We start from the raw sequence: 41,075 nt of genomic DNA, 5'->3' as shown, positions 1-41,075 counted from the left end.
TAGATGAAGAGCCATGTATGTCCAGTACATTTCTGCGTAGGGATACAAAGCTCTTTCCTGTTGAAGTTTTTAAAGTCTCGTAGTGAGTTTTGTCGGATTGTTGTGACCTGTGTCTTCTGGTTCGTGATCTTCGTGTCATTCTCGCTTCTCTTTAACAGAGACCTCTGCAGTCAGCCTTCCTTTTTGCATGTCGAGTAGTGCCATCACCAGTCTCTCTGCTGAATAGAAGTCGTAGACTTTTGGTATGTCGATCTCCTGCCCAGTGCGCCAAGAAGATGTTGGAGAGAAGGTGAAGTAATGTTTGTTTATAATTCCTGCATCGCATTAACGCCCTGCAAACGTTAAATGTGTTCACATTCTATTTGTGAATATTATTTAACATTTTCTCAATCTATTGTTTTTGAAGTGAAATTCAGAGATCTTGAAGCTGCTTAAAAGTAAATCAAAGTGAATTCTGTTGAAGGTCTGTTGGGTGTCGATCATTCTCTAACCGCCTGAGTTATTGGTTTCTCAGGAAGGGAGTTGATTTGTTATATTTCATAATACTGGGGGATTGATATGGCATCGGGAGTCAAGTTAGAAATCGGAGAGAATCAGAACGTTACAATTGGAGAGGGAGATGATGCGGCAGGAAGTTCTTTCGAAGTTTCCTTTCTTGGCTCATCGCAGCTAACCGTTGATGGCGTCGATACGCGTGTCGATGGGATCGCGTCCGCTCAGGCTGGATCGAATGTCAGTTTCAATGCCATCAATGGCGGTAATCTGTTAATTGATCAAGGCATTGGACAGTTAGGTGCCCTCAATAGCTTGAAATTTGGCGTTGGGGATAACAGTAGCATTACGTTTGATGCAGGCGCTTTGAGCGCAGGAAACATGCTGAACTCGTATGAGGTCGAGTTCTCCGGCAACGGTACCGGCTCCTTCACCTTCGAAAAACCCACTGTCAGCCTGCTCGATAACTACACTTTCAACGTCAAGGGCATGCAGGAGGGCGATCAGCTCAAGCTCGGTGGCGGTGAGTGGGGGCTGGATGAAGGTTTCTTCGGTTGGCAGGATGCTTATCGCGATGGCCAGTTGAATCTGGTGCAGGGCAATGACGTGGTCGGTGGCAAGGTCGTGGCCAGGATCGAGATGACAGAGGAACAATATCAAAAGTTCCTGGAGAATCCCGACGCCTACCTTTCCGGAAGTACCTTTACCCAGCCTGTCTGCTTCGCGGCAGGCACGATGATTGCCACACCCGACGGCGAGACTGCCGTGGAGGCATTGTCCATCGGCGATCTGGTGATGACTGCCAGTGGCGAGCAGGTGCCGGTGAAATGGATCGGACGTCAGACCATCAGCCGACTGAGTGCGGCAGGCAACTACTCTCCCGTGCGGATCCGCGAAGGCGCCCTGGCCGCCGGTATCCCGAATCAGGATCTCGTGCTCACCGCCAGCCATGGTGTCATTCTCGATGACCTGGTGATCAACGCCGGTGCGTTGGTCAACCACGACACCATCGATTACGTGCCTGGTGCCGAACTGCCTGATTCGGTGACCTACTACCACATCGAGACGGATTCTCACGAGGTGATTCTCGCCAACGGCACCGAGGCCGAGACCTACATCGACTATGTCGATCGTCAGGCTTTCGACAACTATGCCGAGTATGTGGCGCTCTACGGCATCGAGACGCGCGTCGTCGAGATGCCCCGCCACCGCATCTCGTCGCGTCGTCTGCTGCCGCTGGCCCTGCGTGAGCGTCTGGGCATTCAGGACGTGATGCCGCTTTCCCGAACGGCCTGAGCCCTTTAGAAAGCAAGCCAGGTAGAAAGCCAGCAAGATAGATAGCAGGTACTTCATGACACCGGCTGGACACGCGCAGTGTGCCCGGCCGGTGTTTTTATTTGTCGGACGCGATCATGGGGAGGGCAGTATGATGCGTCACATATTGGAAGCGACCATTTTCATGGTCATATGATCTCTTGGCCAAGATGCTATCGTCTTTATCTCCCGCAGCAACTTGCGGATATTGAAGGCCGTCAGAGACGGGGCGTTGTAATATGCGCCTTCTTTCATGCCATCATCTGTTAAGTATTTTAAGTATTTTTAGATTTTTTAGTCACGCCTATCTTTGAGTGTAAGTTTCAAGCTTGTTTCATGAACAAGGTGAGGCTGAAACTACGTCGCTCCCTCGATATCGAAAAAGTTTCTCCAGTAAAGAGCGCCCATAAGTCTAGTGGAAGGGAAGGTCACCATGCTGCATGGTGCGCCATGGTGGTCCCGAATGGAATTGTTCTCATGTTTTGAATAATGATAAGAAGTCGCTTTCATTGAATGAGGTATGCTATATACCCCGCAATGCGAGGTTTGGTTGGCGCGAGCTGGGCTTCGCTTGTGATGCTTTTTCTATATCGATTTGTGTAACAGAGATGATGGGGACGTAAGCGTGGGAAAGTGAAGGTCCTTCCGTCAGCGTTCCTCTTTTTGGCATATCGGAAGCGGCATGTCGTAGTGTTCTCGCCATGCCGAGTTCTCTCTCCGTGCTGTAGCGAGGTAACATTTATTTATAATGATGTGCTCACGTTAACGATGTCCAAACGTTAAATGTGTTCATATTTGTTGTTTATACTTATTTAACATTATTGTAACTTATTGTTTTTAATGATAAATATTGATATTTTGGATTAACTAAATAGTAAATCAGTGTGAATTGAGTTGATAATTGTATTTTTCGAGTTAGTTTTAATGTCGCGCCTTTCCCGGTTGGGTTGAGGTCGGGATAGGGGTGATAGTGAGTACCAACTTGAGAGGGGTGAGACATGGATTTTAGTGTAGGTATGGGAGGTGATCAGAAGGTTACGATTAAAGAGGGCGACGTGCAGGATGGCAGTATCCTAAATATTACGGTCCTGGGAGATTTTGAGTTGACTGTCGATGGTGTTTCGACATCTATCGGCAATGTTAACGTTTTTCAGGCAGGCTCTTCTTCGGCATTCAACGCTATAAACGGTGGCAGGTTGACAGTCGATCAGGGGATTTTCAATATCAAGAGGGATAATGGTTTTACGTTCGGTGTTGGCGAGAATAGTGAAGTTGTATTGAATTTATTTGAGTTTAGAGCGTTCAGTGGGCCGAACAAGTTTTTTGTCAACTTCTCTAGCGAAGGAACGGGAGCCTTTACCTTCAATAGGGGAAAAGGAGCTCTTGCCGATGAGCCGACTTTCGAGGTTGCCGGAATGAAGCCTGGTGATACGCTCAACCTGGGAGGAGGGGAGTGGGCCCTAGATGAAGGCCTCCTTGACTGGGGAGAAGCCTATCACGATGGTTTCTTGCATCTGACTCAGGGAAGCGCCGTCGTCGGAAGCAAAGTAAATGCCAAAATCAAGATGACACGAGAAGAGTTCAATGAATTCATGAAGGATCCCAACGCTTATCTCGCCGGGGGAACCTATACGCAAGTCTGCTTTGCGGCGGGCACGATGATCGCCACACCCGATGGCGAAATCGCCGTCGAGACGCTGTCGATCGGCGATCTGGTAATGACGGCCAGTGGCGAGTCGGTGCCGGTGAAATGGCTTGGTCGCCAGACAATCGGCCGACTGACAGCATCCGGCAACAACGCGCCTGTGCGGGTTCGTGAAGATGCCTTGGCGCCGGGGCAGCCGAACCGGGATCTTGTTCTCACTGCCCACCATGGTCTCGTCATCGATGACCTGGTCATTGATGCTGGCGCGCTGGTCAACCACGATTCGATCGATTATGTACCGAACAGCGAGTTGCCCGACACGGTGACTTATTACCACATCGAAATGGAGAATCGTGAAGTGGTTATTGCCAACGGTACAGAAGTCGAGACCTACATCGATTACATCGATCGTCAGGCCTTCGACAATTATGATGAGTATGTCGCGCTCTACGGGACCGAGACACGCGTCATCGAGATGCCTCGCCACTGTATCTCGTCGCGTCGCCTAGTGCCCATGGCCCTGCGTGAGCGCCTGGGTATTCAGGACATGGTCCAGTTCTCCTGATAAGGCCTGAACCACCTTGAAGGCACCGGCTAGGGCTTGTCCCAGCCGGTGCTTTTGCTTGTTTGCTGCTGTTTCCTGAAACAGGCTGAGGTATGGCGCTCAACTCAATAGGCGAGGACGATGCCCATCAATAGCCCCCAGGCAAGCACGCCTGCTGCCATGATCGTGTAGGTGGCTGACATGGTGATCACATCATTGGTGCGCCGTTCGCAGAGTGCCTGCAGGCCGTGATAGATCAGACTGCAGGAAAGACCCAAGGCCACCAGTTCCGCCACGACATTGAGCAGCAGGCTGGGGATCAGCAGCAGTATCGAGGCGGACCACATCGGTAACGGCGCCAGGGCGGCCAGCAAGTAGGCGTTTTGGTAGTCGATCGATAGCTCACGCTCCGCATTGACCACGGCGTGGATCAGCCAGCCCATGACGAAGAAGGTCAGTAGTTCGGCCAGAAACAGGATGGTGGTGATGAAGCGCCACTGGCGATCGCCGAAGCCGGCCATGAAATCATCGCCATAATGGGTGCCGGCGTAATAGAGCAGTATCGGTGGCAGCAGTGACATGGGAAGTACCAGACACCAGGCCAGCATCGGAATGGATGGCCGGCGCTGTTGCAGCTCCTTCCAGCCAGCGGTACGCGTGATGGGCAAAAGGAGGATGGAGGAGATCTTCATGCGCGGGCTCCTGTTTAGTGGGTGGCCGGAGGCGTGGGAGTTTCTTCGCGTGTCAGGATGGGAACCCGGCGTTCGGTCCACCACATCCAGATGATGGAAACCAGGGTCACGCCGAAGCAGAGCATCCACACCGTGGTGGCGATGCCGGTGAGGTCGACCAAGATGCCGAACATGATCGGCAAGAGGAAACCGCCAAGCCCGCCGGCCAGTCCGACGATGCCCGAGACGAGGCCGAGATTTTCTTGGTACTCGTTGGACAAGTACTTGAAGACTGAAGCCTTGCCGATTCCCCAGGCAATGCCCACCACGAACAGTGCCACGGTGAACAGCCATGCCGGGATGGCGAATCCGAAGTCCACGGTTCCCTGACCGCCGGCGGCCTGCACGCTGTAGTGGGTGTTGGGATAGGACATGATGAAAAGGGCAATCATGCTGGCCCACATGCAGGTCCAGGTAACGTTATGGGCACCGAAGCGGTCGGAAAGCCAGCCGCCGAAGGCGCGAATCACACCGGAGGGCAACACGAAGACGGTGGCGATCAACGCTGCCAGTTGAATGCCCAAACCATACTCGCTCATGTAGTAGTGGGTCAGCCACAGCGAGACCCCCACGTACCCCCCGAATACCACGGAATAATACTGGCAGTACTTCCATACCTTGGGATCGTTGAGCACCTTCATTTGTTCACGTAGCGAGGTTCCTTGGGTGTGCCGGTGCGCGGGATCGGAATAGGTGAAGAACCAGAACAGCACGACAGTGATCAACAGAATCGCCGCATAGAGGTTGGGCACCGATTGCCAGCCCAGCAGAATGATCACCGTGGGGGCGATGTACTTGGTCACGGCGGCCCCGGCATTGCCGGCACCGAAGATGCCCATGGCCAGACCCTGTCGATCCTTCTCGAACCACTTGGCGGTATAGGTGATGCCTACCGAGAAGCTACCGCCGGCAAGGCCAATGCAGGCCCCCAGCACCAGCAACTGCCAGTACTGCGTGGCAAACTGGATCGCCCAGATGGCGGGGATCACGAATATCAGGATGGCAAGAAACACCGGGCGACCGCCGTAGTGGTCGGTCATGGCTCCCAGCGGCAGGCGGCTCAGCGCTCCGGTCAGGATGGGGACCGCGGTGAGGATGCCGAACTGAGTACTGTTGAGATCGAGCTGCTCGGCGATGGGGACGCCGATTTCGCCGAACATCGTCCACACCATGAAGCACATGGTGAAGGCAAACGTGTTGGCCACCAGAACCGAATGTTGCTTGAAGCGATGGGAGGCCATGTCCTTTCCCTCCTGCCGTGGATTGAGGCGGGGCAATCGGTGTGGTTGTCGTCATGACATCGATATCAGGGATTTTTCACGTAGGCGTTGCCGCGCAGGTAGAACCACCAGTTCACCACCAGACAGAGTGCATAGAAAACGGCGAAGCCGTACATGGCGAGCTCGGGTGTGCCGGCCTTGATCTGTCCGCCTATCACTTGTGGGGCGATGAAGGCCCCATAGGCGGCAATCGCCGAGCTCCACCCCAGCACGGGACCTTTCTGCTGGGTATCGAATATCACGCCGATACTTCGGAAGGTGGAACCGTTGCCGATGCCGCTGGCCGCGAACATCACGATGAACAGTGCCAAAAATATCCAGAAATACTGGTTCGGGTCGGTGGCGTTGTAGGCCAGCATCATCACGTAGCCGGTTGCGATGGAGGCCACCACCATGACGGCGGAGATGATCTGGGTGACGATGGAGCCGCCGACCTTGTCGGAAATCCAGCCGCCTACGGGGCGGATCAGGGCGCCCACGAAGGCGCCCATCCAGGACCAGGTCAGGGCGCTGGGCGCTTCCGGGTTGGGCACACGGGTCAGGCTGCCATCGGCGGCCACTTCCATCATGTTGCCGAAGATGACGTTGATGGAGAGGGGCAAGGCGGCGGAAAAGCCGATGAAAGATCCGAAGGTGAGGATATAGAGCACCGTCATCGACCAGGTGTGCTTGTTGGAGAAGATGGAGAACTGCTGCTGGATGGCCGGTTTGACATGGCCGGGCAGTGAGCGCAGCGCGGCGAGCGTCAGCAGGATGGTGATCGGCAAGGCAATCCACATGCTGAGCCAGCCGAGGGCCAGCACGCCCACGACCGAGGTAGCGATGCCCACGCCATAGAAGCCGAGTATCTTGCCGAAGGCCGATGCCGGAGTGCCTGGTTGCGGGGTGATGGTGCGCAGGTTGTTCATGCCGAACCAGCAGGCGAAGGCCAGGGGAAGCAGAAATACCACCCAGATCAGGCCCGCGTTCTGTATCCAGGTATCGGTGCCGGCTTCGATGCGTCCGATCAGTGTCCCGCTGGCGCTTTTCAGTGGCATGGGGGCGCCGGCGAGAGCGCCGAACAGGCCCGCGGTCATCACCAAGGGAATCAAGACCTGCATGGTGGTGACACCGAAGTTGCCCAGTCCAGCGTTCATGCCCAACGCATAGCCTTGCTGTGATTTCGGGAAGAAGGTCGAGATGTTGCTCATCGAGCAGGCGAAATTGCCGCCACCGATGCCCGAGAGCAGCGCCAGGGCTTGAAAGACCCAGAAGGGAGTATGCGGATTCATCAGGGCAAGGCCGGTCCCCAATGCAGGAACCATCAGCAGGGTGGTCGTCAGGAAAATCGTGTTGCGACCACCGGCGATGCGGATCATGAAGGAGGCGGGAATCCGCAGGGTGGCACCGGATAGCCCACCGATGGCGGTCAGGGTGAAGAGTTGATCGACCGTGAAGGGAAAGCCCAGATTCTGCATCTGAGTGGTGATCATTCCCCACATCATCCAGATGGCAAACCCCATCGCCAGACTGGGAATGGAAATCCACAGATTGCGATTGGCGACTCGGTTTCCGACGGTCTCCCAGAAGGTCGTATCCTCGACATCCCAGTGTTCGATGTCGGCGTTGATTTTCCCACCCTTGGATGGAAGGTCTTGCTCGCCTGACTTGCGGGTAGCATCGACGCTTTCTCGGCCCATGGTGCATCTTCCCCTTGGCATTTCACGATGGACCCCACGAGGGGCTTCGTTGGGAAAGATACGTCGGAGATGGGACCAGAGAAATGCGTTCCGAAAGGCGTTAAATCGGCTGGATACCTCCTTGTGGGTAGCGCGAGGGGGGATCGCTTTTTAGGGATATCAATGAGTTGGATGCCTCGCTTCGGTGTGGAGCGGGCCTGAGAGGGCGCGTTGGATCATCGGAGGTATTTCGCTCTATCTATCGAGTCCTTCCTGCACGGCCCATACCGCCGCTTCGACGCGCGAGCGTAGATTGAGCTTCTTGAGCAGATGCTTGACGTGTACCTTGACCGTGCCCTCCGTGATGTCGAGTCGACGGGCGATCAGCTTGTTGGACAGTCCTTCGGCCAGTTCTCGCAGAATCTCCTTCTCGCGCTGGGTCAGGCTGTGAATGTCGGGCGCGACGGGCTGGCTCTTCTGGTTGCGCAGTGCCTCAGCGAGCAGCGAGGCAAGGCTGTCGCTGATCACCATGCGACCCAGTGCGGCCTGGCGTAGCTGGTGCAGCATGTCGTCCGGGTCCATGTCCTTGAGCAGATAGCCATCGGCGCCAGCCTGAAGGGCAGCGACCACATCCTCCTCGTGGTCGGAGACGGTGAAGATCACGATGCGCCCGGCGAACTCGTTATGGCGTAGCTGCTTGAGGGTGGCGATGCCATCCATGTCGGGCATGTTGAGGTCGAGCAGGATCAGATCAGGGTCGCGCTCGTCGGCCAGGCGTAGCCCCTCTGCCGGCGTGCCCGCCTCGCCGACGAGCATCAGATCGTCCTCGAGCTCGAGCAGTTGGATCACACCGCGGCGCAGCAGCGGATGGTCGTCGATGATCAGGATACGGGCGGTGTCGGAGTGGGGCATCCTTGTGGGTCTCTTGCTGGTCAATGACGCCAGGTGGCTATTGCGCGATCAGCCGTGCCGTCTGTGGGGTGAAGACGAGAGTGACGAGGGTACCGCCGCCACCGCGCCGGCGCACCTGGAGCTTGCCTCCCAGGGTCTCGGCGCGATCGTGCATGATCACCAGGCCATGGTGCATGGGGGGCGAGGCCGCGCTCTCCAGGCCGATGCCATCGTCCGCGATGATGACACTCAGGCGAGACTGGGTGAAATGTACCGTGACGCTGGCCCAGCGGGCATGTGCGTGCTTGAGGATATTGGCCAGGGCCTCGCGCACGACCTGGAGTACATGGATCTCTTCGTTGGGATTGAGCAACTGTGGAGGCACGTCGAAATCGAGTTCCACGGCAAAGCCCAGACGATCGCTGAATTCCGCGACGGTCTGACTCAGGGTGCTCTGCAGGCTCGTGCCGTCGAGGCGCAGTCGGAAGGTCGTGAGCAGCTCGCGTAGCTGGCGGTAGGCGCTGTCCAGTCCGGTGCGTAGCTCGTCGAAGACGGGGGCCTGGTCCTGTGGGGACAGCCCCTTGCCCTGCATGCGTTCCAGGCGAGTGACTTGGATCTTGAGGTAGGACAGTGACTGAGCCAGGGAATCGTGCAATTCACGTGCGATGATCGTGCGCTCGTTCATCAACGTCACCTGTTGCTGCTGCTCGATGCGTCTCTGCAGATAGACCGCTGTGGCAAGCTGATCGGTCAGGGCATTGAGCAGGCGTCGAGTGCTGTCGGTAAGGCCGAGATCGGCGGCGTAGTGAACCTTCAGGGTACCGAGCAGGGTATCGCCGACGCTCACGGGTAGCGTCAGGCACTCGAGTCTTGCTTCTCCCTTCTCGGTGAATGCCTCGGGGCTGGGCTCGAGCAGGCAGGCCTGGCAGTTCTGGTCGCGACAGTAGGTGGGGCGGTGCGGTGAATGCGTGGTGAGGATGGGGACGTCACGCTGGTCGAAGGGGTCGTGCAGCGAGAATCCGATAGGGCCGATATCGAGCAGCTTCTCCAGGCGACGCAACATGGGGGCGGCGCTGGTGCAGAGATCATTGCCGCCACCGTAGAGGGCTCGGCTGCCGTCATGGAGAATCTGCATGGCCGCATTGCTGCGGGCCAGTTCTTGTTTCTTGCGCGATACACGATCCTGGAGTTTCGCATAACTGGTGCCAAGCTCCGCGGTCATGGTATCCATGGCGCGGCCGAGCAGGGCCAGTTCGTCGCCACCCTGCAATTGACTACGATGAGTGAAATTGTGCCGGCTGGTTTCCCGCGCCAGTACGACCAGCTGGCGCAGCGGGCGTACCAGGTTGTGGCGGATGTCGTAGAGGGCGATGACGACGACCATGACCGTCAGCGCCAGAAAGAAGATCTGCAGCAGCTCGAGGCGCTGGAACTTGATCTCGCTGTTGCGCTCGAGCAACGAAACCAGGTGATCGATGGCGCTCTTCTGGTCTTCCAGCTCATCGATGAGCCGGGCGACCTCAGCATCATCATTGAAGACAGAGGCGATCCGAGGGGCAAGCTGCTCCCGCCAGTGGTGCTCGAGCTGCTGGTGACGGGCCTGTATTCGAGGCTCATCGGTCGTCGGCAGGGAGCCCATCAATCGTGGATTGTCCAAGCGGTCGGTGAAGCGTTCTGCCAGCGCTATCACATGCTGGCGTTGTGCATCCTCAGGCTCATGCTGGTAACGCTGCAAGGCCGTGATCAACTGGTAGGTGTTAAGGCGCAATGAGCCGGCCCAGTTGATGGCGTCGGCATCCCCTCGGCTGCTCCCGGCCATCCACACGGTCATGGCGATGCTGATCAATGCCATGAGGCTGATTGTCAGCAACGAAGCCGTGATGCGGGCCGCCAGGGAGCGTTGCAGCAGTTTCATCGGGACTCCGAAAGGCAACGTTGAACAGGAACGCCACTATACCTTAGTGGGCTGTCGATGCCTCTCCAAGTCAGGTCTATCGGCTGTTCCTTTCTTCGGCATCCGTGCCCACGCATTATCGCTGCGCCCATCGAGGAGGTGCCTTCTATCTCCTTGGAGGTAGTCGCGGACGATATGGAGGTAATCGGGCAGTAATTGGTGGTGTGATCGCCCAGAATCCTACTAGCTAACGATGTCCACGCCGGCATGACCGTGACCACCTGGCGTGGCGGACATGCTGATTTCGCGGAGCCTGGAGAGCCACCATGAGCCATTTCATTGATCGGCTGAGCTTCTTTCGCAAGACCCGAGTTCCTTTCGCCAATGATCACGGAGAACTGCGCGAGGAAGCCCGGGACTGGGAGAACAGTTATCGACAGCGCTGGCAGCACGACAAGGTGGTGCGCTCCACGCATGGGGTGAACTGCACCGGCTCATGCAGTTGGAAGATCTACGTCAAGAATGGACTGGTCACCTGGGAGACTCAGCAGACCGACTATCCGCGTACCCGGCCCGACCTGCCCAATCATGAGCCCAGGGGGTGTCCGCGTGGGGCCAGCTATTCCTGGTACATCTACAGCGCCAACCGTTTGAAGTATCCATTGATCCGCAAGCCGTTGCTCAAGCTATGGCGGGAGGCGCTGGCCGAACATGGCGATGCGGTGGATGCCTGGGCGTCGATTGTCGAGGATCCGGCTCGCACCAGGCAGTACAAGCAGGCTCGGGGCATGGGCGGTTTCGTGCGCGCCGACTGGGACGAGGTCAATGGGTTGATCGGCGCCGCCAACGTCTACACGGCCAAGCAGTACGGGCCGGACCGGATCATCGGCTTCTCGCCGATTCCTGCCATGTCGATGGTCTCCTATGCGGCCGGCAGTCGCTATCTGTCACTGATCGGCGGCGTCTGCATGAGCTTCTACGACTGGTATTGCGACCTGCCGCCGGCCAGCCCGCAGACCTGGGGCGAGCAGACCGATGTGCCGGAATCCGCCGACTGGTACAACTCGGGTTACATCATCGCCTGGGGGTCCAATGTGCCCCAGACCCGCACCCCGGACGCTCACTTCTTCACCGAAGTCCGTTACAAGGGCACCAAGACCGTCTCGGTGACCCCGGACTACGCCGAGGTTTCCAAGCTTACCGATGAGTGGCTGTCCGCCAAGCAGGGGACCGATGCGGCACTGGCCATGGCCATGGGCCACGTGATTCTCAAGGAATTCCATCTCGACAATCCGAGCGCCTATTTCACCGACTATGTGCGTCGCTATACCGACATGGCCTGCCTGGTCGAGCTCGAAGAGCGCGAGGATGGCAGCTACATGCCCGGCAAGCAATTGCGCGCCGGTGACTTCGAGGACAACCTCGGGCAGGACAACAATCCCGAGTGGAAAGTCGTGGCCTGGGACGAGTTGAGCGACCGCCTCGTCGTGCCACGCGGGTCGATCGGTTTTCGCTGGGGAGAGGGTGGCGGAGAAGACGGCAAGTGGAATCTCGAGCCACGCGATGCCCAGGGCAATGACATCCGTCCCTTGTTGAGCCTAGCCAAGACCGGCGAGACGGTCGCGAGGGTCGCGTTTCCCTATTTCGGCGGCATTGCCCGTGAGCATTTCGACCATGTCCAGAGTTCCGGGCCGAGCAACGAGCTGTTGTTCCATTGCCTGCCGGCCAAGCGGTTGACGCTGGCCTCCGGCCGCGAAGTGCTGGCGGTCACGGTCTTCGACCTGATGTGCGCCAACTATGGGATCGACCGTGGGTTCGGCGAGCACGAGGGGGAGGATGATGGTGCGACCGCTTTCGATCAGGTCAAGCCTTATACCCCAGCCTGGCAGGAGAAGATCACCGGCGTCCCCGCCGAGCAGTGCCTGCGCATTGCCCGGGAGTTCGCCGATAATGCCGACAAGACCCGGGGTCGCTCCATGATCATCGTCGGTGCCGGGATGAACCACTGGTACCACATGGACATGAATTACCGTGGCCTGATCAACATGCTGATCATGTGCGGTTGTGTTGGCCAGAGCGGTGGTGGATGGGCCCATTACGTCGGCCAGGAAAAGCTGCGCCCGCAGACCGGCTGGCTGCCGCTGGCCTTCGGGCTGGATTGGCAGCGTCCGCCACGACAGATGAACTCCACCTCCTTCTTCTATAACCATTCCTCTCAGTGGCGTTACGAAAAGCTCGAGATCAAGGAGATCCTCTCACCGCTGGCCAATCCGGCCGACTACCGTGGCAGCCTGATCGACTTCAATGTGCGTGCCGAGCGCATGGGCTGGTTGCCTTCGGCGCCACAGCTTGCCACCAATCCGCTGTCGCTGGCCGGCAAGGCCGCCGAGGCGGGGCAGTCCTGCGCCGACTATGTCGTCGACCAACTCAAGGCCGGCACGTTGCGTTTTGCCGCCGAGGACCCGGACGATCCCCAGAACATTCCGCGCAACATGTTCATCTGGCGCTCCAACCTGCTGGGCAGTTCCGGCAAGGGGCATGAGTACATGCTCAAGTATCTGCTGGGCACCCGCCACGGCATCCAGGGCAAGGATCTGGGCGAGGGAGGTGGCCCCAAACCGGAGGAGGTCGTATGGCGCGACGAGGCAACGGAAGGCAAGCTCGACCTGCTGGTGACCCTGGATTTCCGGATGTCCACGACCTGCCTGTATTCGGACATCGTGCTGCCCACGGCCACCTGGTACGAGAAGGACGATCTCAATACCTCGGACATGCACCCCTTCATCCATCCGCTGACGGCGGCCACCGATCCGGCCTGGGAGTCGCGCAGCGACTGGGACATCTACAAGGGCATCGCCAAGGCGTTCTCCAAGGCCTGCGTGGGTCATCTGGGCCAGGAAACCGACCTGGTCACCTTGCCTCTGCAGCATGATTCTCCCGCCGAGCTGGCTCAGCCGGAGGTCAAGGACTGGAAGCGTGGTGAATGTGACCCGATACCCGGCCGGACCATGCCGTCACTGATCGAGGTCAAGCGTGACTATCCGGCCACCTATGAGCGCTTTACCTCCCTGGGACCATTGCTCGACAGCCTGGGAAATGGCGGCAAGGGAATCAACTGGCAGACCGAGCGGGAAGTCGAGCTGCTTGGCAAGCTCAATCGCGTGAAATCGGTAGGAGCGGCCAAGGGACGACCGCGCATCGAGTCGGCCATCGATGCCGCCGAGGTGATTCTGTCGCTGGCGCCGGAGACCAACGGCCAAGTGGCGGTAAGGGCCTGGGAGGCGCTCTCGAAGGTCACCGGTCGCGATCACAAGCATCTTGCCGAGCCCAAGGAAGAAGAGAAGATCCGTTTTCGCGATGTGGTCGCCCAGCCGCGCAAGATCATTTCCAGCCCGACCTGGTCCGGGCTGGAGGACGAACATGTCTCCTACAACGCTGGCTATACCAATGTCCACGAGCTGATTCCCTGGCGCACCGTCAGCGGTCGCCAGCAGTTCTATCAGGATCATGCCTGGATGCGTGCGTTCGGCGAGAGCCTGCTGGTCTATCGACCACCGATCGATACCAAGGCGATGGCCAGCGTGGCGGCGCCTAAGGGCAACGGCAACCCGGAAATCGCCCTGAACTGGATCACCCCGCACCAGAAGTGGGGGATCCATTCCACCTACAGCGACAACCTGCTGATGCAGACCCTGTCACGGGGTGGCCCCATCGTCTGGCTGTCCGAGGATGACGCCCGGTCGATCGGTGTCGAGGACAACGACTGGCTCGAGCTCTACAACGCCAACGGCGCCATTACGGCCCGGGCCGTGGTCAGCCAGCGGGTCAAGAACGGCATGGTGATGATGTACCACGCTCAGGAACGCATCCTGAATGTCCCGGGGTCGGAGGTGACCGGGACCCGAGGGGGGATCCACAACTCGGTCACGCGTGTCTGTCCCAAGCCGACCCACATGATCGGCGGCTATGCGCAGCTGTCCTATGGCTTCAACTACTACGGTACCGTCGGTTCCAACCGGGACGAGTTCGTCATCGTGCGCAAGATGAAACGCATCGATTGGCTGGACGGAGAGGGCAACGATGATCAGCAGGAGGCCGTAAAATGAAGATTCGTTCTCAGGTCGGCATGGTCCTGAATCTCGACAAGTGCATCGGCTGCCATACTTGCTCGGTGACCTGCAAGAACGTCTGGACCAGCCGCGAGGGGGTCGAGTATGCCTGGTTCAACAATGTCGAGACCAAGCCCGGTATCGGCTACCCCAAGGAGTGGGAGAACCAGGCGAAGTGGCGCGGCGGTTGGCTGCGTCGCACGGACGGCCATATCGAGCCGCACATCGGTGGCAAATGGCGGGTACTGGCGAACATCTTTGCCAATCCGGATCTGCCGGAAATCGACGACTACTACGAGCCGTTCACCTTCGACTACCAGCATCTGCATACCGCCGGACAGGGCGAGCATCAGCCCGTGGCTCGACCGCGTTCGCTGATTTCCGGCCAGCGCATGAATAAGATCGAATGGGGGCCCAACTGGGAAGAGATCCTTGGCACCGAGTTCGCCAAGCGGCGCCGCGATGCCAACTTCGATCAGGTGCAGGCCGATATCTACGGCCAGTTCGAAAACACCTTCATGATGTATCTGCCGCGGCTATGCGAGCACTGCCTGAACCCCACCTGCGTGGCGTCCTGTCCCAGCGGGGCGATTTACAAGCGCGAGGAGGACGGCATCGTGCTGATCGATCAGGACAAGTGCCGTGGCTGGCGGATGTGCATCTCGGGCTGTCCCTACAAGAAAATCTATTACAACTGGAAGAGTGGCAAGTCCGAGAAGTGCATCTTCTGCTACCCACGTATCGAGGCGGGGCAGCCGACCGTCTGTTCCGAGACGTGCGTGGGCCGTATCCGCTATCTGGGCGTGCTGCTCTATGATGCGGACCGTATCGAGGAAGTGGCGAGTACCCCGGACGAGCGGAATCTCTATCATCGTCAGCGCGACATCTTCCTCGATCCCCATGATCCTGAGGTGATCGCCCAGGCTCGCCAGGACGGTGTTGCCGACAACGTGATCAAGGCGGCCCAGGAAAGCCCAGTCTACAAGCTGGCCATGGAGTGGGGCCTGGCATTGCCGCTGCACCCCGAGTATCGCACCCTTCCGATGGTCTGGTACGTGCCGCCGCTGTCGCCGATCCAAGCCGCCGCCGAGGCGGGCAAGGTCGAGTTCGACGGCGTACTGCCGAAGATCGAGTCGCTGCGCATCCCGGTTAGATACCTGGCCAACCTGCTCACCGCCGGTGAGGAGGCCCCCGTGGTCCTGGCGTTGAAGCGACTGATGGCCATGCGTCTCTACATGCGAGGCAAGCATGTCGAAGGACAGTCGGATGTCACGGTGCTCGACGAGGTCGAGCTTGACGAGGCCCAGGTCGAGGAGATGTATCGCTACCTGGCCATTGCCGATTACGAGGACCGTTTCGTGATTCCCACCAGCCATCGGGAGCAGGCCATCGATGCCTTCCCCGAACGCGGTGGCTGTGGGTTCAGCTTTGGTGATGGCTGCCATGGTGGCGACAGTGGCGGAAGCCTGTTCGGTGGTCGCAAGCAGACCTCGACGCTGGTGCAGCCGGTGGACGTCTTCGATCCACGGGCCCAGCGTGAGGCTCGGCACGACGAAAAGGCCGAGGAGGCGCGCGATGACTGAGGCAGCGATGCAACATGATGAGTCGCCCGGTGGCATGTTGAGTCTGCGGGTGCTGTCTCGCTTGCTGGATTATCCCTCGGCAGCATTGCAGGCAGCCACCGACGAAATGATCGAGATCCTCGACGCCGAGCGACGCTGGTCGCCAACATTGCGCGCCGCCTTGACGGGGTGGTGCCAACGCTTGGCCGAGGACGACCTCATGGAGAGGCAAGCCGAGTACGTGGCGTTGTTCGACCGTGGGCGGGCCACTTCGCTGTTGCTCTTCGAGCATGTTCATGGTGAGTCCCGTGAGCGTGGTCAGGCCATGGTCGATCTGCTGGCCGAGTACCGTGCCGCGGGCTTCGAGATCGACGCTCGGGAGCTGCCCGATTACCTGCCGTTGTTCCTGGAATATCTCTCCACCCGCCCCGAGGCCGAGATCGCCCAATGGTTGGGAGAGATCCGTCACATCCTGGCTTGCCTGGGGGCTCGCCTGGAGGAGCGCGAGGCCGATCATGCCCTGGTGCCCTTGGCGCTGCTGGCGCTGATTGGCGCCGAGGCGGAGCTGGAAGCCCAGCGCGAGCCGGTGAAGGCTGAACCGCCGGACCATACGGCCGAGGCTCTGGATGCGGTCTGGGAAGAGGAGGCGGTGCGCTTCTCCGCCGCCTCCGATCAGGATTGTGCCCTGCAATCCGCCGAGGGACGACGCCTGGCCGAGCGCAAGGCGGCGACACAGAGTACGACGGTGCGGATCCTCGACCCCGACGCCGCACCGCATCAAGGAGGTCAGTCATGAGCCACTTCTTGCATACGCTCTTGTTCGGGATCTATCCCTATCTTGCCGGCACCATCTTTCTGATCGGCAGCCTGCTGCGCTTCGATCATGGCCAGTACACCTGGAAGGCGGGTTCCAGCCAGATGCTGTCATCGCGGCGCATGCGGCTGGCCAGCAATCTTTTCCATATCGGCATCCTCGTGATCTTCTTCGGCCACCTCGTGGGATTGCTGACGCCGCACTGGGTCTATGCGCCCTTCATGAGCGCCGGCACCAAGCAGGTGATCGCCATTCTGGTGGGCGGCATCGCGGGTATCATGTGTCTGGTCGGCGGGGCCATGCTGGCCTATCGACGCCTCACCAATGCCCGGGTCAAGGCGTCGTCCAGCTTCATGGATACGGTCATCATCCTGCTGCTGGTGATCCAGGTGACGCTTGGGCTCCTGACCATCATCCCGGCGCTGAACCACCTGGATGGCGGCGTGATGCTCGCGCTTGCTCATTGGGCTCAGGCCATCGTCTTCTTCCAGGGGGGCGCCGCCGATCACCTCATCGGGATCGGGCTCATCTACAAGCTGCATATCCTGGTAGGCCTGACCATCGTGCTGCTCTTTCCCTTCACCCGATTGGTGCATGTCTGGAGTGCGCCCCTGGGGTATCTGACCCGGCGTTACCAGATCGTTCGCCGTCGGGCCTGAAGTGGGCGCCGATTCCGGTGAGCTCAGGACACGCTTGGCAAGCGCAAGGACACTATCATGCAGAAGATCGATATTGAGATGGTCCCGGCAGACGTGACCCCGCCGCCCATTCAGGTCGGCGAGATCCGGATCGATCAGGCGATGATCGCCAGGGAGATGCAGTACCATCCGGCCGACAGCGCTGATGAGGCCCAGTTTCAGGCCGCTCGGGCCCTGGTGGTTCGCGAGCTGTTACGGCAACGGGCAGGGCAGCTAGGGTTGAGGGTGGATGATGAGAGTGCCGTCGAGGGCGCCATTGCCGAGTTGCTCGAGCGCGAACTCGAACTGCCCGAACCGACCGAGTCGGATTGCCGCCGTTTTCATGCGGCCCATCAGGCGCGCTTCAGTGAGCCGACGACCATGTGCGTCCGCCACATCCTGCTGGCGGCCGCCCCGGACGATGTGGCGGCACGCGATGCCGGTCATCGGCAGGGCGTATCGCTCATCGAGTTGTTGAGCGACGCGCCTTGGCGCTTCACCGAGCTGGCTCAGCGCCACTCAGCCTGTCCATCGCGGGACGAGGGGGGCGAGCTGGGTTGGCTGGTGCCGGGCCAGACCGTCGAGGAACTCGATCGTGCCCTTCAGCATTTGCCCGAAGGTCTGCACATGCAGCCTCTGGAGTCGCGCTATGGGTGGCATGTAGTCGTCATCGACGAGCGTCGGGAGGGGCGCCCCTTGCCCTTCGAAAGCGTTGCGGGAAGGGTCCGCCATACCTTGTGCGAGCAAGCTTCCCGCCGTGCGCTACGGCATTATCTGCTGGAGCTGGAAGCCAGATTTGGCGTCGAAGGCATCCGGCTGGATGAGGATGTCGATCAGGTGCTGATGCAGTGAGGGAGCCGATGGCTCATATCGCTATCGGCCAGCGGACCTCGGCGGCAGTCCGGTGGCGCCGGGGATGCGTGGTTTGCCGCTGGACGCAAGGGAGATGACGAACATGGCCAGGCACTCCATTCCTCCGGCTTCGACCGTCCCCGCCAGGGGCATGGCGTTCTGGCGACTGGCCTTTCGCCCCTTCTTTCTCCTGGGCGCCGTTTTCAGCCTGCTGGCGATGGCGATATGGGGGGCTTTCTGGCATGGCGGCGTCCTGCTCAGGCCGTATGGCGGCATGCTGTGGTGGCATCAGCACGAGATGCTGTTCGGTTTCGGCATGGCCATTGTGATCGGCTTTCTGCTTACGGCGGTGCAGACCTGGACCGGCCGGCGAGGTCTGAACGGGCTGCCGCTGGCGGGGCTGGTGGTATTGTGGCTTGCGGGGCGGGGCGTCATGGCCTTTCCGCCGGGGGGCCACGAACTCTTGCCGATGCTGGTCGACCTGGCATTGCTGCCGGTGGTGACCCTGGTGCTGGCTCAGGCGGTGATTGGGGCTCGGCAGTGGCGCAACCTGGTGTTCCTGCCGGTGCTTGGCGTGTTGTTCTTGGCCAATGCCTCAATGCACATGGGAATGCTGAAAGGCGATGCCATGATGGTCCGGTCCGGTGCACACCTGACGGTGTTGTTGATCGTGCTGTTGATGGTGGTGCTGGGCGGGCGGGTCATTCCTTTTTTCACCGCCCGGCGTCTGGGGCGCCCTCAGGTGGCAGGCCTGAAGTGGCTGGAATTTCTGGCGGTTGGCCTGGTGGTTGTCCTGGTGGGCATGCAAGTGGCGAGTTTCGGCGCCGCTCTGCCAGGTGCGGCATGGGCCAGTGCCTCGTTGTCAGCGGCAGGATTCAATGTGCTGCGCCTGGCTCGTTGGGGTGGGTGGCGCTGCCTGCATGAGCCCTTGTTGTGGGGGCTGCACCTCAGCTATCTCATGATGTGCGTGGGGCTGGCGATGTGGGGCATGGTGGCGTTGCAGCTGATCGGTCCATCGCTGGCGCTGCATGCCATCACGGTGGGTGGCATGGGGACCATGATGATGGCCATGATGGCCCGTGTCTCCCTGGGGCATACCGGGCGGCCGATCGAGACGCTGCCGGGCATCGGGATGGCGCTGGGGGCACTGGTGCTGGCGGCCGTGCTGCGTGCTCTGATACCGGCGCTGTGGCCACAGGCGGCGCACTGGACAATAAGCCTGAGTATCTTGTGCTGGTTGCTGGCGTTCGCGATGTTCGTGTGGCGCTATGCCGTGCCACTGATGCGACCGAGGGTCGATGGCAAGCCGGGATGACGGCGGACGTGCATCGGCGGCAGTCGGGGCGAGTGACGATGGGGAGGGACATGTCGCTCTATTGGCTGATCAAGCATCTGCACATGGCTATGGCTGGCCTGAGCTTGGTCTTGTTCGTGCTGAGGGCATGGTGGTCGGTGACGGCACCGCAGCGGTTGCAGAGACGTTGGGTGCGTGTATTGCCTCATCTGGTCGATACGGTCTTGCTGGCCTTCGGGGTATGGTTGATGCTGATGTTGCGTTTCTGGCCTCATCAGCATCCCTGGCTTGTCGCGAAACTCATCGCTCTGGTGATCTACATCGGGCTGGGAAGCGTCGCCATCAAGCGTGGCCGTACCCCGTTGCAGCGTGCGAGTGCCGCCTTGTTGGCCGTGCTGGTGTTTGTCTATATCGTGGGCACGGCCATCCGCCATCATCCGCTGTCCTGGCTGGGATAGGGGAAACGACGTGACATGCAGGGAGGAACACCATGTTTGAGCTGACGTTGCTTCTCGTCCTCCTGCCCCTGTACGTGGCGTGTCTGTCGCTGGCATGGAAGCTGTCGCATCATCAGCGTGTTTTCAAGACCCTGATCTTTGGTTCATTGATGTTCCTGGGACTGATCAGTTATCTCTTCCTGGCGTTAGGCATCTTGTTGCAAGTGGGGTTCTCTACCTCTGGATTGTGAGGTGGGAAAAGGTGGCGGTGGCACCATGCCGACTATCGGCCGTTCTCACCCTTGTCCCCGCGTAAAGATAATAAAAGTTACATGCCAATCTTTGTCGTGGCCGGCTCGATAATAAGTTGTGCGTCCTGAAACGCATGAAGGCAGGAATATCGAGCGGTGACTTTTGTTTCCAGTGTTTACAAATAAAAACTGTTCTTTTCGTTAATCATTAGATGTCTCCGTTGTTTCTGCTAGGTTTTTTGTGGGTCTTCGTTATCTCGAAGCTCATGATGCGAGAAAGCTCGATCTCTTTTCTTGAAGTTTGGCGAAAAGTCCGAATGCAGAGATGTCCGTGCTCACCGGGGCACTGATAAGCATCGGTGACTTTGAGACGAGCATCTGGCAAAGACGTATTTTCTTCATTTCAAGTCGATCGCCTATGTCGCATACAACGGTGTGACATGGGTATCTCGTTTTAGGGCAAAGAGGCATAACCACTGTCCATGAACAGTAAGGAATAAGCACGTGATGCGACATTGCGAAACCGTACTGCACCATTTCCTGACGCATGCCGAGCATTTCCCGCACCGGGAAGCGGTGATCGATTCTGACGCCAGCCTCACCTACGGCGACCTGGATCGCCGCAGTAGCGCCGTGGCGTCGTTCTTGCGTGAGCAGGGGGTAGGCAAGGGAGATCTTGTTCCCTTGCTGTGTGATCGCTCACACCGCTACGTGGTGGCCATCCTCGGCGTCATGAAAAGCGGGGCGGGCTACATACCGGTGGACATTCGCTATCCTGCTCTACGGCAACGACGGATCCTGACGCAAAGCGGCGCACCTTTCGCGCTGGCGGCCTGCAGTGTCCGTCCGGTTGATGCGCCTTTCCCGGTGCATGCTATCGACGACATGCCAGATAGCGATGGCGGGCCCCACAGCCTGCCTTCTTCCCAGGACCTGGCCTATGTGATCTTCACATCGGGTACCACTGGCAACCCCAAGGGGGTCATGGTGGAGCACCATGCCTTCGAGCGAGTGGTCGCGTGTCATAACGACAATCTGGGCGTGACCTCAGAAAGCCGTTCCACGCTGATGGCCGGTACCGGGTTCGATGTGGCGCAACTGGAAATCGCGTCGATGCTGATGGCCGGAGGCACACTGATCCTGCCAGACGAGGAAACACGCCTGGATCCCGATCGGTTGTTGGCGTTCTTCGCGGACCAGCGTCTCACACATGCCTTCGTGCCCACGGCACTGGTGCCGGCGGTCACTGCCTGCTCCCAGCCGCCGGAACTGACATTGACCCACCTGTTCACGGCTGGGGAAAAGCTGCTCCCGCCGCCTACCAGGCACTTGCCGTACCAATTGGTGGATTGCTATGGGCCGGCGGAGGCCACCATTTTCGCCACCTGTCATCGTGTGCCCGGTGCCGAGACGGATGATCGGCCCTCCATCGGCCATCCCATGGCCGGCAGCGATATCTACTTGCTCGATGAGAGCCTGGCGCCGGTGCCAGAGGGGGAGGCGGGAGAAATCTTCATCGGCGGTGACAATCTGGCTCGAGGATATCTCTACAACGAGCCGCTGACACGTGAGAAGTTCATCATTCATCCGCAGTGGCGACAGCGCCTGTACCGAACGGGCGACATGGCCCGTCGACTTTCGGATGGACGCCTCCAATTTATGGGGCGCCTGGACGACCAGGTGAAGATCCGTGGTAACCGGGTGGAACTGGCCGAAGTGGAAGAGGCGTTGCATGCACAGGCCGGGGTGAGCGAGGCGGTCGTTCTGGCCTCCGAGACGGAGGGCGGTGGCGAGCGGCAGCTGCTGGCCTTCATCGTGCCCGATGGACAACAGGCACCGCCGGAGGCTGAACTGCGCCGCGGAATGCTGGAAACCCTGCCGGACTACATGGCACCTTCAGCGATCCTGCCACTCGATGCATTGCCGCTCAATGCCAATGGCAAGACGGACAAGCAGGCGTTGCTGCAAAGATACCGACAGCTGACAGGCAAGACTGACAACGACGTTCAGGAGCACCCGCCGGAAGCGACATATGCCAGTCAGACGGAACGCGATATCGCCGATGCCTGGGCAAGAGTGCTCGAGCACTCCCGTTTTGGCCGCACCGACCGCTTCTTTGATGTCGGTGGTCATTCATTGCTGGCGGCTCGGCTGATGCAGGATGTGCGTGAACGGTTGTCCGTTCAGGTCTGGATCCGCGACCTTTTCGAACACGATACCGTCGCGTCGCTGGCACGACTGCTGGACGAGCGGCGGCGCAATGACCAACCAGGGCCCTCGCTGGACCGGGAGAGGATCCATCCCTTGCGCGAAGATGCCAGCCTACCCGACGATCTGGTGTTCTCGACGTGGCAGGCGCCGGATTCACTGGTGCGGCCTCGTCACATTCTGCTCACTGGTGTCACCGGCTTCGTCGGCGCCCATCTGCTGGCCGACCTGCTGGCCACCACCGAGGCGCGCGTGCACTGCCCGGTACGTGCCCGTTCGGGAGTGGATCCATGGCGACGCCTGGACGAAACTCTGACGCGCTACGGCATCACGCTTTCAAAAGCGGACCGCGAACGCGTCGAGATGTATCGGGCTGATCTGTCGGAACCTTGGCTCGGGTTGACGGAGATGCATTACGACGAGCTCGCCGAGGCAGTGGACGTGATTTACCATTCCGCCAGCGCGGTCAATTTCATCCAGCCCTATTCGTACATGAAGCGTGACAATGTCCAGGGGCTGCTGGAATTGCTGCGCTTTGCCGCTGCCAGGCGCACGAAGCCTCTGATGCTGCTCTCCACCATCTCCGTATATAGCTGGGGCCACCTGCACACTGGCAAGCGTGTGATGTACGAGGATGATGACATCGACCAGAATCTGGACGCGGTCATCACCGACATCGGCTACGTACGCAGCAAATGGGTCATGGAAAAGATGGCCGACCAGGCAGCCCAGCGTGGCTTGCCGCTGATGACCTTCCGACTGGGCTACGCCACCTATCACAGTACTCGAGGCGTATGTGCGGATTACCAGTGGTGGGGGCGTCTGGTTCAGACCTGCGTGGCGCATCGCAGTATTCCCGATCTGGATGCACTGCGAGAGGGGTTGACCAGCGTCGACTACATGACGGCGGCGATTGCTCATATATCGCGAAACCCGGAAGGGCTGGGTCGCAAGTTCAATCTGACTCATGAGGATGACAACAACCCGACGCTCAAGGAGTTCTTCGCTCGTCTGGAGGAACTCTTCGGCTATCGTTTCCAGGTGTTGCCCTATTCTCGGTGGAAGGCGCAGTGGGAACAGAACCCCAAAGCACCGCTTTATCCCTTGCTGAGCCTGTTCACTGACACCATGTACGATGATCGGTCCACGGTAGAGTTGTATCAGAACACCTATCGCTGGGATTGTCGCAACACCAAGCACTACCTCAGGGGGAGCGGTATCGAGGAACCGGTATTCGCCCGCGAGGAACTGGAGCGTTACCTGTCGTACCTGGGGGTGCCGATACCTCTGGCCACGGCCCCTGTCGACTAGCCGGGGTCTCATCTCCGGCCGGTTTTACGCTCACGAGGCCCGCTGGCGCGTTGCGCTAGGCGGGCCTTTTCAACAGGCAGAGCGACAGGCACAGGCCGAAGCCCGTCCACTGTCGGATGGGCAGTATGGTGCCTCGAGCAAAGGGAGCGACAGAGTGACGAAAGCGCAGACCTTCGGGCACGACTTCCAGGGCATCGAAGTCGCAAAACGCCTGGCTGAGAGGATACTGGGCCTTGTAGGCCGCTTCCTTCATCGAGAAGATCCGCAAGGCGGCCAGGCCGGGCGGACTGTCGAGACAAGCAAGTTCCGCTGGACTGGCAATGTCGGGGTGAAGCGTGTCTTCAAGGGGGACCAAGCTTTCGACATCGACGCCGATGGCTTGGACACGATGTGACAAGGCCCCCACCGCGATGCAGGCATCTGCAGTATGCGAGAGGCTGCCGACCATCCCTGCAGGCCAGATCGGGGAACGATCCTCGCCCATCGGAATCGCCGTGGGAGGAAAGCCGAGCTTGGCTTGCACGGCGTGTGCGGCAAAGCGGCCTGCTGCGAATTCCCTTTGTCGTTGCGCGCTGACGCCCACGATGGCGGCTTGCTCGACGGGGAAAAGAGGCGAGTGTACGGCTTGCGTATCACGCGAGGCATAGACCGTCTGTTCAGGCCAGTGGGCCAGGTTTTCTGCTATCAGACAGTCGAGTGACGCTGTGCTCATGTGCGTTGCATCGTTCTGGGGGACGGCTTGTCCAGGGTGGAGGCAGTCAGCTTCAGATGTCGATCTTGCCTGGTAAAGGTGACGTTGTGGAATGCCTTGCGGCCATTTGGCGAGATTTGCTGCCGCGCTGTGAGCAGGGTGCGTCGATGGTGGTTGGCGAGGCCAGAACCGTCTCCCCCGACCGTAAACCGAGGCTGCTCGCCAGGACGGGCCGGCCGGGACAGCAACACCCAATATCCACGAGCAGCGACGATACCGCGCACTCCCCGCCCTACCTTCGCCACCAGTCCGACAGATCGATCGGAGTAGCGCTGGCGGGCGGACCACGTGCATGGCAGCGGTAGGCAATGCGTGCACCGCGGCGAGATAGCGGCACGATTCAACCGCAGTGAGGCAACGACATGAACAACGATATGTTCACGTATATCGATCAGCGAGGCGCCACTCGTTTGGCCAATCTGTGTCACCTCCAGTCCGCTGAGGCGGGGTGGTGGAACGACCCCGAAACAGGCAAGCCGCTCGACCTCACCCCCGAGCGCTTCGCGCAGAAACTATGCCTGATCCACTCCGAGGTCAGTGAGGCCATGGAAGGTCACCGAAAGGGGATCATGGACGACCTGCCGCATCGGGAAATGACCGAGGTGGAGCTCGCCGATGCCGTGATCCGTATCTATGACCGGGCCGGACGCGCCGGTTACGACATCGTCGGCGCCATGCTGGAGAAGCTCGAGTACAACGCCCGGCGGGCCGACCACAAGCTGGAGAATCGTACCGCCGAGGGCGGGAAAAAGTGCTGACCACCGGCCCGCAGGGCCAAGGAGCGAGAGATGGGCTTACACTGCATTAATAGTGGACAGCTACTGTGGTATCGCTACAACCTCCTGGGAAAAGCTATCCGATAGGTTTGCAGATGAATATCGGAATGATTGCCTACATGCTTGGATGCGTTATTAACTTTTATTTATTGCTCGGCACAAGGCCTCATCCTAACAACAGCAATGAAATAGGCGCCGCGCTTCTTCTCTGTCTGATATGGCCAATCGTCATTCCGCCTCTCGGAGCAGCATGATTGGTAGAGAAAGCCATAGAGCGTTTTCGATAGGCAGCCAACTGCACAATTGCTCTGCAACATCAGCGGGCCGCCGCCAAGCGCAGAGCCCAGCGGCAGGTGAAGGGGATGAGGCAAAGCTAGACCAACAGATCATCGTCATAAGTGGTTAGCAGCGGTGATTCCCCGTCTTGGCGCCTCTGGTCCAGTCTTTCTCTTGCCTATATCTAGCTCCCTGACATCGAACATCCGTACCATGGAGCCTGACACCGTGTATTGGCCGCATTCTGGGCAGTCGAGATGAACCCCTTCCTTTTCGGGAGTCAGCTCTTTAGCGCTCGCTTTGCATATCAGGCAATTCAGACAATCCATACCACCCTCCGCATCTAAGCCGGCTGAGTCTATCAACCTAGAGCAGCCCATCTGTTCCGGCCACCACCCGGTGGCCTTTTTCATGCCAGGGAGAAAACCTCATGGAGCGAATTCTCGATCCGTGCTGCGGGCCTCGGTCTATGTGGTTCGACCGTGAGAACCCCAACGCCATTTTCGGCGACATCCGCAGTGAGGCAATCACGGTGACTGATCGCAGCCACGGGCGGCAGGACGGCAAGCGAATCCTGCGCATCGAGCCTGACGAGCTCATCGACTTTCGCGAACTGCCATATGCCGACGACACATTCCGCCTAGTTGCCTTCGATCCGCCCCATTTGGAGCGTGCCGGTCCCAAGAGCTGGATGGCTGCGCGCTACGGAAAGCTGAGCGATGACTGTCGAGAGACGACATTCGGCGCGGATTTTGCGAGTGTTTCCGCGTCCTGGAGCCAGAGGGCGTCTTCGTATTCAAGTGGAACGAAGCGCAGGTAAAGCTGTGCGAGGTTCTGTCGCTGACGGAGATCCAGCCGCTGTTCGGGCGGGTCTCAGGTCGCGGAGGGCTTACTCACTGGCTGGTCTTCATGAAGCCGTGAACGGAGAAGCGTCATGACCCACACCAAACCACAAGAGCGCCTGCTCCAGTCGATGCAGCGAGGCCAGAAAGCCCATTTCGTGATTGGGTGGAGGCTTCTGGATGGCACGCCGGTGCATGCGCGGACCATCCAGTCGCTTGCATCCCGGGGCGAGGTCGAGCCGGCGGGCACCGATCTGCTCGGTGATCGCGTGACCTGCTACACAACTACGCCGGGCCGCCCCCGCCCACTAAGGCGGCCAATGCATAGAGGCCGCATGACAACGCCTATCAACTGCCGGTGCTGCTGTTCCTAGAGACCTACTTACTGGGATGGTCGCGCCTGTACAGATCCCATTCTTCAATCTGAGTGCCGTCCGGCAGTGCGCACATCCCATATTGCCCATCGGCATTTTGCTTGATCTCCAACGTTCCCCCTTGCTCCTCACAGTAAACTGAAGCTGGGTTAGCCATGCCTGCTTTGGGCGCCTCTTCGTGAGACGCGCAGGCAGCCAATGCAAAGGGCAGGAATAGTGAGAAGTATCTCAGTCGCATTGGGAGTGCCTTTCGCTATGGATTCTCAGCAAGTAGGCCAAATTCACTTAGAAAATTCAAGTACCTTGGTACACACATGATAGACAGATCTGCTCCAAAATAGGCCGGCTACTCTGGAAGAGGAGGGCCATGGCACCGGCCAGAAGCCCTGACATTTTCTTAGCAGAGTGTCGCATGACCGCATCGTTCGAGGCGCTCCTTGTCCCGGTCCAGCCACGCGTCATCACCATATGACAATTGGAGCATGTGAACAGGAGAATATCTTGGCAATGTGTAGGAACAATCTGAAAAGTTGGCTCCGTTTAAACGGAAGAATTCACAACTATATAAGTAAGAGGTATAAGATAGATTCTTTTTCTGTCGCCCCCCATGCGGCTGTGGGCTTGCTTATTGAGCACATGCCACATCTCCAGCCTCTTTCACCAAAAGATGAAGATAACGAAAGGACTGTGAGACGTACTTGAGACCAAACCGACGTAATGCACGAATACCAGTACGAGATTAGGAATCACCCATGCCCTTCATCTATATCGCCATCGGAATAGTACTGACGCTGGGAGTAGAGGCGCTGCTGTTCTATATCGGTGCCCGGAAAATGAATTCGAGAGGTGAAGAAGAGTGATGGGCTCTCTTGTCCTTCTAGGTAGGCTTGACGCTTTCCTCCGCCGCAAAGATCACAAAGCCGTGTTTGGCTACGCCGCCTAGTGTTACTCTGGGTGCACAGGGTCACATGAGCCTTGCGATACAAATCAGGCGCCTATGACGACAATAGCAGGCAGGGCGCCGCCCGAGGATCAAAGAAGGAAGAGGCCACATGGGCTATGGGCCCCGAGATCATGCACTGACCGGAGAAGCGGCGATATGGCAGACCTAGACATTATGATGGCAGATGAGCCGTTGGAAAAGGCTAAGCATCTACAAGTGGGCGAAGAACAGTTTTTTGTACTTGACCGTCATGGCCGACACATCAACTGCCGAGTCAAGGAACGGCTCCCGAATGGAGAGTACACAGTAGAGCTCCTCAGTGAGAGTATCGAAGGCCGCGAGAAGAGCCTTGACTATATCGGGAAGGAACAAAACATCAGTTGGGAACAGATCAGGTTTTGACAAGTGCAATCCAGCCCATGATGTGATGATCAAATCACGACACAGCCCGCCTCAGCGCGGGCTTTTCTATGTCCGCCCACCGAGGCGGTTTTCTTGTTTCTGGAGGTAGGGGCTATGAGCAACCTACTAACCCCAATGCAGGTTTCCCAGCTTCTCAGCGTCAGCCGATCGAAAGCGTACGCGCTTAAAGATGTGATCGGATACGTGGAGGTCGGGGGAAACGTCCGGTTTGAGCAAGAGGCTGTGCAGGCATATATTGAGCGATGCAAGCGCAGCCCCATGGAAGGGGAGCAAACACCATGGGAATCACGGTCAGGCGCCGCGCCGCCCGTAACCGGTGGGTTGTCACCGAGACGAGTGAGCGTGGCCGACATCAACGAACGTTTAAGACAGCAGAAGAAGCGGAAGAATACGCCACGAAACGCCGCGCAGAACCGAACGAAGTGGCTTTCATGGGCGTGATGGGATGCACCCAGCGGCGTAGCTTCATGGAGGGACTGCTGCGCTGGGTCGATGAGTACGATACCGAGAGCCTAGCCGGTAGCATCCGGCAGGTGGCAGCCTGGTTCAACGACAACGCCGAAGGCGTGTTGCTGGGCCGCGAGACGGTGGATGCGGCACGCCGGATGCAGAAGACGTTGCGCAAGCAGGGGCTCGACCAGAGCACGATCAACAATCGCACCCAGGTGGTCAAGCGAGTGCTGTCGCTGGCCTACCGGGAGTGGGATTGGCTGGACCAGCCCCTGGACGCGAAACTGCGCAAGCCAACGCCCAAGAACGAGCGGCACATCTACCTGACACAGGGTGATGTCAGGCGACTGATCGAGGCTGTGCCGGATGAGATATGCCAGAGGAGCGCAGAGTGATCGCCCTGGCGGCGTTGACGGGGCTCAGGCGGGGAGAGCTACGGAGCCTTGATCCACCGAACGTGCAGGGTGGTCGCATCATCCTGCGACCAGGGCAGACCAAGAGCGGAAAAGCTCGGGTGGTGCCGCTACCGCCGGATGGCATGGCGTTGGTGGAGGACTTGCCGTTCAGCACGACAGGGCACCAGCTTCGCAAGGCGTTCGAGGCGGCGAGAAAAGGAATCAGACGTGAGGAGTTACGATTTCATGACCTGCGCCACACATATGCATCGCTACTGGCAGAAGCAGGGGAGACGCTGACGACAGTGCGAGACATGTTGGGCACAGCTCGCTGATTGTGACCAGCCGCTACGCGCACATGTTTGATTCGAGATTGGATGAGGTCGCGGATAAGTTGCCGCGCATATGCGACCAAAGAAATTAGTGCCGAGGGACTAGATCGCGTAAAGCATTTATCTAATTGGTGCCCGGAGTCGGACTCGAACCGACACGGTGTTGCCACCGAGGGATTTTAAGTCCCTTGCGTCTACCAATTTCGCCATCCGGGCGGGGTTCGAGCGGGCACTTGGAGAAGGGGAAATGGAGGCTGGAGTCGGAATCGAACCGGCGTACACGGAGTTGCAGTCCGCTGCATAACCACTCTGCCATCCAGCCTCACGGAGTCATGCCATTCTCGAGGAATGGAGCGGGAAACGAGATTCGAACTCGCGACCCTCGCCTTGGCAAGGCGATGCTCTACCACTGAGCTATTCCCGCTCGACTCGAGGACGTATTATACGGATAAGTTGGTGACTGTCAAACGCTTTTCCGCCGCGCCATCACATCGAGCGGCTCAGGTGCGGCCAGGCGGCGCGCAGGTACTGGATCATCGACCAGAGTGTCAGCAGTGCGGAGACATACAGCGTGACGACGCCGAGGATGGCGATGGGGGTTCCCGGCGCGAAAGCGAGCAATAGCAGCAGGGCGACCATCTGGAGGGTGGTCTTGAGCTTGCCGATCCAGGAGACCGCCACGGTGCCGCGCTTGCCCATTTCGGCCATCCACTCTCGCAGTGCCGAGATGACGATCTCGCGACCGATGATCACCAGGGCCGGCAGAGTCAGCCAAATGGCGTCATAGCGCTCGATCAGCAACGCCAGGGCCACTGCGACCATCAGTTTGTCGGCGACCGGATCGAGAAAGGCGCCGAAGGGAGTCGACTGGTCCCAGCGTCGTGCGAGAAAACCGTCTAGCCAATCCGTCACCGAGGCCAGGGCAAAGAGAGTGGCCGCCAGTGGCATGCTCCACGAGAAGGGGAGATAGAAGAATACCACCAGCAGCGGGATGAAGATGATTCTGGCCAACGTCAGGAGATTGGGTATGTTCATCGGAGCTGCGGTCCTTGCCTTGAAGGGGGATGCCGGAAAACGCACCTATTCTATCCGGCTTGTCGGCTCTCATCCATGCAAGGCGCGATGAATCGACTCGGCAAGCGTCGCGCTGATGCCGGGGACGCGTGCGAGCTCCTCGCGGCTGGCCTGCTTGACACCCTGCAATCCACCGAAGAAGCGCAGCAGCTCGCGTCGTCGACGCGGGCCGACCCCGGGAATGTCCTGAAGTGTCGAGGTGCGTCGTGCCTTGTCGCGCCGGGTGCGGTGGCCGGTGATGGCAAAGCGGTGCGACTCATCGCGGATATGCTGCAACAGATGCAAGGCGGGCGATGAGGTATCGAGGTCCAGGGTGCGATCCGGCGTCTCGATGAACAAAGTCTCGAGTCCTGCCTTGCGGGTCGTGCCCTTGGCCACACCGATGAGCCTGATGCTTTCGATGCCGAGTTCGGCGAACACCTCTCGGGCCATGTTGAGTTGGCCCTTGCCGCCATCCACGATCAACAGGTCGGGCGCTTCGCCCTCGCCATCCTTGAGGCGCTTGAAACGGCGTGTCAGCGCCTGGCGCATAGCGGCGTAGTCGTCGCCGGCTTCGACGCCCTTGATGTTGAAGCGCCGGTAGTCGGACTTGCGAGGGCCATTGGCATCGAAGACCACGCAGGAGGCCACCGTGGCCTCGCCGTGACTGTGACTGATGTCGAAGCACTCGAGGCGAGCCGGTACCTGGTCGAGGGCCAGGGCGTCGCGCAGGGAAGCGAAGCGATGAGCCAACTGGGACTGGCTGGCCAACTGGCTGGACAGCTGTTGCTCGGCGTTGGTGCGCGCGAGCTCCTGCCACTGGGCGCGGTGCCCGCGCACCCGTGACGTAAGGCGCACTCGCTTGCCGGCACGGGCTTCCAGTGCCCGGGCGATCAGGTCGGTATCGGACAGCGCATGGCTGGTGATGACTTCGCCGGGAATCTCGCGCGCCTGGCCGAGATAGTACTGGCTGATGAAGTCGCCAAGCAGGGTGTCGGGTGCCAGGTCGAGGCCATTGCCGGGTGTATGATGGCGCGCTCCCAGCAGCCGTCCGGCACGTACCGAGAGCACCGAGATGCACAGGGCGCCGGGGCGACTGGCCAGGGCAAAGATATCGGCATCGCCGTTGCCGGTGTCGACGAACTGACGCTGTTGAAGCTGGCGCAGTTGCTGGATCTGGTCTCTCAAGCGCGCGGCTTCCTCGAAGTCGAGCGCCAGGCTGGCGGCTTCCATGTCCCGGGTCAGTTCCTCAGTGACAGCCTCGCTCTTGCCTTCCAGGCATTGCACGGCATGTTCCAGGTCTCGACGGTAATCCGCTTCGTCGATGTAGCCCACGCAAGGCGCGCTGCAACGACCGATTTGATACTGCAGGCATGGTCGGCTGCGATGAGCGAACACGCTATCTTCGCAATTGCGGATGCGAAAGATCTTCTGCATCAGCGAGAGGCTTTCGCGCACCGCACCGCTGCTGGGATAGGGACCGAGGTAGCGACCGTCGCCATGCCGGGTGCGGGCTCGCTTGTATTCCAGCGCCGGATACGGGTGGTGATCGGTCACGAAGACGAAAGGGTAGGACTTGTCGTCGCGTAGCAGGATGTTATAGGGCGGACGCTGCTCCTTGATCAGGGTCTGCTCGAGCAGCAGGGCCTCGGTCTCGCTGTTGGTGACGGTGACCTGGATGTCGGCGATGCGCGAGACCAGCGCCTGGGTCTTGGTGTTAAGCGCGCCACGGAAATAGCTGGCAAGGCGTGCCTTGAGGCGTCGGGCCTTGCCGACGTAGAGGGTATCGCCGTGCTCGTCGAGCATGCGATAGACCCCGGGGGACTCGGTGACGGTGTCGAGGAACTGGCGTGAATCGAAACTCATCGAGATGCCGATAGCGGATGAAACGGAACTCATCCTATCAGACTCGCCATCCGCCCGGTCATTCCGCTTCGCTGAAACCGTCCACCAATCCGTGACGCAGTCCCAGGTGAGTCAGTTCCACATCGGAGTGCACGTCGAGCTTCTCGAAGATCCGGTAGCGGTAGGTGTTGACGGTCTTGGGGCTCAGGAACATGCGATCGGCGATGTCGGCCACCTTCTGGCAGTTGACGATCATCATCGCGACCTGGAGCTCGCGCTGGGAAAGCTGATCGAAGGGGTTGTCAGTGGAATCGATGCGAAACAGGACCAGGCGCTGGGCAATGTCGGGGCTGATATAGCGCTTGCCGGCAAAGACGCTGTGGATTGCCTGAACCATCTCGTCATGCTGCGACCCCTTGCTGATGAAACCGTGGGCGCCGGCCTCGAGCAGCCGCTGGGCGAAGGCCTCCTCAATGAAGGCGGTCAGTACCAGGACTCTGACATCGCTGGTTAGTCGAGTGATCTTGCGGGTGGCCTCCAGACCGCCTATGCCAGGCATGCGGATATCCATCAGGATGATGTCCGGCTTGAGCTGACGGGCCTGGCTGATGGCCTGCTCGCCATCGGCTGCCTCACCGATCACGCTGATGTCCGGCTCGTCATTCAGCAGATGGGCGATGCTGGTCCTCACCAGGTGGTGGTCATCGGCGACGAGTACCCTGATCAAGAAGGAACTCCTACTACGAAGTGGACGGGATACGGGGCAGGGGCCGCACCGACGCGTGGTGCGGCCCCGGCTGAAAGGCCACCGTTGAATCACGTATACCTTGACATAACATGCAGTTAAGGGGAATTGGCGATGGTTCTCCGTTAACGTTTCTTATCATTCCCGTGATCGGTTGCCTGTCTTTTTTCGTTCCCGGGGTTGACGAGGCGCGCTGCGATGAATAATATACGCCTCGTTCTCGCGACGGCGAGCACATGTGGGGCCTTAGCTCAGCTGGGAGAGCGCAACACTGGCAGTGTTGAGGTCAGCGGTTCGATCCCGCTAGGCTCCACCAAAGAGTTTTGGTGAATCAGCCGCCTGATGCAATGCATCAGGCGGCTTTTTCGTGGGCGATCGATGAATGCCAGCGGGCCTCGGGATTCAGGCCGCTGCCCTCGGCACTATCCTATGCCGATCTTATCGAGCGAGGGCCTGTGGCTAGCGAAGGCGCGTTCATGCATCGTGCCTGCCTGCTGGCATCACCGGTCCCTCCGCCTGGACTGTCGGCGGTGTTCAATCGTTGGGGGGAATGGCCTGCCCGCCTAGCGTCCCTTCTCCGGGCTCGATGCCCAATGCCGAGGCCGTACCGGCGAGAACCGCCTGGGCGGCGCGGAAGGCGTCGGCGGGGCGCCGTGCACGAATGCTTTCCATGACCTGGCGATGTCGTTCGAGACTGGCTTCCGGGTCGGTGGCGCTGATGTTCGACATCTCGATCAACAGATGGATCGAGGGGCGCAGGATATGCGATAGCTGGGCCCAGACGATGTTGTGCGTCGCCTTGAAGATGGCCACGTGGAAGGCAACGTCATGCTCGCTGTGCAGGCGACGCTGCTCGGTGCAGGTGGCGTTGTGCAGGTGTTGCCCCATGCCCTCGAAAGCCTCCTCGATGGCGACGAGATCCCGGGCGGTGGCCCGGCGAGCTGCTGTCATGGCCACATAGGGTTCGACGTCGAGGCGAAAGGCGAGGATCTCTCTTTGGATCCTGGGGTTGGGCGCGGCATAGCGCGTCATCCAGTCGGTGACCTGGGCATCGAGGATGTTCCATGCCTCGTAGTCACGAACCTTCGAGCCATGGCCCGAGATGCGCTCGATGATGCCGACATCGACCAGCATTCGCAGGTCGCTGCGTACTGCCGAACGATTGAGGCCGAATTGCTGGGCCAGGTCGACTTCCTTGGGAACGAAATCGCCGGGGCGGTAGCGTCCGGCAAAGATGGCTTCGGCGAGATGCTCGGCAATGGAAGGACGTGAACGCGAAGGGCGGGAGGTTGCTGGCACTGACGGGCTCCGCAGAAATGGCGATGATCCTAGCTTATGGTCAACATGACCGCAATCCGGGCGGATGGCAGCCGCCCGGCCTCATGCCTCAAGATTGGGGGTCATGGCGCGGCACGGAGAGCCGCGCGTGCCCGAGCAGGCGCGGTTCTATCCGAGGCGTCATGCTCGCCGAGCCGCCCGACGTTGCTGGTCGGCCAGCCAGCGGCGGATGCCGTAGGTCCAGGGCGGCAAGCGGTCGCTTCGCTCCACGCGATTGACCAGGGCGCCAAGGCGGGGCGTCGCGATGGTTACGGTGTCTCCCGTGTGATGCGTGAACCCCTGGCCTGGGCCGTCCCGGTCCTGGATCGGCGAGAACATGGTGCCGAGGAACAGCATGAAGCCGTCCGGGTACTGGTGATGAGGGCCGACAGTCTGGCGGACCAGCTCCTCGGGTGAGCGACTGATCTCGCGCATGTCGCTCGAGTCCTCGAGTCGGAAACCGTCGTCTTCACCGTCGATACGCAGGTCGACCATGGCGGTACGCACATCGTCCATGGTGAAGTGTTCGTCGAACAGGCGAATGAAGGGGCCGATGGCGCAGGATGCATTGTTGTCCTTGGCCTTGCCCAGCAGCAGTGCGCTGCGTCCCTCGATATCACGCAGATTGACGTCATTGCCGAGGGTGGCGCCAACCGGCTTGCCTGTCGCATTCACGGCCAGCACGACCTCGGGTTCGGGGTTGTTCCAGCGGGAAGCCGGGTGCAGGCCGACCCAGGCACCGAACCCTACCGAGGAGAGAGGCTGCGCCTTGGTGAATACCTCGGCGTCCGCCCCGATGCCGACCTCCATGTACTGGGACCAGGCGCCGCGGGCCTTGAGCTCGTCGCGCAGGGCCATGGCGTCATCGGACCCCGGCGTGATCTTCGATAAGTCGCCACCGATCAGCCGCTGTAGCTCGTCGCGCAGCTCGGTAGCCCGTTTCGGGTCGCCCCCGGCCTGTTCCTCGATGACGCGCTCGAGCAGGCTGACGGCGAAGGTGACGCCGCAGGCCTTGATGGCCTGAATGTCGCAAGGTGCCAGCAGGTGGGGAGCGACCTGGGGCGAGTGCGTGGAATTGTCGAGCAGGGTCGCGACATCGCACAGCACGGGACCCGTGGCGGAGGCCACGATCTGTGGCGCATCGTCACGGTCGAGCAGGTCGGCCATGACCCCGATCGTGTCGGAGATGTCGATGACCTGACCGTCGCGCACGACCACCAGCGCGGGGCCTTCCGGCGCATCGCACCAGACCCGGCCGACCAGCAGGGCCCGGTGGTGATCTTCGGGGAGTCGATTGTCGTGGGGCATGGGAGCTTTGTCCTTTTCGTGAACGGCGCGAAACGCGCCGGCGACGCCGAGGCCTCGCCGACACGTTCACCGCACCGAAGTCTTGCCGTGTAGTCAGGCTTCTCGCTGACCGTCGATCAGCCGGCTGACGCCGTCAGGATTGCCGTCACGCAGGGTTTCGGGCAACAGCGCCTGGGGCAGGTTCTGATAGCACACCGGACGCAGGAAGCGATGGATCGCCGCGCTGCCCACTGAGGTGGTGCGCGAGTCGGTCGTGGCCGGATAAGGGCCGCCGTGCACCATGGCATGACAGACCTCGACGCCGGTGGGCCAGCCGTTGACCATCACGCGGCCGGCGCGACGCTCCAGCGTCGGCAGCAGTTCGCGGGCAAAGGCGAGGTCGGCGTCGTCCATCTGCAGGGTGGCAGTCAGCTGGCCCTCGAGGTGTTCGGCGACCCGCTTGACCTCATCCTGGTCGGAACAGGTCACGACCAGGGAGGTGGCACCGAAGATTTCCTGTTGCAGGGCCTCGTCGGCGAGAAAGTCGTCGGCCTTGGCCACGAACAAGCCTGTCCGGCACTGGTTGGGAGCCTCGCTGCCTTGACCGCGCGCCACTTCGCGCGCCTTGTCGCTGGACGCCAGACTCGCCACGCCGCGCTCATAGGCCTCCTGAATGCCCGGTGTCAGCATGGTCTGGGTGCCGCTGGCCTCGACGGCCTCGGCGGCGGTGGCCAGGAAGCGATCGAGCGCTTCGCCTTGGATGCCGATCACCAGCCCCGGGTTGGTGCAGAACTGGCCGGCGCCCATGTTGAGCGAGCCGACGAAGCCTTCGGCCAGTTCCTGGCCCCGGGCCTGGAGAGCCTCGGGCAGCAGGAAGACCGGGTTGATGCTGCTCATCTCGGCATAGACCGGGATCGGCTCCGGGCGGTTCTGCGCCAGGCGCGCCAGGGCGGTACCGCCGCCACGAGAGCCGGTGAAGCCGACGGCCTTGATGTTCGGATCCGTCACCAGGGCCTGGCCGATCTCGTTGCCGGCACCCTGCAGCAGGGAGAAGACGCCTTCAGGGAGCTGGCATTCGGCCACCGCCGACTGGATGGCGCGCCCCACCAGTTCCGAGGTGCCGGGGTGGGCGGGATGCCCTTTGACCACGACGGGGCAACCGGCGGCCAGGGCCGAGGCGGTATCGCCGCCGGCGACCGAGAAAGCCAGCGGGAAGTTGCTGGCACCGAACACCGCCACCGGTCCCAGGGCCACGTGACGCTGACGCAGGTCAACCCGCGGCATGGGCTGGCGCTCGGGCAGTGCCGGGTCGATGCGCACGTCGAGCCATTCGCCGGCACGCACCACCTTGGCGAACAGACGAAGCTGGCCGCAGGTACGGCCCCGTTCTCCCTCGAGGCGTGCGCGCGGCAGGCCGGATTCGGCCATGGCGCGTTCGATCAGCGCATCGCCGATGCCTTCGATCTTGTCGGCGATCATCTCGAGAAAGCGGGCGCGTGCCTCGAGTCCCGTTTCGCGGTAGCGGTCGAAAGCCGCCCAGGCGAGTTCAGTGGCACGAGAAACTTCCGCCTGGCCACCGGTGTGAAAGGCGGGCTGGAGCGTCTCACCGGTGGACGGGTCGATGGCATGGAAGGCCTCGCCCGAGGCCAGAACGGTTTCACGTCCGATGAGTTGCGTGCCTTCTAGTGTCATGGTCACTCCTTTCTTGGGTAGAGATTGGGAACGGCACCGGTCTGTGGCGTTTCTAGAGCGGCGAGACCGTCGCGCCGTCGTCAGCCGTCTCCCGGGTCAATGGATTGCGCAGAGGGCGCCCGAATGCCGGGATCTCGATCTCGAAACGGTCGCCCTCGCGTGGCTGGATACCGTCGGCGAAGCTGAGGGTCGCCGTTCCGAAGAAGTGCACATGCACGTCGCCGGGACGACGAAAGCCCGGATACTTGAAGTGGTGATGCTCCAGGTTGGCGAGGCTGTGGGCCATGTTGTCCTCGCCGGTCAGGAAGGGCTTCTGCCACAGGGTCTCGCCATCGCGGGTGATGCGACTGACGCCCTCGAGATGGCCGGGCAGCGTGCCGATGAACAGTTCCGGTCCGAAACTGCAGGCGCGCAGCTTGGAGTGGGCCAGCCACAGGTAATTGAAACGCTCGGTGACATGGTCGGAAAATTCGTTGCCCACGGCGAAGCCGAGCCGCCGGGGGCGGCCTTGGTCGTCGATGAGGTACAGGCCGGCCAGTTCCGGCTCCTCGCCGCCGTCCTGGGCGAAGGCCGGCGAGGGCAGGGGCGCTTCGGGCGCTACCACGCAGTCGCCGTCGCCCTTGTAGAACCATTCGGGTTGGGCGCCCACTTCGCCGGTGGCGGGTTTGCCGTTTTCCACGCCGAGCTTGAACATGCGCATGGAGTCGGTCAGGTCCTCCTCGTCGGCCTGGGCCTTGGCATGCATCGCCGAGCGCGTATCGGCACTGCCCAGATGGGTCAGTCCGGTACCGGTGACCAGGCAATGCGCCGGGTCCGGATGCGTGAGCGGCGGCATCAGGCGGCCTGCCTCGATGAGTTCGGCATAGTCCAGGCGGGTATCGGTCAATCGTGCCTCGACGACGTCGACGAATGACCGGCCCGATGCCATGGCATCGCAGGCGAGATGATAGGTATCGGCGTCGGCGAGCCGTACCGTCGTTTCGTCCTCCACCAGAGCGGCGTGCAGACGGTCTTCGTGCAGGCATTGGATCAGGCGCATGGGGTCGTCCTCCTCGGCGTGTCGCCGCTGCTGCATGCGGGACAGGATGGCATGTTCAATAAATAAATCCAAATGTTGTACATAGTCATGACGTTGCCTTCTCGTCGTCGTTCGGCGAGACGTCATCCAGCGATGGCCGGCCGAAGCGAGGGAAGCCATCCGGGTCCCAGGCAATGGGCTTGACGTAGGTATGGCGATTGGGATCCCAGAGGGGATCGCCGACGATCTCGGTGTAGGTTCGGGCGTGATACACGAGCACGTCGGTAGTGCCATCCTCGGCCACGGTGAAGCTGTTGTGGCCGGGGCCGAATACCGAGCGCTGCGGGTCGCTCGTGAACACGGGCGTATCCGACTTCGTCCAGCTGGCGGGATTCAGCAGGTCGGCCGTCTGGTCGGCCCACAGCAATCCCATGCAGTAGTTCTCGTCGGTGGCGCTGGCCGAGTAGGTGAGCAGAACGCGGCCGTGGCGAATCAGCACGGCCGGGCCTTCGTTGACCATGAAACCACGCGTTTCCCAATCGAATTCGGGAATGGAAAGCCGCACTGGCGGAGTGTCGAGGGTCTCCGGCGTGGCCATCCGGGCAATGTAGAGGTTGGTGTTGCCCGGGATGCTGGCTTCCTTCTGCGCCCAGACATAGTAGAGTTCGCCGTCATGCTGGAAAGCGGTGCCATCGAGACAGAAGCTGTCGATACCAGTATCGATCTGCCGAGGATGACTCCACTCGCCCAGCATGGGATCGCGGGCGCTGGTGGCGATGCAGTACATGCGGTGCTGGAAGAGACCGTCCCGAATCTCGCGGCTGGGAGCGGCGGCGAAATAGACGATCCAGCGACCCTGATGGTAGTGAAGTTCCGGGGCCCAGATCAGTTCGCTCAACGGGCCGTGGTCTTCCTTTTCCCAGATGGTGACCGGCTCGGCCTCGGCGAGGCCGGCGATGGTGGTGGCGTGACGCAGCTCCAGCCGGTCGTAGGCAGGTACCGAGGCGATGAAGTAGTAGCCGTTATCGTGACGGTGGATGAAAGGGTCCGCCCGTTGTTCGATCAGGGGGGCAAGTGGCTTGTCCATTCCGTTCTCCTGTTGACCTGCTGGCGTCATGATGTCCGGGTATCAATGGCCGATGGGGGCGTGTCACCTAACTCACCGTCTCGCATGGCGTCGTAGTAGCGGTTGGTGATGCGATACTTGAACATGAGACTGCCCATCAGGGTGTGGAATATCCCGGGAATGACCGAGAGCATCAATGCGATGCCGGTCAAGGTGAAGGTACTCTGCTCGACGTTGGCTTCGTAGTTGAAGTAGGTCAGCAGATGACCGACGAGGAAGCCTGCCGCGCCCATGCCAGCCTTCTGGCAGAAGGAAATGCCGCCGAAGGCAAGTCCCGAGACGCGTTTTCCGGTCTTGGCCTCGCCATAGTCGACGGATTCGGCGATCGCCGACCAGAAAACGGGCGCATGCAAGTCGACGATGAAGGAGATCAGGAAGTACAGCACGAAGGCGAGCGTGATATCTCCCGGACCGACGGCGACGAACATCAGCACGCTCAAGGCGCCGACCGCCAGCTGACTCCAGCGGAACAGCTGGATCTTGCAATAGCGCTTGGTCAGCCACGTCGAGGCGACCATGGCGAGAATCGCCGCGCTGACGCCTGTGGTGAGAAAGGCCGATAGCAGGGTGGCATCGGCCCCCAGGTAATACTTGGCATAGTAGGCAGCCACCGAGCTGCGCATGACATAGCCCAGGGTGCCGGTGAAGCAGACGGCGCAGAGCACCAGCCATTGATCGTTCTTCTTCAGGATGCTCAGCTGGGAACGGAGTGGCTTGTCCTCGATGGTGTGCTGCACTCGCTCGGTGGTCGTGGCGTAGCAGAACAAAAAGAGTAGGGTGGCCAGCCCGCCCATCAGCCCCATGGCGAACTGATAGCCGAACTGAAGACTCTCGCTGCCCACGTATTCGGCCAGCTTGGGCACGATGATGGTCACGAGAAAGGCCGCAATCTTGGCGAAGAAGAGCCGATAGCCGTTGGCGGAGAGCCGATCCTGGGGATCGGGCGTCAGCACACCGATCAACGAGATGTAGGGAATCGTCACGGCCGTGAACATCAGGGTGACGAACAGGTAGGTGGAATAGGCCCATACCAGTTTGGCGTTATAGCTCCAGTCCGGCGTGGTGAACAGCAGCAACACGGAAATGCCGAAGGGCACCGAAAAGATCAGGAAATAGGGGCGGTATCGTCCGCGCCGGCTGTTGAACTTGTCGGTGACGATGCCCATCAGGGGATCGGTAATGGCATCCACGAGGCGAGCCACGAGAAAGAGAATTCCCATGTGGCTTGGCTTCAAGCCGAAGACATCCGTGTAGAAGAATGAAATGATCAGAAACATCGAGGAAATCACGATGTTGATCGCCATGTCCCCGCTGCCGAACCCGACTTTTTCCAGATAGGTCAGGCGCCGTGTTGTCATTGTTTGCCTCCTTGGCCTTGTCGATTGATAGGAGACGCGCGAGAGGGCTCAACGCCGTTTGCTCCCCTCATCGCCCGTCTTGTCGTCAAACCAGCCACATGGCCAGGT

Annotated in this window: 32 protein-coding genes and 4 tRNA genes; 17 read left to right on the top strand and 19 right to left on the bottom strand. The window is 60.2% G+C overall.

What is annotated here, in order from left to right:
* The first annotated feature begins 873 nt into the window (after positions 1-873).
* Together A9O65_RS14840 and A9O65_RS14835 are read left to right on the top strand one after the other, a co-directional pair.
* Positions 874-1,788, top strand: coding sequence for a Hint domain-containing protein (locus tag A9O65_RS14840; protein WP_064700246.1), 915 nt, complete (start codon positions 874-876; stop codon positions 1,786-1,788).
* A gap of 1,016 nt (positions 1,789-2,804) precedes the next feature.
* Positions 2,805-4,016 (top strand): Hint domain-containing protein, encoded by a 1,212-nt coding sequence (locus A9O65_RS14835; protein WP_074749345.1) that lies wholly within the window; start codon positions 2,805-2,807, stop codon positions 4,014-4,016.
* Between the two features lie 104 nt (positions 4,017-4,120).
* Here A9O65_RS14835 and A9O65_RS14830 read toward each other — a convergent pair whose 3' ends face one another.
* The 5 genes from A9O65_RS14830 to A9O65_RS14810 form a co-directional block, all read right to left on the bottom strand.
* Positions 4,121-4,687 (bottom strand): YIP1 family protein, encoded by a 567-nt coding sequence (locus A9O65_RS14830; RefSeq protein WP_064700244.1) that lies wholly within the window; start codon positions 4,685-4,687, stop codon positions 4,121-4,123.
* A 14-nt stretch (positions 4,688-4,701) separates the two neighbouring features.
* On the bottom strand, positions 4,702-5,967 hold the full coding sequence (locus tag A9O65_RS14825) for an MFS transporter (protein ID WP_064702495.1): 1,266 nt from the start codon (positions 5,965-5,967) through the stop codon (positions 4,702-4,704).
* 65 nt (positions 5,968-6,032) lie between these two features.
* On the bottom strand, positions 6,033-7,685 hold the full coding sequence (locus tag A9O65_RS14820; RefSeq protein WP_254783140.1) for an MFS transporter: 1,653 nt from the start codon (positions 7,683-7,685) through the stop codon (positions 6,033-6,035).
* Between the two features lie 234 nt (positions 7,686-7,919).
* The gene (narL, locus tag A9O65_RS14815) at positions 7,920-8,576 is read right to left on the bottom strand and encodes a two-component system response regulator NarL (protein WP_064700242.1); all 657 of its coding nucleotides are present in this window, start codon (positions 8,574-8,576) and stop codon (positions 7,920-7,922) included.
* Between the two features lie 37 nt (positions 8,577-8,613).
* A complete protein-coding gene (locus tag A9O65_RS14810) occupies positions 8,614-10,470 on the bottom strand; it encodes a histidine kinase (protein WP_064702494.1) in 1,857 nt (618 codons plus the stop codon).
* A 305-nt stretch (positions 10,471-10,775) separates the two neighbouring features.
* Here A9O65_RS14810 and A9O65_RS14805 point away from each other — a divergent pair, with 305 nt between their 5' ends.
* The 9 genes from A9O65_RS14805 (at position 10,776) to A9O65_RS14765 (ending at position 23,964) form a co-directional block, all read left to right on the top strand.
* Positions 10,776-14,555, top strand: a complete 3,780-nt coding sequence (locus tag A9O65_RS14805) for a nitrate reductase subunit alpha (protein WP_064702493.1) — start codon at positions 10,776-10,778, stop codon at positions 14,553-14,555.
* The gene (gene narH / locus A9O65_RS14800) at positions 14,552-16,141 is read left to right on the top strand and encodes a nitrate reductase subunit beta (protein ID WP_064702492.1); all 1,590 of its coding nucleotides are present in this window, start codon (positions 14,552-14,554) and stop codon (positions 16,139-16,141) included. The genes A9O65_RS14805 and narH overlap by 4 nt, the downstream gene beginning before the upstream one ends.
* Positions 16,134-16,916, top strand: coding sequence for a nitrate reductase molybdenum cofactor assembly chaperone (gene narJ, locus A9O65_RS14795; protein WP_064702491.1), 783 nt, complete (start codon positions 16,134-16,136; stop codon positions 16,914-16,916). Before narH ends, narJ begins: the two co-directional genes overlap by 8 nt.
* Positions 16,913-17,593, top strand: a complete 681-nt coding sequence (gene narI / locus A9O65_RS14790) for a respiratory nitrate reductase subunit gamma (protein WP_064700237.1) — start codon at positions 16,913-16,915, stop codon at positions 17,591-17,593. Before narJ ends, narI begins: the two co-directional genes overlap by 4 nt.
* 57 nt (positions 17,594-17,650) lie before the next feature.
* Positions 17,651-18,463 carry a peptidylprolyl isomerase gene (locus tag A9O65_RS14785; RefSeq protein WP_064700236.1) on the top strand — a complete coding sequence of 271 codons (813 nt, stop codon included), beginning with the start codon at positions 17,651-17,653 and terminating at the stop codon, positions 18,461-18,463.
* 103 nt (positions 18,464-18,566) lie between these two features.
* A complete protein-coding gene (locus tag A9O65_RS14780; RefSeq protein WP_082920188.1) occupies positions 18,567-19,778 on the top strand; it encodes an NnrS family protein in 1,212 nt (403 codons plus the stop codon).
* Between the two features lie 50 nt (positions 19,779-19,828).
* Positions 19,829-20,215, top strand: coding sequence for a SirB2 family protein (locus A9O65_RS14775; RefSeq protein WP_064700235.1), 387 nt, complete (start codon positions 19,829-19,831; stop codon positions 20,213-20,215).
* 32 nt (positions 20,216-20,247) lie between these two features.
* Positions 20,248-20,445 (top strand): hypothetical protein, encoded by a 198-nt coding sequence (locus A9O65_RS14770; protein ID WP_064700234.1) that lies wholly within the window; start codon positions 20,248-20,250, stop codon positions 20,443-20,445.
* A gap of 507 nt (positions 20,446-20,952) precedes the next feature.
* The gene (locus A9O65_RS14765; RefSeq protein ID WP_064702490.1) at positions 20,953-23,964 is read left to right on the top strand and encodes a non-ribosomal peptide synthetase; all 3,012 of its coding nucleotides are present in this window, start codon (positions 20,953-20,955) and stop codon (positions 23,962-23,964) included.
* Between the two features lie 55 nt (positions 23,965-24,019).
* Here the strand turns inward: A9O65_RS14765 and A9O65_RS14760 are convergent, their stop codons facing one another.
* Positions 24,020-24,676 carry a 4'-phosphopantetheinyl transferase family protein gene (locus tag A9O65_RS14760; RefSeq protein ID WP_064702489.1) on the bottom strand — a complete coding sequence of 219 codons (657 nt, stop codon included), beginning with the start codon at positions 24,674-24,676 and terminating at the stop codon, positions 24,020-24,022.
* A 401-nt stretch (positions 24,677-25,077) separates the two neighbouring features.
* Between A9O65_RS14760 and A9O65_RS14755 the strand changes: the two genes are divergently transcribed.
* A complete protein-coding gene (locus tag A9O65_RS14755; protein ID WP_217641206.1) occupies positions 25,078-25,473 on the top strand; it encodes a nucleoside triphosphate pyrophosphohydrolase family protein in 396 nt (131 codons plus the stop codon).
* A gap of 724 nt (positions 25,474-26,197) precedes the next feature.
* Entirely contained in the window at positions 26,198-26,587 is a 390-nt protein-coding gene (locus tag A9O65_RS14750) for a TRM11 family methyltransferase (protein ID WP_217641205.1), read from the top strand.
* 400 nt (positions 26,588-26,987) lie between these two features.
* Here the strand turns inward: A9O65_RS14750 and A9O65_RS17595 are convergent, their stop codons facing one another.
* Positions 26,988-27,140, bottom strand: coding sequence for a putative hemolysin (locus A9O65_RS17595; RefSeq protein WP_367888825.1), 153 nt, complete (start codon positions 27,138-27,140; stop codon positions 26,988-26,990).
* A gap of 942 nt (positions 27,141-28,082) precedes the next feature.
* Between A9O65_RS17595 and A9O65_RS14745 the strand changes: the two genes are divergently transcribed.
* The 3 genes from A9O65_RS14745 to A9O65_RS14730 all read left to right on the top strand — a co-directional run bounded on the left by A9O65_RS14745 (position 28,083) and on the right by A9O65_RS14730 (position 29,529).
* Positions 28,083-28,328 carry a hypothetical protein gene (locus A9O65_RS14745; protein WP_064700229.1) on the top strand — a complete coding sequence of 82 codons (246 nt, stop codon included), beginning with the start codon at positions 28,083-28,085 and terminating at the stop codon, positions 28,326-28,328.
* Between the two features lie 452 nt (positions 28,329-28,780).
* Positions 28,781-29,194 (top strand): site-specific integrase, encoded by a 414-nt coding sequence (locus tag A9O65_RS14735; RefSeq protein ID WP_064702487.1) that lies wholly within the window; start codon positions 28,781-28,783, stop codon positions 29,192-29,194.
* Positions 29,191-29,529: a site-specific integrase gene (locus A9O65_RS14730; protein ID WP_064702486.1), complete on the top strand. Its 339-nt coding sequence runs from the start codon at positions 29,191-29,193 to the stop codon at positions 29,527-29,529. Before A9O65_RS14735 ends, A9O65_RS14730 begins: the two co-directional genes overlap by 4 nt.
* A 126-nt stretch (positions 29,530-29,655) precedes the next feature.
* Here the strand turns inward: A9O65_RS14730 and A9O65_RS14725 are convergent.
* The 6 genes from A9O65_RS14725 to uvrY form a co-directional block, all read right to left on the bottom strand.
* A tRNA-Leu gene (locus A9O65_RS14725) sits at positions 29,656-29,742 on the bottom strand.
* A gap of 32 nt (positions 29,743-29,774) precedes the next feature.
* Positions 29,775-29,848: transfer RNA gene (locus tag A9O65_RS14720), tRNA-Cys, on the bottom strand.
* 27 nt (positions 29,849-29,875) lie between these two features.
* Positions 29,876-29,950: transfer RNA gene (locus A9O65_RS14715), tRNA-Gly, on the bottom strand.
* A 62-nt stretch (positions 29,951-30,012) separates the two neighbouring features.
* Positions 30,013-30,561, bottom strand: a complete 549-nt coding sequence (gene pgsA / locus A9O65_RS14710) for a CDP-diacylglycerol--glycerol-3-phosphate 3-phosphatidyltransferase (protein WP_064700226.1) — start codon at positions 30,559-30,561, stop codon at positions 30,013-30,015.
* Positions 30,562-30,630: 69 nt separating this feature from the next.
* Positions 30,631-32,445 carry an excinuclease ABC subunit UvrC gene (gene uvrC / locus A9O65_RS14705; RefSeq protein WP_064702485.1) on the bottom strand — a complete coding sequence of 605 codons (1,815 nt, stop codon included), beginning with the start codon at positions 32,443-32,445 and terminating at the stop codon, positions 30,631-30,633.
* A 58-nt stretch (positions 32,446-32,503) separates the two neighbouring features.
* Positions 32,504-33,151, bottom strand: coding sequence for a UvrY/SirA/GacA family response regulator transcription factor (gene uvrY / locus A9O65_RS14700; RefSeq protein WP_064700224.1), 648 nt, complete (start codon positions 33,149-33,151; stop codon positions 32,504-32,506).
* A gap of 258 nt (positions 33,152-33,409) precedes the next feature.
* On the opposite strand from uvrY, the gene A9O65_RS14695 reads away from it, so the two are divergent.
* Positions 33,410-33,485: transfer RNA gene (locus tag A9O65_RS14695), tRNA-Ala, on the top strand.
* 218 nt (positions 33,486-33,703) lie between these two features.
* Here A9O65_RS14695 and A9O65_RS14690 read toward each other — a convergent pair.
* The 6 genes from A9O65_RS14690 to A9O65_RS14665 all read right to left on the bottom strand — a co-directional run bounded on the left by A9O65_RS14690 (position 33,704) and on the right by A9O65_RS14665 (position 40,967).
* A complete protein-coding gene (locus A9O65_RS14690; RefSeq protein WP_064700223.1) occupies positions 33,704-34,468 on the bottom strand; it encodes a FadR/GntR family transcriptional regulator in 765 nt (254 codons plus the stop codon).
* Positions 34,469-34,627: 159 nt separating this feature from the next.
* A complete protein-coding gene (locus tag A9O65_RS14685) occupies positions 34,628-35,794 on the bottom strand; it encodes a fumarylacetoacetate hydrolase family protein (RefSeq protein ID WP_064702484.1) in 1,167 nt (388 codons plus the stop codon).
* A gap of 93 nt (positions 35,795-35,887) precedes the next feature.
* Entirely contained in the window at positions 35,888-37,465 is a 1,578-nt protein-coding gene (locus A9O65_RS14680) for an aldehyde dehydrogenase (NADP(+)) (protein ID WP_064702483.1), read from the bottom strand.
* 52 nt (positions 37,466-37,517) lie between these two features.
* A complete protein-coding gene (gene araD1, locus A9O65_RS14675; protein ID WP_064700220.1) occupies positions 37,518-38,504 on the bottom strand; it encodes an AraD1 family protein in 987 nt (328 codons plus the stop codon).
* An 85-nt stretch (positions 38,505-38,589) separates the two neighbouring features.
* A complete protein-coding gene (locus A9O65_RS14670) occupies positions 38,590-39,570 on the bottom strand; it encodes a glycoside hydrolase family 43 protein (protein ID WP_064700219.1) in 981 nt (326 codons plus the stop codon).
* A gap of 26 nt (positions 39,571-39,596) precedes the next feature.
* Positions 39,597-40,967 (bottom strand): MFS transporter, encoded by a 1,371-nt coding sequence (locus A9O65_RS14665; RefSeq protein WP_064702482.1) that lies wholly within the window; start codon positions 40,965-40,967, stop codon positions 39,597-39,599.
* Between the last annotated feature and the right edge of the window lie 108 nt (positions 40,968-41,075).

The organism is Halomonas caseinilytica, assembly GCF_001662305.1.
In the GTDB taxonomy this organism is placed as follows: Bacteria; Pseudomonadota; Gammaproteobacteria; order Pseudomonadales; family Halomonadaceae; genus Halomonas; species Halomonas caseinilytica.
Note: the sequence above shows the minus strand (reverse complement) of the source record. Positions and strands in the feature narration are given on the sequence as shown.

Excerpts from the sequence above, each read along its gene's own strand:
- narL (WP_064700242.1), bottom strand. The coding sequence starts at position 8,576 with ATGCCCCACTCCGACACCGCCCGTATCCTGATCATCGACGACCATCCG.
- A9O65_RS14825 (WP_064702495.1), bottom strand. The coding sequence starts at position 5,967 with ATGGCCTCCCATCGCTTCAAGCAACATTCGGTTCTGGTGGCCAACACG.
- narI (WP_064700237.1), top strand. The coding sequence starts at position 16,913 with ATGAGCCACTTCTTGCATACGCTCTTGTTCGGGATCTATCCCTATCTT.
- narH (WP_064702492.1), top strand. The coding sequence starts at position 14,552 with ATGAAGATTCGTTCTCAGGTCGGCATGGTCCTGAATCTCGACAAGTGC.
- A9O65_RS14785 (WP_064700236.1), top strand. The coding sequence starts at position 17,651 with ATGCAGAAGATCGATATTGAGATGGTCCCGGCAGACGTGACCCCGCCG.
- narJ (WP_064702491.1), top strand. The coding sequence starts at position 16,134 with ATGACTGAGGCAGCGATGCAACATGATGAGTCGCCCGGTGGCATGTTG.
- A9O65_RS14775 (WP_064700235.1), top strand. The coding sequence starts at position 19,829 with ATGTCGCTCTATTGGCTGATCAAGCATCTGCACATGGCTATGGCTGGC.
- A9O65_RS14670 (WP_064700219.1), bottom strand. The coding sequence starts at position 39,570 with ATGGACAAGCCACTTGCCCCCCTGATCGAACAACGGGCGGACCCTTTC.
- A9O65_RS17595 (WP_367888825.1), bottom strand. The coding sequence starts at position 27,140 with ATGGCTAACCCAGCTTCAGTTTACTGTGAGGAGCAAGGGGGAACGTTG.
- A9O65_RS14765 (WP_064702490.1), top strand. The coding sequence starts at position 20,953 with ATGCGACATTGCGAAACCGTACTGCACCATTTCCTGACGCATGCCGAG.
- A9O65_RS14760 (WP_064702489.1), bottom strand. The coding sequence starts at position 24,676 with ATGAGCACAGCGTCACTCGACTGTCTGATAGCAGAAAACCTGGCCCAC.
- A9O65_RS14750 (WP_217641205.1), top strand. The coding sequence starts at position 26,198 with ATGGAGCGAATTCTCGATCCGTGCTGCGGGCCTCGGTCTATGTGGTTC.
- A9O65_RS14810 (WP_064702494.1), bottom strand. The coding sequence starts at position 10,470 with ATGAAACTGCTGCAACGCTCCCTGGCGGCCCGCATCACGGCTTCGTTG.
- A9O65_RS14755 (WP_217641206.1), top strand. The coding sequence starts at position 25,078 with ATGAACAACGATATGTTCACGTATATCGATCAGCGAGGCGCCACTCGT.
- A9O65_RS14735 (WP_064702487.1), top strand. The coding sequence starts at position 28,781 with ATGGGCGTGATGGGATGCACCCAGCGGCGTAGCTTCATGGAGGGACTG.
- A9O65_RS14745 (WP_064700229.1), top strand. The coding sequence starts at position 28,083 with ATGGCAGACCTAGACATTATGATGGCAGATGAGCCGTTGGAAAAGGCT.
- A9O65_RS14665 (WP_064702482.1), bottom strand. The coding sequence starts at position 40,967 with ATGACAACACGGCGCCTGACCTATCTGGAAAAAGTCGGGTTCGGCAGC.
- A9O65_RS14830 (WP_064700244.1), bottom strand. The coding sequence starts at position 4,687 with ATGAAGATCTCCTCCATCCTCCTTTTGCCCATCACGCGTACCGCTGGC.
- uvrC (WP_064702485.1), bottom strand. The coding sequence starts at position 32,445 with ATGAGTTTCGATTCACGCCAGTTCCTCGACACCGTCACCGAGTCCCCC.
- A9O65_RS14835 (WP_074749345.1), top strand. The coding sequence starts at position 2,805 with ATGGATTTTAGTGTAGGTATGGGAGGTGATCAGAAGGTTACGATTAAA.
- A9O65_RS14685 (WP_064702484.1), bottom strand. The coding sequence starts at position 35,794 with ATGCCCCACGACAATCGACTCCCCGAAGATCACCACCGGGCCCTGCTG.
- A9O65_RS14680 (WP_064702483.1), bottom strand. The coding sequence starts at position 37,465 with ATGACACTAGAAGGCACGCAACTCATCGGACGTGAAACCGTTCTGGCC.
- pgsA (WP_064700226.1), bottom strand. The coding sequence starts at position 30,561 with ATGAACATACCCAATCTCCTGACGTTGGCCAGAATCATCTTCATCCCG.
- A9O65_RS14780 (WP_082920188.1), top strand. The coding sequence starts at position 18,567 with ATGGCCAGGCACTCCATTCCTCCGGCTTCGACCGTCCCCGCCAGGGGC.
- A9O65_RS14840 (WP_064700246.1), top strand. The coding sequence starts at position 874 with ATGCTGAACTCGTATGAGGTCGAGTTCTCCGGCAACGGTACCGGCTCC.
- A9O65_RS14820 (WP_254783140.1), bottom strand. The coding sequence starts at position 7,685 with ATGGGCCGAGAAAGCGTCGATGCTACCCGCAAGTCAGGCGAGCAAGAC.
- A9O65_RS14805 (WP_064702493.1), top strand. The coding sequence starts at position 10,776 with ATGAGCCATTTCATTGATCGGCTGAGCTTCTTTCGCAAGACCCGAGTT.
- A9O65_RS14770 (WP_064700234.1), top strand. The coding sequence starts at position 20,248 with ATGTTTGAGCTGACGTTGCTTCTCGTCCTCCTGCCCCTGTACGTGGCG.
- araD1 (WP_064700220.1), bottom strand. The coding sequence starts at position 38,504 with ATGCGCCTGATCCAATGCCTGCACGAAGACCGTCTGCACGCCGCTCTG.